Below are 55,184 nucleotides of genomic sequence, written 5' to 3'. Positions count from 1 at the left end.
CGGCCGTGCGCCGGGCGGGCGCTACCGCTTGGCTTTCGGGGTTTGCTTGGGGGGGGCGGCTGACCGTGGTCTGGGGGGGGGCGCGCCCCGCAATGCGCGCGCATGCCGAAAGACTGGTGACGGCCTGTCCGGCGCCGTGGGCCTTTATCGCCACGGCGCAAGCCTATGACGACGAGATGCGCGAACGCATCGCGCTGCACCGGTCGCGGCGCGGCGAGGGCTGGACAACCGTCGACGCGCCGCTCGATCTCGTCGGCGCGATCGAGGCGCTGCCTGACGGCCGGCCTGTCCTGATCGACTGCCTGACGCTGTGGCTGACCAACCATATGCTGGCCGAACATGACATCGAGGTCGAATGCCAGAGGCTGGCCGATGTGCTGTCGCGGCCGCGCGGGCCATGGTTCGTGGTTTCCAACGAGGTCGGCCAGGGCATCGTGCCGGATAATGCATTGGCTCGCCGGTTTCGTGATGCCGCCGGCCGGCTCAACCAGCAAGTTGCGGCCGTGGCCGACACGGTGCTGATGATGGTGGCGGGGCTGCCGCTCAAGGTGAAATGACATGGCCGATACTATCGATCCCAAGGACGAGGAACGCCACCGCGCCAAGATGGCAAAGCGCAAGGCGGTGCAGGACGCCGAGGTCGCGGCAAAGACGGTCGAGAAGGGGCTGCTGATCGTCAACACCGGTCCCGGCAAGGGCAAGACCACCGCCGCCTTCGGACTGGCGCTGAGGATGCTCGGCTACGGCAAGCGCGTCGGCGTCGTCCAGTTCATCAAGGGTAAATGGCACACCGGCGAGAAGGACGCTTTTGCCGCTTTCGGCGATCGGGTCGTTTGGCACACGATGGGCGAGGGTTTTACCTGGGAGACGCAGGATCTGAAGCGTGACATCGCTGCCGCCGAAGCCGCCTGGGCCAAGGTGCTCGAACTGATGGCCGACCCGTCGATCAGCCTTCTGGTGCTCGACGAGCTGAACATCGCGCTGCGCTACGACTATCTCGATCTGGATAAGGTGGTGGCGGCGCTGAAAGGCCGCCGCGAAGGGCTGCATGTCGTCGTCACCGGCCGCAACGCCAAGCCGACACTGGTCGAGGCCGCCGATCTGGTCACCGAGATGGGCGTGACCAAGCATCACTTTTCCACCGGCGTGAAGGCGCAGCAAGGCATAGAGTTCTAATCATTTCGCAGCAGGAGATCTGTCTGTTGGAACAAGCGGTAATCGTCTATCTCCTTCTGAATGACGGGCAGTTTGGAACGTCGAAAGAACGCGCTTCCATTCTCGCGCTGGAAGCTCGGCTAGAGCAAGTCGTCGGCAATGCTTCGGTCGGTGAGTTTGATAGCGATGAGTTTGGCGAGGGCAAATGCATCCTCTACATCTACGGGCCAGATGCCGAACGACTTTTTGTTGTGATTGAACCGGTATTGAAATCTTCCCCCGCGGCTGTCGGTGGATATGCGATCAAAAGGTTTGGCAAGGCGGCTGATTCAAGCGCAAGGGAAGTCCGCGTGACTTGGTAATTCGAGTTCCTGACCCTTCCGATGGGTCACGCAGCGATGACGATCACCGACAGCAAGCCGAACAGCGCGATCAGCAGAAGATCGGCCGTCCGGTAGAGTTTCAGCGCTCGCCTGATGTCGGCGCTCTCGAGATCGCGGCGGCCGCCTTCGCCCATGAACGCGTCGTCGACCATGACGCCGTCATACGAGCGCGGACCGGCAAGTGCCAGGCCGAGCGCGCCGGCCATCGCAGCTTCCGGCCAGCCGGCATTGGGCGAGCGGTGCTTTTTCGCGTCGCGCTGCACGGTGCGCCAGGCGTTGCCGGCATCGGCGTCTTTGACGAAGAAAGAGGCACCCACGATGAGCAGTGCAGTCAGCCGCGACGCCGGCAGGTTGATCAGATCGTCGAAGCGCGCTGCCGCCCGGCCGAAGGCCTCGTGGCGCGGGGTGCGGTGGCCGATCATCGAATCGGCGGTGTTGGCGGCCTTGTAGGCGACGCCGCCGGCCAGCCCGCCGACGCCGATCCAGAAGACGGGAGCAACGACGCCGTCGGAAAAATTCTCGGCCAGGCTTTCGATCGCCGCGCGGCAGACGCCTGATCTGTCCAGCTTTTTAGGATCGCGGCCGACGATCCGTGAGACGGCAACACGGCCGATGTCGAGTCCACCATTGTCGAGGCCGTCGGCCACCGCCTCGACATGCTCGGCCAGGCTCTTCTGCGACAGCAGCGACGTCGCCAGAATTGCCGTGAGGACCAGTCCGGCGGGAATGTCCGAAAGCATGGTTTCCACCGCGAAGGCTATGGCGGCAGGCACCAGCACGATGATCAGCAGCGCATGAAGGCCGCGCCGGCGACGCAGGGCGTCGGAATCAGTATCGCGGTTGAGCCTGAGATCGAGAAAGGATATCAGCCTGCCAAACCAGGTGACGGGATGGCCGATGGCGCCGAACAGCCAGGCTGGGTAGCCCACGGCGAATTCAATAACCAGTGACAGGAAAGCGATCAGGATCGACATGAAGTCTCTTGATGGAGCGGCGACAGTGGTGGATCACGGCGGAAGCCTTGGCCGGGCGAGGGCGCTTTTCCCGCACGCCCCACAACCCTTCGTCGACCTCTCGACCGGTATCAATCCGCACTCCTATCCGTTTTTCGAGTTGCCCGCCACCGCCCTTTCGCGATTGCCGGAAGCCGCGCGGGTTCGTGATCTGGCCGAGATCGCGGCAAGCGCCTACGGCGCGCCGTCGGCGGCGACTGTGATGGGAGCGCCGGGCACGCAGATCCTGCTGCCGCGCATCGCCTCGCTGGTGCGGCCCGGCAAGGCGCTGGTGCTCGGGCCGACCTATGCCGAACATGCCAGGGCAGCGGCGATCGCCGGTCATGCGGTGACGGAGGTCGATGATTTCGAGGCGCTGGCAGGGGCCGACCTTGCCATCGTCGTCAACCCCAACAATCCGGACGGGCGCGTCGTCGAACGCGAGAAGCTACTTGCGCTTGCCGGAAAATTGCACGCCAAAGGCGGGTTGCTGGTCGTCGATGAGGCGTTCATGGATGTCGGTCCGCTTGGCGAGAGCCTGGCCGGCGATGTCGAGCAAGGCGGCATCGTCGTGCTGCGTTCCTTCGGCAAGTTCTTTGGGCTGGCCGGCCTGCGGCTTGGCTTTGCACTGGCCGACGCGCTGACGGTCGAACGGCTGGAGGCGCAATTCGGGCCGTGGGCGGTGGCCGGACCGGCGCTCGAATATGGTATCCGCGCGCTTGCCGACACCGGCTGGCAGGTTGAGATGCGGCGCCGTTTGGCCGAGGAGGCCGCGCGGCTCGATGCGCTGTTCGGCCGCTTCGGCGTGCCTGTCGCCGGCGGCACCACGCTGTTCCGCTACATCAGGCTGTCGGACGCCGCCGGCTTGTTTTCGACGCTTGGCGAGCGTGGCATCCTGCTTCGTCATTTCTCCGGCCGGCCGCATGTGCTGCGCGCCGGGCTGCCGGGCCCGGAGGAAGAATGGCAGCGGCTCCAATCGGCTCTTGCCGACTGGGCGCAACTGATAGAGGAAAAGGTACGATGATCCATGTCTGTTCGCTGTCCAAGGTCGAGGAAACGGTTGCGAGGACCGGCGCCGAGCGGCTGCTTTCCCTGCTGACCGCCGGTACCGAGGTGACGCGCCCGGCCTCGATCGCCAGGGAAAACCATCTGCATCTGGTCATGCACGACATCGCCGTGGCGCAGGACGGCATGACCATGCCGGGCGAGGAGCATGTCCGGGATCTGCTCGATTTCGCGCGCCGATGGGATCGTGCAAGGCCGCTGGTCGTGCATTGCTATGCCGGCATCAGCCGTTCGACCGCCTCGGCCTATATCATCGCGGCGGCACTGGCGCCGAAGCGATGCGAGGTCGAATTGGCTGAGACGCTGCGCGCGCTGTCGCCCTCGGCGACGCCCAATCCGCGGCTGATCGCGGTCGCCGACGCGCTGCTCGATCGCAACGGCCGCATGACCAGCGCGATCCAGGCGATCGGGCGCGGCGCGGACGCCTTCGAGGGCACGCCTTTTGCGCTGAAGATCGACGGCTGATTCTGGTCAGAACCTGATCCATCCCGATCTGGACGGGCTGCGCTTGTTTTCATCCAAGCTACTTGATGACCCTTTCCATGTACCGCGTAGCTTCCTCCAAGCCCTTCGGTGCCGGTTCGAACGGTTCGCACTCTTGAAAGCCGAACTGGCGGTAAAGGGTGATCGCATTCGTCATGAATGAAACTGTCACCAGGTTCACCTTTTGGCACTTGGACTGCTCGATAGCATCGAGCGCCGTCGCAAGGAGGCGGGCTCCTACGCCTTTTCCCCGTCCTTCTGGACGGACGAAGAGCTTAATGATCTCGGCAACATCTCCATGGCTAACGTGGCCGATACAACCTAAGGCGACAGAGCCGACCCGAGCGAGGTACATGCCTGCGCTGGGCAATGTGCACTTTTCCAACAAACTCGCGGCATCGTCAGAATAGTAGGCGGAAATCACGCCTTCCGACGGAAGACCGTGCACGCCGCATTGGGCAACGTCCCATTGGCCCATCTCCGCGATGAGTGCGTGGGCTGCATGGAAGTCAGCGAACGTCAGTGCCTTTGTGACGACAACCATCGCGCACCCGTGGATGTGAGACTGATGAGAGACTAGAGAGACAAACCGCCGAGACTTTACTTTACGCATGATCTGGAACTAGCGCCATCGAAGTGGCAGTCTGTCTTCGACCTCAAGTGGGCGTGTGTGGCTCACCTTGACCTGAAACGGACCCTATGCCAACCAGTCGGCGAGCTTCGCCTTGCGCACATCCCTCAACAGGCTGATGAAACCGTCGGCTTGATGGTTGGCGGTCAGCCGGCCCTTTTCGGCCGTTGCAATGCTGGCGTCGCCGACCACGCCGTTCGGGTTGAGGTCAGTGGCGATCCAGGCGAAGGCGTGGGTTCCGGTGTGGCGCAGCAGCGAAAATTGCTTTTCTGCGCGGGCGACGTTGGAGACGAAATTGTCGGCCTTTGCCATGTCGACAAGATCCGGCCGGAAATGCAGCATCAGCGAGGTCTCGACATCGCCGCCATGGATGCCTTGGCGCTCCTCAAGCTCGGTGTACATGCCGGCCGGCCGGCCAAAGCGCTGCCAACTCGTCTTCACCGCCAGCATCTTTGCACGCACGCGCAATTCGCGGGTGATGATGCCCATGATCTCCTCGTTGCCGCCATGCGAGTTGACGACGATCAGCTTCCTTAACCCGGCCCGTGCGATCGACAGGCCAAGCTCGGTCCAGGCGTCTATCAAGGTCGCCGCCGGCAACGTCAGGGTTCCCGGCGCATGCAGGTGCTCGTTCGACTTGCCCACCGCCTGGACGGGCAGGATGCGGATGTCGAGATCGCCAGGCAGGCGCTCGATCACCGTTTCGAGCATGCCGTTCATGATCGAGGTATCGGTCGAAACCGGCAGATGCGGCCCGTGCTGTTCGATTGCCGCCACCGGCAGGACGGCGATCGTCGCCTCCGGGTCGACGGTGGCGTATTCGGTGGTCCGATAGTCGCCCCACCACACGCGTCTTTTCGCAACGGTCATGTCATGCCTTTTCCGATAGACTGGCCTTTTCGATAGGCCGGCCTCTTCAATGCAGACCTAGCGCGGGAAGGATCGGCTGTCGATCACCCTGCCGCGATGACCTCGATCTCGACCTTGAATTCCGGCCGGGCGAAACCGGACACGATCATCAGCGTCGAGGCGGGTGCCGGGCTGGTGAACAGTCGGTCGCGGACGTCCATGTAGGGCCTGAGGAAAGCGCGGTCGGTGACATAGGCGTTGATGCGCACGATGTCGGAGAGTCCAAGTCCGGCCTCGCCGAGAATCGCGGCAATGCTGCGAAAACAGAGTTCAGCCTGTGCGCCGGCATCCTCCGGGATCTGATCGTCCAGAGTGATGGCGACCTGGCCAGAACACAGCACCAGCCGCTTGCCGGGCGGCACCTCGATGCCATGGCTGTAGCGGGCAAAAGGCGGTTTGATCGACTTCGGCGTCAGGAATTTGAACATGGCGATCTCCGGTTCGGCGCCAGCCTAAGACCAGATTAGCCAAGCCTTCAAGATGCAGTGCATGTTGTCAGGGCGATTGTGGACAGGCGTCCAAAAAATAGGCACGATGCCTCCGGTACAGCATGATCAGTCCGGCCTCGCGCACGACTGTTGCGCAGGCAGGCGGTCCCGGCGATGGCATGTGTCTTGCTTCTTGAATCGATGGTGTCGAGCTCGGCGTGTGACGCGCCCGAGGCAACAAAGGGTGGTGTGGATGGACGGAAAACTTAAGATTTCGGCTGGCGCGATCGTGCTGCTTGCCGCTAGCACGCTGAGCGCGGCAGCGAACGAGAAAGTCACCTTCGGTACCAACTGGCTCGCCCAGGCCGAGCACGGCGGCTACTATCAGGCCGTGGCGGACGGCACCTATGCCGCTTGCGGGCTCGACGTGACGATCATGCAAGGTGGTCCGCAGGTCAGCGGGCGGCCGCTGTTGCTCGCCGGCAAGATCGACTTCTACATGGGCGGCAACATGCTGCAGGCTTTCGACGCCGTTCAGCAGGAGATTCCGCTGCGCGTGGTCGCCGCCTCCTTCCAGAAAGAGCCGCAGGTGATCATGGCCCATCCAGGTCAAGGGCTCGACAAATGGGAGGATTTGAAGAACGCGGACCAGTACATCATCGGCGACGAAGGTGCACAGAGCTTCTTCCAATGGATGATCACGGAATTCGGCTTCGATGCGGCCAAGCGCGTGCCCTACACGTTCAACCCGGCACCTTTCATCGCCAACAAGAAGTCGATCCAGCAAGGCTACGTGACCTCGGAGCCCTATGCAGTCGCCAAGGAAGGCGGCTTCCAGCCCAATTTGTTCCTGCTCGCCGACTACGGATTCGACACTTATGCGACGACGATCGAGACTATGCAGGGCACGATCGACAAGCGGCCGGAGGTGGTCCAATGCTTCGTCGATGGCTCGGCCAAGGGCTGGTACAACTATCTCTACGGCGACAACGCTGCCGCGAATGCGGCGATCAAGAAGGACAATCCAGACATCAGCGACGAGCAGATCGCGTTTTCGATCGAGCAGATGAAGAAATTCGGCATCGTCGATTCCGGCGACACGGAAAAACTCGGCATCGGCGCGATGACCGAGGAGCGCATCCAGAGCTTCTACGACAAGATGGTCAAGGCCAAGGTCGTGCCGGCCGATATCGACATCAAGAAGTCCTACACGCTGACCTTCGTCAACAAGGGCGTCGGGATCGACCTGAAGAAATAGCACCCGGGGATGATGCAGGAGAAAGTGGCGCAAGCGCCGGCAAGCGCATCGGGCAAGGGTCCGATGCTGCTGGCGCTGCGCGGCGTCGGCAAGGTTTTTTCCAACGGCGTGACAGCGCTCAGCGACGTCGACCTGACAATCCGGGAAGGCGACTTCCTCAGTCTGCTCGGACCGTCGGGTTGCGGCAAGTCGACGGCTTTGCGCCTCATCGCGGGTCTTGCGACGCCGACCTCCGGCCTGCTCGACTGGCGCGGCAGTAGCTCTGTCGACCGCTCTGACATCGGCTTCGTCTTCCAGGAGCCGACGCTGTTGCCCTGGGCCGATGTTTTCGACAATGTCTGGCTGCCGCTCCGGTTGAAGGGCGTGTCGCGGGCCAAGGCTGAGCCAGCGGTGAGGGAGATGCTGGCGCGGGTTCACCTGACCGGCTTCGAGAACGCCGTGCCGCGCGAGCTGTCCGGCGGCATGAAGATGCGCGTCTCGATCGCCCGCGCCATGGTGACCAAGCCGCGCGTTCTTTTGATGGACGAGCCGTTCGCAGCACTGGACGAGATCACCCGCTTCAAGCTCAACAACGATCTTCTGGAACTATGGCAGGACGAGCGTTTTACCGTCGTCTTCGTGACCCACAGCGTCTTCGAAAGCGTTTTCCTCTCCAACCGCGTCGTCGTCATGGCGGCGCGACCGGGCCGCGTGTTCGGGGAAATTGCCGTCGATGCGCCTTATCCGCGCAACGAAACCTTCCGCACCTCACCCGCCTATGCCGCGCTCTGCCGTCAGGCGTCCGATGTGCTGATCGGCGCCATCAACTCAACCGCCGGACCGCATCATGACGGCCATTGAAGAACACGCCCCGACGCTCGACCCCGAGGAGGCGCGTCGGGTGCGCCAGGAGCGGCTCGAGCGCATCGGCCGCTGGCTGCTGCCGCTGGCGATCATGATCCTGGCCATCTGGCTGTGGGATCGCATCTGCGTCTGGAACGATATCCCGAAATACATCCTGCCGCGCCCCGGCGTGGTGCTGCAAACGCTATTCGACGATGCCGGCCTGCTGTTCTCCTCGCTGCTGGTGACGCTGCGGATCACCTTTCTCAGCCTGCTTCTCGCCGTCATCGGCGGGGTCGGGCTTGCGGTGCTGTTTGCGCAATCGAAATGGGTGGAGATGTCGTTCTTCCCGTTTGCCATCGTGCTGCAGGTGACGCCGATCGTCGCGATCTTCCCGCTTATCAACATCTATGTCGACAACCAGACGACGAAGCTTCTGCTGTGCGCCTGGATTGTCGCCTTCTTTCCGATCCTGTCCAACACCACGCTCGGGCTCAACTCAGTCGATCGCAATCTGCGCGACATGTTCAAGCTCAACGGCGCGACCCGCTGGCAACAATTGCGTTATCTCAGGCTGCCGGCGGCGATGCCCTATTTTCTCGGCGGGCTGAAGATCGCCGGCGGCCTGTCTTTGATCGGCGCGGTGGTGGCGGAGTTCGTCGCCGGGGCCACTGGCCAGTCGTCGGGTCTCGCCTCGCGCATCATCGAGGCCGGCTACCGGCTCAACGCACCGCGGCTGTTCGCGGCGCTGATCCTGATCTCGTTCACCGGCATTCTCATCTTCCTGGTGCTGTCGCTGATCTCGCATCTCATTTTGCGGCGCTGGCATGAAAGCGCGCTGAAGCAGGAGCGATAGGATGCGTGACGCGATTGAGAACGGTGAGGGGCTGCTTGGGCCAGAGATACGGCGGACAGCCGTGCGGAGACATCGTGAACAGTTTTGCGCCGCCGCTAAACTCAAAGGGAACGGCATGGATCCTAGGGTCTGCGCGTCCGCTTCGCTCCCGCTCCGCCCTAGGATGACGAAGGGAAAGGATGCCGCCACCAATCGCAAACGTTGGAGATACCGGAGTTCCTCCCAATCCCCAGCATTGGCGATTTGCATAAGCCTTCCTGTCTTTCGTCATCCACGGGCGGAGCGGGAGCGAAGCGGACGCGCAGACCCGAGGATCCATGCCGTTACGGTCACCGAAGAATACGGCGGTGCAAAACTGTTCGCGATGTCTCTGCACGCCTGTTCGCAGTGTCTCCAGTCCAAACGACCCCTTGAGGGAACGGTGTTGCATAGGACAGAGGGGGGTGCGGCTTGATACCAGCCTCTGGTTCTTATCATCTTACCAATGCCCGTGTTCATCGGTCGCTGACGCCCGGCCTATCCTTGGCCTATGACAGCGACGGTTTCGCGCTCGCCGACATCGCTGTCGCCGACGGCAGGATCTCCAGCGTGGCCGCGCATGGCAGATCCACAGCGCCGGCAGGCGCCGTCGACCTCGGCGGCCGCATCGTCATGCCGTGCTTCGTCGACTGCCACACCCATATCGACAAGGGCCATATCTGGCCTCGGAAACCCAATCCCGACGGCACCTTCATGGGCGCGCTCAACGCAACCGGCGCCGACCGCGCTGCACGTTGGAGCGCCGAGGACGTCGCCCGTCGCATGGATTTTTCGCTGCGCTGCGCCTACGCGCACGGAACCAAGGCTTTGCGCACCCATCTCGACAGCGTTGCGCCGCAGGAAGAGATCTCCTGGCCGGTGTTCGAGATGATGCGGGAGAAATGGCGCGGCCGCATCGAACTGCAGGCGGCCTGCCTGCTCGGCATCGAAGCCGTTCGCGACAAGGCATGGTTCGAAAAATTGGCTAAACGCGTGGCTGCGGCCAAGGGCGTGCTCGGTGTCGTCACCTATATGGTGCCGGACCTGGAGGAGCTTCTCGACCAGGTGTTTGCGCAGGCGATCAAGCATGGCCTCGACCTCGATTTCCATGCCGACGAGACCGACGCGGTCTCGGCGATCTCGTTGAAGAAAATCGCCGAGGCCGGCCTGTGGAACGGTTTTGAGGGAAACATCCTCGTTGGTCACTGCTGCTCGCTGGCGCGTCAGCCCGATCTCGATGTGCTCGACACGCTGGACAAGGTGGCGAAGGCGGGGCTTGCCGTGGTGTCGCTGCCGATGTGCAATCTCTATCTGCAGGACCGGCGGGCTGATAACACCACGCCGCGCTGGCGTGGTGTTACGCTGCTGCACGAGATGAAGGCGCGCGGCATTCCCGTCACCGTCGCCTCCGACAACACCCGCGATCCGTTCTACGCCTATGGCGATCTCGACATGCTGGAGGTCTATCGCATGGCGACGCGCATCCTGCATTTCGATCACCCGGTCGGCGACTGGCCGCAGGTGGTGACGTCGACGCCGGCCAAGGTGATGCGGCTCGATGGTTTCGGCATGCTTGCCGCCGGTGGTTCCGCCGATTTCGTCGTATTCAGGGGGCGAAGCTGGACGGAATTGCTGTCGCGGCCCGAAGCGGATCGCATCGTGGTGCGCGAGGGTCGCGCCGTCGAGCGCCGATTGCCCGACTATGCCGAACTCGACGATCTGATGGTGGAATGATGGACATTGCAGCGCTCAAACACGACCTCGATGGCCTGAAGCTCGACGACCATCCAGCAATCGTCCAGCAGAAGAGCCGTGACTTCTACTGGTATAGCCCGGTGCTGAAGCAGCAGCTCGACCATGTCACCGGCGACCTGATCGTGACGCCGAAGTCGGAGGACGAGGTTATCCGCGTGCTGGCGGCCTGCCACCGGCATGGCGTGCCGGTGACGCCGCGCGGCAGCGGCACCGGCAATTATGGGCAGGCCATGCCGCTGTCCGGCGGCGTGGTGCTCAATCTCGCCGAGATGAACGCGGTCAAGTCGATCGCGCCCGGACGCGTCGTCACTGGGCCTGGCGCGGTTCTGGCCGATATCGACAGGGCGACGCGGGCGCACTCCGGCCAGGAACTCCGTATGTCGCCGTCCACCTACAACACCGCGTCGATCGGCGGCTTTGTCGCCGGTGGGTCGGGAGGCGTCGGCTCGATCCGCTGGGGTGGACTGCGCGACCTTGGCAATGTCATCCGGCTCAGGACCGTGACGATGGAGGCGGAGCCGCGCGTCATGGAGCTTACCGGTGAGGAGGTGCTGAAGGTCATGCATGCCTACGGCACCAACGGCATCATCACCGAAGTCGAGATGCCGCTGACCGCATCTTACGACTGGGTCGACGTCATTGTCGGCTTCGACGATTTCATGGATGCGGCCGGTTTCGGCGACGATCTCGCCGTCCAGGACGGCATACTGGCAAAACTGATCACGCCGATCGCAGCGCCCATCCCGTACGATTATTTCAAGCGCCATCAGAAATTCTTCCGGCGCGAGCAGAGCATCGTCGTCCTGATGATCGCGCCGCATGCGATGGACGCCTTTGTCGCCCTCACCGCGCGTAGCAAGGGCGAGATCGTCTTCCGCGCCGACAAGGAGGCCGATCTCAAGGGCCTGCCGCCGGCCTATGAGCTGACCTGGAATCACACGACGCTGCGCGCCATCAGGGTCGATCCCACGATCACCTATCTGCAGACCCGCTATCCGTCGCCGGATCATCTGGCTCACGTCAAGGCGATGATCGATCGCTTCGGCGACGAGGTGCCGACGCATCTGGAATTCATCCGTTTCGACGGTGCGATCGGCGTTGCCGGCCTGCCGCTGGTCCGCTTCACCACGACGGAGCGGCTCGACGAAATCATCCGTATCCATGAGGACAATGGCTGCTGGATCTTCAACCCGCACCGATACACGCTGGAAGAGGGCGGAATGAAGCGGACCGACGAGGTGCAGCTTGCCTTCAAGCGCGAGACCGACCCGCAAGGGCTGCTCAACCCCGGCAAGATGATCGCCTGGGAAAACCCTGACTATGATTATCGCTCGAACAAGTCGTTTCTGTTCAAGGGGTTGCAGAAGGCGGGGTGATGAGGAGCGTGTGGCGCCTGCGAGGACTTCGATGAACATCCTCGTGCTTTACGCCCATCCGGTCGAGACCAGTTTCAATGCCGGTCTGCACCAGATGATCGTCGAGCGGCTGACGGCGGCCGGCCACGCCGTCGACGACTGCGATCTCTATGCCGAGGATTTCGATCCCAGGCTGACGCGCCCCGAGCGGCTCGGTTATCACGACGAGCGCGGCGCCGATGAGCCGGCAGCCGCTTACGTCGAGCGCTTGCAAAAAGCCGAGGCGCTGGTGCTGTCGTTTCCGGTGTGGAATTACGGCTATCCGGCGATCCTGAAGGGCTTCTTCGACCGCGTTTTCCTGCCCGGCGTGTCGTTCAAGCTGGTCGACGGCAAGGTGCAGCCGTCGCTGCACAACATCCGCAAGCTGGCGGCGGTCACCACCTATGGCGGCAGCCGGTTCCGCGCCATTCTGATGGGCGATCCACCGCGCAAGCTGGTCAAGCGCGTGTTGCGCGCCACCATCAAGCCAGATGCCTCCGTGTCCTATCTCGCGCAGTATTCGATGAACCTGTCGAGCGATGAAACGCGCAAGAGATTCCTGGCGAAAGTCGCCGCCGCCATGGACGCTTTCTGATGCGGGTCCTGGTGGTTTACTGCCATCCAATGCCTGAAAGCTTTTGCGCTGCGATCCGCGACAGTGCCATCGAGGTGTTGAAGGCGAGGGGCTGGGAGGTGCGGCTGCTTGACCTCTATGCGGAGAATTTCGATCCGGTCATGGGCTGCGGCGAGCGACGCTCCTATAATGAGCACGCGCCGCAGGACCCGGCGCTCAAGCCGCACATCGACCACCTAAACTGGGCCCAGGCAATCCTCTTCATTTATCCGACATGGTGGTACGGGCTGCCGGCAATGCTGAAGGGGTGGCTAGACCGGGTCTGGGCAACCGACGTCGCTTTTAAGCTACCAGCGGGCAAGGGACGGATCCAGTCGCTGATGAGGCACGTGACGAAGATCGGAGTGATCACGACCTGCGGCGCACCGACCTGGTGGAGCGTGGTCGTCGGCCAGCCTGGACGCAAGACGATCCTGCGCGGCATGCGGGCGCTCTGCGCCACCCGCTGCCGAACGTTCTTCCTGGCGCACTACCTAATGGATGCATCGACGCCGAAGACGAGGGCGGCGTATCTGGAGAAAGTGCGGGCGAAGCTGGAGCGGTTTTGAGAGATGAGCGTCCTTCTCCCCGTAAACGGGGAGAAGGGAAGATGCCCTACATCCGCACCCGTTCCCCTTTCGGATCGTACATCGGCTTCAGTGATGTCTCGGCGGCAAAACGCTCGCCAGCGATCTCGATTTCGTAGGACGACGACAGCACATCCACCTCGTTCTCGCCCTTGCACTCGATGTAGCCGAGCCCGATGGCGCCGCCGAGATGGTGGCCGTAATTGCCTGAGGTGATCGGGCCGACAATCTTGCCGTCGCGCAAGATCGCCTCATTGTGGAAGAGCAAGGGTTGAGGATCTTTCAGGCGGAACTGCACCAGCCGCCGGCTCAGTCCTGTTTCCTTCTTCCTCAACACTGCATCGCGACCGATGAAGTCGCCCTTGGCTGTTTTGACCGCAAAGCCGAGGCCGGCCTCCAGAACATTGTCCTCGTCGGTGATGTCGTGGCCGAAATGCCGGAACGCCTTTTCGATACGGCAGGAATCCAACGTGTGCAGACCGCAGAGTTTCAGGCCGACATCGGAGCCGGCCTCCGTGATCGCCTCGAAGACATGGGCGGCCTGGTCGGTCGAGACATAAAGCTCCCAGCCGAGTTCGCCGACATAGGTGACGCGGTGGGCACGGGCTAGCCCCATGCCGATTTCTATCTCGTGAAAGGTCCCGAACGGATTGGTTTCGTTGGAGAAATCGTTGCGACTCACCTTCTGAATCAATTTTCGCGAGTCCGGGCCCATCAGGCAGAGAACGGCTTCGGCCGCCGTCACATCTGATATGACGACGAACTCGTCGGCAAGATGCTTGCGCAGCCACGCGAGATCACGCTGCAGCGTCGCGCCGGGCACGACGAGGAAGTAGGCCGTTTCAGACAGCCGCGAGACGGTGAGGTCGCTCTCGATGCCGCCGCGCCGGTTGAGCATCTGGGTGTAGACGATCTTGCCCGGCGCCACGTCCATGTCGTTGGCGCAAAGCCTCTGCAGGAAGGCACAGGCGTCACGGCCTTCGACACGGATCTTGCCGAAGGAGCTCATGTCGAACAGGCCGACGCCGTTTCGGACCGCCAGATGTTCGTCGCGCTGGTTATCGAACCAGTTCTGCCGCTTCCAGGAATAGCGGTATTCGCGCTCCTGGCCAGGCCTAGCGAACCAGTTGGCGCGCTCCCAGCCGGCAACCTCGCCGAATACCGCGCCGCGTGCCTTCAGATGTTCATGCAGAGGGGAGCGCCTGATGTTTCGCGAGGTCGCCATCTGGCGATACGGAAAATGATCGGCGTAGAGCAGGCCGAGCGTCTCGGAGACGCGCTCTCTGAGGTAACGGCGGTTCCTCTGGAACGGTTGGGCGCGGCGAATGTCGACTTCCCACAGATCGAAAGGCGCTTCGCCATCGTTGATCCATTGCGCCAGCGCCATGCCGGCGCCACCGGACGAGACGATGCCGATCGAATTGTAGCCGGTCGCCATCCAGTAGCCGGAAAGCTCGGGCGCCTCGCCGAGATAATAGCGATCGTCGGGGGTAAAACTCTCGGGACCGTTGAAGAAGGTGTGGATGCCGGCGCTGGCCAGCATCGGCATGCGGTTGACGCCCATTTCAAGGATCGGCTCGAAATGCTCGAAATCCTCCGGCAGCTGGTCGAAGCAGAAATCTTCGCTTATGCCGTCCATGCCCCAGGGCTTGGCCACCGGCTCGAAGGCGCCGAGCATCATCTTGCCGGCATCCTCCTTGTAGTAGGCGCATTCGTCCGGCACGCGCAGCACCGGCAGGCGGGAGAGACCGGGGATCGGCTCGGTGACCAGATAGAAATGCTCGCAGGCATGCAGCGGGATGGTGACGCCGTTCTGGCGCCCGAGTTCGCGCGCCCACATGCCGGCGCAGTTGACGACGATGTCGGCTTCGATCGTGCCTTGCTCGTCGCCTTGCGCCCAGGACACGCCGGTGACGCGGCCATCCCTGGTATTGACCTTGGTGACCTTCACATTCTCGACGATGGTCGCACCGCGCTGACGTGCGCCCTTGGCCAGCGCCATGGCGATGTTGGCGGGATCACACTGGCCGTCGAGCGGCAGGTGGACTGCGCCGACCACATCGGAGATGTTGAGATGTGGATACATCTCCTTGACTTCACCAGGCGAAATTTCGCGCACGTCGATATCGAAGGCGCGGGCGAGGGACGCCTGCCTATAAATCTCGTGCCTGCGCTCCTCGGTCAGCGCCACGGTGATCGAGCCGACCTGGCGCATGCCGGTGCCGACATCGGTCTCGGCTTCCAGCTTGACGTAGAGGTCGGCCGAGTATTTCGCCAGCCGCGTCATGTTCTGCGAGCCGCGCAACTGACCGATCAGGCCGGCGGCATGCCACGTCGTGCCCGATGTCAGCTGCTTGCGTTCGAGCAACACGATGTCGGTCCAGCCGAGCTTGGCCAGATGGTAGGCGACCGAACAGCCGGAGACGCCGCCGCCGATGATGACGGCCCTGGCCTTCCTAGGGATTGCTTTCGGGGGCAGGGCGCTCATGCGGCCTCACGGCGATAGGTGGAAGCGAAGCGGCGCAAGCGAAGGGCTGCTTCCAAAAGTATCGCCTCGGGCTGGCAGAGGCTGACGCGAATATGGCCGGCGGCCGCCTCGCCGAAGCTCGAGCCCGGCATCACGCCAACCTTTTCCTTATCGAGGAGAGCCCAGGCGAATTTCTCGTCGTCCGGCTCGACAGCCGATATGTCGAGCATGACATACATGCCGCCCTCGGAGCCGCGCACGGTGACGTTGTTCATGCCGCGCATGGCGTCGAGGACGACGCTGCGCCTTGCGGCATAGCGTTCGGCGATCTCCTTAACGCCGTAGCCGTTTTCCAGCGCCTCGGCGCAAGCGAGGCTGATGAAGGCCGGCAGGCCGTAGGTCGTCACCAGATTGAGATTGATCAGCAGCGAGATCATCTCTTCGGGCCCGGTCAGCCAGCCCATGCGCCAGCCGGTCATGCCGTGACTCTTCGACATGGAATTGATGACCAGCGTGCGTTCCGCCATGCCGGGCAGCGAGCGCGGCGAGATGTGCTCGCCGCCGCCCAGCGTCCAGTAGACCTCGTCCGACAGCAGCCAGAGGTCATGATCCCGGCAAATCTGCGCCAGCTCTTCAAGCCGCTGGCGCGAATAGACAGCACCCGTCGGGTTGTTCGGCGTGTTGATGAGGATGGCCCGCGTGTTCGGCCGAAGCGCTGCACGAATGTCGGCGGCTCGCGGTTGAAAACCATCCTCGGCGGGTGTCTCGACTACGGTGAAATCGGCGCCCGCGGCGCTGAATGTGTTGGGATAGGTCGCGTAATAGGGTGCGACCACGATGGCATGGTCGCCCTGGTCGAGAACGGCTTGCACTGCCGCATACAGCGCTGCCTGTCCGCCCGGCGTGGCGATCACCTGGTCGGGGTTGGTCGCAACGCCGGTGCAGAGGGCCGAGGTCGCCGCCATCGCATTGCGCAGACGCGGAAGGCCCGGCAGCGGGGTGTAGTGATGGTTGCTGGCGCGAACCGCTGTCACGCAGGCTTCGATCGTCTGCTCCGGCGTATCGAAATCATGGTCGCCGACCGACAGGATGATGATGTCCTCGCCGGCCTCCCTGCGTGTCCAGGCGGCAAAATGGACCTCCCAGCCGTCCTTGCCGGAGGGCACGATGCCGGAAATGCGCGATGATGGTCTGGGCATTATGCTACTCCCGAAATTTCATAGCCGGCCTGTTCGAGCCGGTCGCGCAGGGCGGCGATATGGGGCGGTCCGACTTCGCAGCAGCCGCCGACGATGTCGACACCGGTCTCGACCCAGCCGACCGCCTGGCCGGCGTAGGCATCAGGATCGAGGTCGTGGCGGGCGTGCAGCACTTCCACCGTGCCGCCATGCTTGAGCGCCTCGATCGAGGTGAAGCCGTTGGCATAGGCGCCGACCGGGCCGCCGAGACCGATCAGTTCGGGCAGCGCTGCGGCGATCGCTTCGGGCCGGCAGCAATTGATCAGCCGCGCCGTAACAGGCAGACCGTCGAGAGCGCTCGACGCAGCCGCAATAGTTTCGCCGCTGCGCAGCCGTGGTGCGCCGTGATCGGCAAGCGTCCACGACACCCATACCGGTTTGCCGCTTTCCGACGCCGCGGTGACTGCCGCGCGCGCCTCCTCGGCCGATGCCATGGTCTCGCACAGGAACAGATCGACGCCATCAGCCTGTTCGGCAACGATGCGGCGGTAGATGTCGAGCGTGTCCTGGAAGGATATAGTCAGCGCCGGTGCGTAGCTGCCGAACAGGGGAGACAGGCAGCCGGCGATCGCCGCGTCGCCGGCCTGATCGCGAGCCTGTCTTGCCAGCTCTATGCCGCGCTTCTGCAGCGGCTTGAACAGTTCTTCCGCGCCTTCCCGCGCCAGCCGCTCGGGCGTTGCGGAATAGGTGTTGATGGTGATGACACGGGCGCCGGCCCGGATGAACTCCGCATGCAGGTCGCGCACCAGGTCCGGTTCGTCGATCAGCACCCTGGCTGACCACAGCGGCGTCGGCTCGGAACTGCTGCGGCGTACCAACTCCTGGCCCATGCCGCCGTCTGTGAGGATGATGGACTTCATGCGCGCAATCTCTCGTTCTTTGGATCCCATAGTGGTTCGTCGTTCTGCACGACCGCCTGAAAACGCTCGCCGAAGATCTCGACCTCTACCGTGGTTCCCGGCCCGGTGAGGTCGGCGCGCAGCATGCCGAGCGCGATCGACTTGTCGATGCGATGACCCCAGCCGCCGGACGTCGTCTCGCCGACGATCTCGCCGTTATGCCATAGCGTCGACATTGTGGGCGCGTCGCAGTCGCCGGGGTTTTCGACAACCAGTGTGACGAAACGCTTCTTCACGCCCTGCTGCTTCTCGTTTTGCAGCGCCGCCTTGCCACGGAAATCCGGCTTGTCCCATTTGACGAAACGCTCCAGCCCGCCCTGCAGGATCGTATAGTCGGTCGACAGGTCACCCTTCCAGGCGCGATAGCCTTTTTCGAGCCGCAGCGAATCCAGCGCATACATGCCGAATGGCTTCAGGCCATGCCTCTGTCCGGCCGCCCAAACGGCGTCGAAGACGGCGGCGGTATCACCGACCTTGGTGTGGATTTCCCAGCCGAGTTCGCCGGCGAAGGACACGCGCACCAGCTTCGCCCAGCGGCCTGCGATTATTGTCTCCTGATGCGTGAGCCAGGGCAGAGCAAGGTCGGCGGCGCAGAGCTCGTCGAGGATTTTTCGCGAATTGGGCCCGGCGAGGATCTGCGTGGAGTATTCCTCGGTCCGATCGACCAGCTTGAATGAAGCGTCCTTCGGCATGCGCGATTTCAGCCACTCGAAATCATGCCACTGCGCCACGGCGGCGGTGATCAGCGTCATCAAATTCTCGTCGTGGCGCACCACTGACATCTCAGTGACGATGCGGCCCTTGTCGTCGGCAAAATAGGCGAGGCCGATGCGGCCAGGTTTTGGCACGATGCCGGTGACCTGCTGGCTCAGCCATTCGGCAGCACCTGGACCGTCGAGGTTGAAGCGGGAAAAACCAGGCAGGTCCAAAATGCCGGCGGCGTCGCGCACGGCGAGGCATTCTTCGCGGACGCGATGCTGCCAGGGCCCCTCGCGGCTGAAGGTCAGCGTCGCGGCTTCGGAGACGTCGTCGCCGGCTTGCGGGTACCAGGTGGCGCGCTCCCAGCCATTATAGGCGTCGAAGCAAGCGCCGAACGCCTTGGTGCGATCGTGGATCGGCGACAGTTTGCGGTCGCGCCCAGCCGGCCAGGCATGGCGCGGGAACTGGATTGCGTATTCGTTGCCGTAGATCTCCATGCCCTTGGCGACGCAGTAGTCCTGGGCCGAGGCAAAGCTGGTGAAGCGGCGCGGATCGCAGGACCACATGTCCCATTCGGTCTGGCCTTCAGTCACCCATTCGGCCAGCACCTTGCCGGCGCCGCCGCCCTGGGCGATGCCGAAGGTGAAGACGCAGGCCTCGAAGGCATTCGGCACGCCGGGCATCGGGCCGATCAGCGGGTTGCCGTCCGGTGCATAGGGGATTGGGCCGTTGATGACCTTGGACAGGCCGGCGGTGCCGAGGATAGGCACACGGGCGACGGCATCGGCCAGATAGTCCTCCAGCCGGTCGAGATCATCGGGGAACAGCTGGAACGAAAAATCATCGGGCATCGGATCATTGTGGCCGACCCAATGTGCACGGCAATTGCGCTCGTAGGGGCCGAGATTCATGCCGTTCTTTTCCTGGCGCAAATAGTAGGAGGTGTTGACGTCGCGCAGCAGCGGCAGTTTCTTGCCTTGCTCCTTCGACCATGCGGCCAGTTCGGGAATTTCCTCGAACAGGATATATTGATGGCTCATCACCATCATCGGCACGTCGCGGCCGAACATTCTGCCGACTTCGGCCGCGCGATAGCCAGCGGCGTTGACGACGATTTCGCAGCGGATCTCGCCCTGCGCCGTTTCGACCACCCACTCGTCCTTCTCGCGGCGCACGCCGGTGACCGGACAGAAGCGGATGATCTTGGCACCCATATCGCGGGCGCCCTTGGCCAGCGCCTGGGTCAGCTGCGCCGGATCGATATCGCCGTCGCTCGGATCGTAGAGCGCGCCCTTCAGCTCATGCGTCTCGATGAATGGATAGCGGCGCTTGATCTCGTCGAGCCCGACCACATCGATGTCCATGCCTTGATAGCGGCCCATACCCTTGGCGCGCTGGAACTCCTGCATGCGCTCGGCCGTATGGGCCAGCCTGAGCGAGCCGGTGACGTGGTAGTTCATGGGATAGCCGACCGCGTCGGCCAGCCCGCGATAGAGCTCGGTCGAATAGCGCTGCATGTTCATCAGCGACCATGAGGAGGAGAAGGTCGGCACGTTGCCGGCCGCATGCCAGGTCGAGCCGGAAGTAAGCTCGTTCTTTTCCAGGAGCACGCAGTCGGTCCAGCCCGCCTTGGCAAGATGGTAGAGCGAGGAGGCGCCAACGACACCGCCTCCGATGATCACCACACGTGCCGTGGTCGGCAAACCGGCCATGTTCTTCTCCAAACCTCTAGTAAACAGGTGGTGAGACCACCCAGATGACTACCGTCGGCTCCGCTCCAGGATTGCGCCAGCGGAACGGCTTGCCGTCGAAGCGAAAGGAGTCGCCCTCACCAAGCCGGTGCCAGACGCCTGATATCTCGATGTCGAAGCTGCCGGAAGCGACATATCCGGCTTCCTCCGTCGGCCGGCGCGCTTCGGTCTTCAGCTCCGCACCCGGGGCGAAGACCGAACGCAGCATCTCGAAGCTACCGCCGAGATCGGGCGACAGAAGCTCCTCCACAAGGCCGGAATCGCTTGTGCCAAGCGTGCGGCGGCTGCCGGCGCGCACGATGACGCCGCGCTCGTTCTCGACGGGCACGTCGTGGCTGAAGAACAGGCTGACCGGCACCCCGAACACTTCCGCGAAGGCCCTGAGATCGCCGAGCGACGGGATCGACAGGCCGCGCTCGACCTGACTGACCCAGCCGACGGAGCGGCCAAGCTTCAGGCCGATCTCGGCAAGCGTCAGCCTGCGCACCTTACGCAGCGCCCTGATATCGCCGGCCAGCAGCCGTTCGCGGTTTTCCTGCTCAGATCTGACGGCTGTTGCGGGCAATGTTACTTCTCTTGAAATTCCCATGGTGAAAAATTGGGGGCAAATTTCATGAGAGGTCAAGTTCGTGAAAAAATCAAGATGATTTTCATGAGGTCACAAGATTTGCTTGCGCCATTTTGGCGGTTCAGGCAAAGGCTCGGCCACGAACGGCGAGTGAGGGCGCCCGGTCGAGGCTTACGATAGAGCGCCACGCGTCAATTGGACCCGCAATGGTGCTCTCCCATTTTCTGGACGGCGCATGATCTTTTCCGGAATCGATTCCGGTTTAGGGATTACGCGTAAAGGGACGGCCCATGCTTGAAAACAACACCCGGATTGCCAAGGATGCGGCGATCGTCGACGAGGCGATCACGTCACGCCGTTCTGTGCGGGCCTTCCTGCCCGATATGGTCGATGACGAGACGATCCGCGCCATTCTCTCTGTCGCCGCGCGTGCACCTTCGGGCACCAACATGCAGCCCTGGCGGGTCTATGTCACCAAGGGTGAGGTCAAGCAGCGGATCACCGACGCCATCCTCAATTCCGGCATCCGCGCCGAAAAGGCCGACTGGGACGAATACCGCTATTACCCCGACCAGTTCTTCGAACCGTATCTCACCCGGCGGCGGGCGAATGGCTTCGGCCTCTACGGCGCGCTCGGCATCGGCCGGCGTGAGGTGGACAGGATGCGTGCGCAGCACGACCGCAACTTCGTCTTCTTCGACGCACCGGTCGGCATGATCTTCACGGTCGACCGGCGGCTGAACAAGGGCTCGTGGATCGATTACGGCATGTTCCTGCAGAACATCATGGTGGCGGCGCGGGGCAGGGGCCTGCACACCTGTCCGCAGGCGGCCTTTGCACCGTATCACAAGCAGATCAGGCCGGTGCTTAATATCCCCGACGAGGAGATCGTCGTCTGCGGCATGGCGCTCGGCCATGAGGACAGATCCAAGCCCGAAAACGAGTTCCGCACCGACCGCGCGCCGCTGGAAGAGTGGGTGACGTTTGCGGAGTAGTGCTTACTGGTAATGTGCGGCATGTAGCCAATTTGCTACGCAGTCCGCCCGCGTTTCGACGGCCCTAGGGCGACGGGGCAGCCACTTCGTCCTCCATGTCGAGGGATTCTTCAACTGCTTCCGGATTCCGGGCAATGGTCCAGAGGAGCGTATTCGCCGCCGCATCTGGTTCCGAACGACCTTGCTCCCAGTTGCGGAGTGTTGCCAGGTCGAGGCCATACCTCACGGAGAACGCCTCCTGAGAGAGTTTCGTGCGATCCCGGACTTCGCGGACGCTTATCGGCCGGGGCGCATGGACCTTTGCGATCACCCCTGCGGACGAGAGTTCATCCTTCAGTGCCCGCAGGTCGTCGACGCAAGGAACCGTCACGAATGCCTTGCCGTGATCGACCATCTCGGTGAGGACCGCGTGTGCCGTCCTCAGCGGCAGCTGTCTTCTGACGAGAATTCGAGCAGCCTCAGGAGTATTCGCGCCGTGAAGAAAGCTGAGGCTCAGCCGGACGGGAGAGCCTGACGACACGCGGACGACGTCCCGGGTTCGCACCCGTTGTCCGAACCGCTCCATGAACTTCGATGTAGTCGACATCTAACTTCTCCGCGATCACCCGACCGAGCATGCGCAATTTGGACCATCCCCACTGGACCTGCGCATCGCCGCCAATATGGAGGTTACGGACGACAAGATGGTTGCCGGCAATCTCCACGTCTCCCAGGAGCTGAAGCACGCCATCCGGCGTGACCACGTCAAAGAGGAGGCATGGGTCCTCCGAAATATCGTCGTCCAGGATGAGTTCGATGTCATCGGGCTGCACACGCGATCCCTACGCAACTTGCTTATAGAAAATATGTCGAATGCTGGCGAGGGTCAAGGCCTAACCGATCTCCGAATTGGCGGGATGTGGCAACACACGACACACAAGGGTGAATTTCGAGCCGATCACCCAGGACGACTTTCAAGCCACTTCGTAGCCGACTTCCTCGCTGGCGTGACAGAGCGCTTTCCAGAACGAGCGCGCAAACGAGCGGAATACGTAGATGTCGAACTGGTCGGCGCCGGTGCGCTGGATCTGGGCGAAGACGTCATGATGCGTGGTCGAGCGGCCGGCACCGATCGGGAAGGCCGGCAGCGCGAAGTCGATGGCGAAGAATTTCGCCAGCACCCATTCGGCCTTCGGTCCGGCAATGCGGATCGCGGTGCGGCCATGCGATAGGTCGGTTACCGTGCCGATATCAGGGGTGACTACGCTGGCAAAGGCCGATGCCAGGCCTTCGGCCTCGTCGACTACGGTGAATTTTCCAGGCGCAAAGCCGAATGCGGACCTCGCGCCGTTGGTACTGCCGGCGCCGGCGCCGTCGGGCAGGGCAATGCCGGTAACGGCGCGGATACCTGCTATCAAATTCTTCTCCTGGCCCGGCCAGGCAGCGAGCTGCAGGATCGACCCCGGCCTGGTTTCGGAGAGGATGACATCGATGCCGTGTTCGAAATCGCCATGCGAGCCGGTGCGCAGTTCCGGCTCAAGCGGGACCAGCTCAAGCGGTGCAACATCAAGCGGTGATTGGCGCTCAACCATGCATGCGGCTCCCGTCCGGATCAAAGAAGTGGTTGGAGACGATCTCGACCGGGCCGAACCGGTTGCGCAGGGGATCAGAGATATGGGCGCGCGTGCCGCGCCGTGCCTTGCCGTCCTTGACCAAAGCGAGCGCGATGTACTTGCCGAGTGCGGGCGAATAACAGCAAGCGGTGATGTGGCCGATGGAATCGCGCGGATTGGCTTCGTCGAGTTCCTCGACGATATGTGCGCCGCCGTTGAGCGGCTGGTTATCAAGCGAAATCAGCCCGACGAGTTCCAGACGGCCGGGCGCGATCAGGCCCTCGCGATCCATCATCGCCGAGCCGATGAAGGGCTTCTTCTTCGACAGCATCCAGTCGAGATGCAGATCGCGCGCCGTGGTGCGGCCGTCGATCTCGGCGCCGGTGACGTGGCCTTTCTCGATGCGCATCGTGCCCAGCGCCTCAAGCCCGTAAGTCACCAGTCCGAACCGCTTGCCGGCTTCGATCAACGCTTCCCAGACATGGGTGCCGTACCCGGCGCCACAGTACACTTCGAAGGCCATTTCGCCGGAGAAGGAAAGCCGGCAGATCATGACAGGCACGCCCGATATCTTGCCACGCACGATGCCCATGAAAGGCAGAGTGGCGTTGTCGACGGCAGTGCCAGTGACGCAAGCAGCAAGAATGTCTCGCGCCTTTGGCCCGCCGATCGCGGCACCCGCCCATTCGTCGGTCACCGAGGTGACGTGGACCTTCAGCTCCGGCCAGATGACGTCGAGGAAATACTCCAGATGCTGCATCACCCTGCCGGCATTGGCCGTGGTGGTGGTCATCAAAAAGTCATGTTCGCCGAGCCGCCATGTCGTACCGTCGTCGAAGGCCAGGCCGTCCTCGCGCAGCATCAGCCCATAGCGGGCCTTGCCGACAGCCAGCGTCGAGAACATGTTGGTGTAGACCCGGTCGAGGAATTCCGCCGCATCCGGACCCTGCACGGCGATCTTACCCAGCGTCGAGACATCGACGATGCCGGCGCTCTCGCGCGTCGCCCTGGCTTCGCGCACATAAGCCTGCTCGATCGTCTCGCCGGGGTGACCATAAATCATCGGGCGATACCAGAGGCCGGCCGAATACATGGTCGCGCCGTTGGCGACGTGCCAGTCATGCATCGGCGTCAGCCGCTCGGGCCTCAGATCGCCGAACCGCTCGGCGGCGAGTGAGCCGATCGACACCGCCGAAAAGGGTGGGCGAAAGCGGGTCGTGCCGACTTCCGGGATCGGCTTGCCCAGTGCTTCGGCCATGATGGCGAGGCCGGGTATGTTGGAGTTCTTGCCCTGGTCAGTCGCCATGCCGAGCGTGGTGTAGCGCTTCAGGTGCTCGACCGAGATGAAGCCTTCGCGATGCGCCAGCCGAACATCCTCCGCAGTCACGTCGTGCTGAAAATCGACGAAGCTTTTTCCATCGGCTTTGATTTCGAACACCGGCGCTGGATCAGGATCGCCGGGTGCTGCTTCGACGACCGGCAAGGCCGTTGGTGCGCCGGTCCCGCCGGCCGCCGAAAGCCCGGCGGCGCGACCTTCGGCGATTGCCTCGGCGGTGGAGAAGCTGCCGGTGAAAGCGCCGGCGCCAATCCATCGCTGGGTTGGCCATTGCTGGTTTGGCTTCGGTGGCAGGAAAGCCTGTCGGGCGGTATTCCACTCCGCCTTGGCGCCGGCCTGGCTGGCCAGATGGATGGTCGGCGACCAGCCTCCCGACATCAGCAGGCAGTCGGCGTGAATGCTGCGCGCGTCGCCGGCAAGCGCGCCGTTGGCCATGTCGAAGCGCTGCACCTTAACCCCGGACAGCGCCTTGCCGCCCTCGGTGGCGACCACAGCGTGACCGGCAAGGCTCTTGGCCTCCGCTTCATCGGCGAGCCCGCGCATCTCGCTCGATAGCTCCGGGCGCACGTCGACGATGGCGACGATCGCCGCGCCCGCCTTCTTCAGCGCAAGGGCGGAGCGATAGGCGCTGTCATTGTTGGTGAAGATTGCGATCCTGTTGCCTGGCAGAACGCCGTATTCGTTGGCATAACGCTCGGCGGCATGCGCCAGCATCACACCCGGCCGGTCGTTGCCCGGAAACACCAGCGGCCGCTCGTAGGAACCGGTGGCCAGCACCACCGACTTGGCGCGGATGATCCAGTAGCGGTGGCGCGGTTCGCCCTTGCCGGGGATTTCCTTATGATCGCTGACCCGTTCGAGCGCGGCGAGCGTATTGCCGTCGTAATAGCCCCAGACCGTGGTGCGCGGCAGCAGGCGGACATTGTCATAGCCTCCGAGCTGGCCGGCGGTTCGCGCAGCCCAGTCGGCCGCCGGCATGCCGTCGATCGTCTCGCCCGACCAGTTGGCCGAGCCGCCGAAATGCGGTTCGAGCTCGCTGAGGATGACACGCGCACCCTGGTCGGCGGCTGCCCTGGCGGCCATCAGCCCGGCCGGACCGGAGCCGACCACCAGCACATCGCAGAAAGCGTTCATACGCTCATAGCGCGCCGTGTCGGGGGCGGCCCCGGCGCGGCCGAGACCGGCGGCGCGGCGGATGAAATGCTCGCAGAACATCCAGAAACGCGTGCCCTTCAGTGGGCCGATCGCAGGTCCCATGAAGGTCTTGTAGTAGAAACCGGCGGACAGAAGCTTGCCGCCGAGCTGGTTGGCCGCGCTGACATCCCAGGACAGCGACGGAAAGCGGTTCTGGCTGACAGCCGTCAGCCCGTCATAGATCTCGACCATGGTCGCGGCGATGTTGGGCTCGCGGACCTCACCCCGCAGCACCGTCACTAACGCGTTCGGCTCCTCGACGCCTGATGTCAGCAAGCCGCGTGGGCGGTGATATTTGAACGAGCGCCCGAACAGGGTGACGCCATTGGCCAGCAGTGCTGAGGCAAGCGTGTCGCCGGCATGACCTGTGTAAGGCGCGCCGTCGAAGGTGAACCGGATGGTTCGCAGCCGGTCGATCCGACCACCGGCATGGGTACGGCGAGGGCTCATGACTTGCCCCCCGCCTTGTGCCGTGCCGCGATCTTGTGGTCGCCGCGCGCGAAGGCGACGCTGGAGATCTCGTGCGTCAGCGTGTTGCGCACGACCCTGAGATGGGCGCGGCAGCCGCCGGAGTGCTGCCAGATCTCATTGTGGTCACCCGCCGGGTTCAACCGATCATAGACATAGGCGTTCCAGGCATCGAGGTTCTGTGAGGCAGGCTGAGGGCGCTCGCGGTTGCCATCGCCCTGATAAGTGAACTCGATGACGTCGCGCGGGCCGCAATAGGGGCAGGTAATCAGCATGGAGTCCTACCCTAATGCAGCCTAGGCGTCGCGCCCTGGCCCTTGTCGTCGATCACCAGGCCGCGATAGAAACGGTCGAGTGTGAAGGGTGCGTTGAAGTCGTGCGGCTCGTCCTTGGCGATGGTCCAGGCAAAGCACCAGCCGGAGGCCGGCGTCGCCTTGAAGCCGCCGTAGCACCAGCCGCAATTGAGGTACATGCCCGGCAGCGGACCGGTGGTGATGATCGGCGAACCGTCCATCGACATGTCGCAGACGCCGCCCCATGAGCGCAGCATGCGCACGCGCGCAAGCCCCGGAAACAGCGCCAGCATCTCGCTCATCACCTCATCGACGACAGGCAAACTACCGCGCTGGGCATAGCTGTTGTAGCCATCGAGGTCGCCGCCATAGACCAGGCCACCCTTGTCCGACTGCGAGATATAGAAGTGGCCCATACCGAATGTCAGGATCGTGTCGATGATCGGCTTCAGCGATTCCGACACGAAGGCCTGCAGCACATGGCTTTCGATCGGCATGGTTTCGATGCCGGCCAGTTGCATGACGCGTCCGGTGCTGCCGGCAACCGCAAGCGCCACCTTCTTGGCGCGGATCTCGCCGCGCGTCGTCGATACGCCCGTAATGCGGTCGCCGTCGCGCAGGAAGCCGGTGACCTCGCAATTCTCGATGATGTCGACGCCGCGGCGATCGGCGCCGCGTGCATAACCCCAGGCGACGGCGTCGTGACGGGCGCTGCCGGCGCGCCGCTGCATCAAGCCGCCGATAACAGGGAACCGCGCCGAACCGGAAACGTCGAGCGCCGGGACAAAGCGCTTTATCTCTGCCGTCGTCATCAGTTCGGCGTCGACGCCGAGATGGCGCATGGCGTTGCCGCGCCGGGCAAGATCATCAAACTGGCCGGGCGTATGGGCAAGATTGAGGCAGCCGCGCTGCGAGAACATGACGTTGTAGTTGAGATCGTGCGAAAGGTTCTCCCACAGCTTCATCGAATGTTCGTAGAAGCGGGTGTTGGCAGGCAGCAAATAGTTGGAGCGGACGGCCGTCGTGTTGCGGCCGACATTGCCGGAGCCGAGCCAGCCCCTTTCCAGCACCGCGACATTGGTGATGCCGTGCTCCTTAGCCAGGTAATAGGCGGTCGACAGGCCATGACCGCCGCCGCCGATGACGATCACGTCATAGGATGCCTTCGGGTCCGGCTTGCGCCAGGCCGGCTTCCAGTCCTTGTTGCCGGTCAGCGCGTTTTTGAGAAGCGAAAAGGCCGAATATTCCGCCATTCTTTCTGTTATCCGTTCTGGCTTTTTGTCGTCCGTGCTGGGCGATGCGGCACACTATAGAGCAGGCCGTCGCCGCAAAGCCAATATTGCGCCATCGCTTTTCGACTGGCCGACTCCGAAATCGGCGGGCGGAGCGGGACGGCTTGCTCCCAGGTATGAGCGTCTTTATCAAGGGCAAGCTTTAGAACGCCTTGCCGCCCGTGAGTCGCCGGAAACATTATGTTCTTTCGTTTGCTCCGCCTGGTTCTGATCTTTGCGCTTTTCGTCTTGGCGCCGCCGCCTTCCGACGCGATGGCGCAGGCCATCGGCCAAGGGGCGGCCACGCTGATCGCAGAGCAGATGAAGGCGATCCAGGACCTGACCGCCAAAACCGACGACCTCGAGAAAAAGATACCGCAGGAGGCCGAGGAGGACGCGGGCCTCGTCGATATCCGGCTGCAACTGGAGGAAATTTCGCGGGCAGCGTTGACCAGTGCGCTGGCGTTTCGTTCGCGTCTTGCCGACATCAACAACCGTATCGAGGTTCTGGGCGCGCCGCCGGCCGAGGGGCAGCCACAGGAACCCGAGATCGTCACCAGCGAGCGTGGGGCACTGGCGGCCGAAAAGGCAGAGATCAATGCCGTCATCGCCAGCGCGCAGAACCTGTCGATCCGCATCAGCGGACTGATCGACAAGATTAGCACCATGCGCAGCGAGCTGTTTCGTAATGTGCTCACCAAACGTTATGTGCTGTCGGATGCACTGAGCCCGGAGGTCTTCTCCGACGCGCAGGACGAATACGCCAATTTTTACAGGGCGGTATCGTCGTGGCTGACCTTCGCCTTCAAGTTCAAGTTCCAGGCCGTGCTGGCCGCGACCTTGATGGCGCTTTCGCTGGCTGCGGTGCTTTTTGTCGGTGGGCGGCGTCTGTTCGGGCGTGTCTTCGAAGCGGACCCTTCCGTTGAGGACCCCTCCTATCTCAGCCGGCTGTCGGTGGCGTTCTGGTCGACATTGCTGCCGACGTTGGCGGTCGGCGTCTTCCTGGTCTCGACCGTGTTCTTTTTCAACTACTACAACGTTTTGCGCGGCGACATTGGTGTTTTCCTGAATGCGCTGGTCGCCGTCATAGCGGTGGTGTTCTGCGTCAACCGGCTGGCGAATGCGGCGCTGGAGCCACGGCTGCCGAACTGGCGGCTCATACCCGTTGAAACCGGCCCGGCACGCTGGCTGGTGCGGCTGACGACGGCCATGGCGGTGGTGATCGGCATCAATAATTTCCTGTCGGTCGTCAATGACAAGATGGGCTCGCCGCTGTCGCTGACCATCGCCAGAAGTTTTGTCGCCACGGTCATCGTTGGCGTCATCCTGATCCTGATGGGGCTGCTGAAACCCTTCAAGGCCGCCGACGGAAGCTGGCGGCCCTGGCCGGCGTGGCTGCGCTACACCGCCTTCGCGCTAGGTCTTTTCACCATCGCCGCGGCGCTGCTCGGCTATATCGGTCTTGCCATCTTCGTCTCGCTGCAGGTCGTGGTCACCGGCACCATACTGGTCACAGCCTATATAGGCTTCCTGTCGGCGCGGGCGATCAGCGAGGAAGGCGGCTTTGCCAACACGTCGATCGGGCGCTGGCTGTCGGTCAATTCCAGCTACGAGGAGTCCGCGCTCGACCAGCTCGGCCTGGTCGTCAGCGTCGCCATCAATATCATGATCGTGCTGGTATTCCTGCCGCTGATCCTGCTGATGTGGGGCTTCCAGCCCGGCGACATCCAGGCCTGGGGCTACAAGCTGGCGACGGGCCTCACCATCGGCTCGGTGACGATCTCGTTGACCGGAATCCTGACCGGCATCGTTGTCTTCATCATCGGTTATTTCCTGACGCGCTGGTTCCAGGGCTGGCTCGACGGCTCGGTGATGGCGCGCGGCAAGGTCGATACCGGCGTACGCAACTCGATCCGGTTGGCGGTCGGCTATGCCGGCGTCGCGCTCGCAGCACTCGTCGGCGTCTCGGCGGCGGGTATCGATCTCTCCAACCTGGCGCTCGTCGCCGGCGCCCTGTCCCTCGGTATCGGCTTTGGCCTGCAGAACGTCGTCTCTAACTTCGTCTCCGGCCTGATCCTTTTGGCCGAGCGGCCGTTCAAGGTTGGCGACTGGATCGTCGCCGGCGACATCAGCGGCACGGTCAAGAAGATCAGCGTGCGCGCCACCGAGATCGAAACGTTCCAGCGGCAGTCGGTGATCCTGCCCAATTCAAACCTGATCAACAATGCCGTCGGCAACTGGACGCACCGCAACAAGCTCGGTCGCATCGACATCAAGGTCGGCGTCGCCTACGGCAGCGACGTCAAGCAGGCCCATGCTGTCCTGTTGGAGATTGCACGCGGCCATCCGCTGGTGCTGAAGAATCCCGAACCCTTCGTGCTGTTCACCAATTTCGGGCCGGCCGCTCTCGAATTCGAAATCCGCGTGTTCCTCGCCGACGTGATGAACGGCAATATCGTGCAGAACGACATCCGGTTTGCCGTCCTCGATGCGTTCGCCGATCAGCATATTGAAATTCCATCGGCGCCGCGCGCCGTCGTCGAGACCAAGAAGCATGAGGCGTGGCCAATCGACGACGATAAGATCGAAGTCGATTTCGCCGAACAGGAGCGTGCGACGGCTGAAGCCGCGGCCGAGACGAAACGCCTGGCCAAACCGGGGCGCAGGATCCGCAAGCCGGATCCCGATTAGGATATATCGATATTCAGGTGAGGCCGGCCTGCGAGCGGCGGTTTCCTGCGCTTCCGGTACTCACGTACCCAAAAGTACGCTCCGTTCCGGTTCTCGGAACCCACCACTCTCGGCTCGGCCTGACCTGAATCTCAACATATCCTCAAGTCAGGCTCCAAAGCAGCGAAAGCAATTGCGGCATGAATGCGGCATTCAGTTGCCGTTCAGCTTCCATGTCATATAAGCTCGTATGCAAAGGGCGAGAATGCCTTGCGAAATGCAACAGAGGCGGTGGAAACACCGATATTGCAAATGTGGAAGTCTCTCGTCGCCGCCATCGCTTTTCTTGCCGTGGGCGGTTCAGCTTTCGCCGCTAGCGCGACCAACAAGGACGCCGAGACCCGCACGCTCGTCGTGACCGAAGGCGGCGGCAAGACGGAGCTGGCGCTGGCCGCCGGCGAAACCGCGGAATTCTGCCCGAGCGGGTGCTTCGTTACCATGCCGAACGGCGACCTCGAGGCGCTGACCGGTTCGGAAACGATCGAAATCTCGGGCGGCGTCGCCCGTATCAAGTAACCCGCGTCAAGTAACGTCGGCTGGTTGTTTCGAAGGCCGGGCAAATGCCCGGCCTTTTATCGTTTCGGGTCATCGATGCTTAACGATGAAGGGGGAAATACCGTGACGCGGACCAGGCCGCGCTGGGCGTTTTAACGTTCGCTGCGCTGTTCCCCGCTATACCGGCCCGAAGACGCCAAAGCACGGCGCAGGTTTTGGATTCGGCGCATGATCCTTTCCGAAAAATCAGTTTTCGGGGTCATGCGCTTTTAGGCAGGGCAACGGAAAATGGACGCGCGGTCGGACAGGAACGCAATTCCGCTTGCGGTCGATCTCGACGGCACGCTGATCGCGACTGATCTGTTGTGGGAGGGGCTGTTCATCCTTCTCAAGAAGAATCCGCTTTATGTTTTCCTGGTGCCGTTCTGGCTCGCCGGCGGGCCGGCGCGATTGAAACAGGCCATCGCTTACCGCGTCGATATCGATCCTGCGTCGCTGCCTTACCGGGAAGCGCTGCTTCAGCGCCTTCGCACCGAACATGGTGAGGGCCGCCATATCGTGCTTGCGACCGGCACGCCGCGCAAATTCGCCGAGGCAATCGCCGCACATCTCGGCATATTCGACCGCGTCCTGGCGACCGACGGCCCTTACAACATGACTTCGGGCAGAAAGCGCGGTTCGCTAGTCGCCGCTTACGGCGATGGCGGATTCGACTATGCCGGAAACAGCCGGCACGATCTTCAGGTATTCGACGCTGCGCGCACGGCAATCGTCGTTGCGCCCGACCGCCATGCCGCTCGCTGGCAGGCCGCACACAGTGCCGAAATGATGCCGGCGCCGAAGCCGACAATCAGAACCATCGTCAAGATGCTGCGTGTCCATCAATGGCTGAAAAATTCGCTGATCGCGGTGCCGATGGTGCTGTCGCACGAATACTTCAACACCGACATGATCTGGGAATGTCTGCTGGCATTCGTCTCGTTCAGCGCGGTGGCTTCCGCCATCTACATCCTCAACGATTTCTTCGATCTCGCACTCGACCGCAAACACCCGACCAAGCGCAACCGGCCATTCGCCAGCGGCGCGCTGTCGATTCCGTTCGGCCTCGGTTCGATGGCGGTGCTGCTTGCAATAGGTCTGGGTGCAGGACTTCTGCTGCCGATCGAATTTCTCGGCGTGCTCGGCGGCTATATCATTGTCACCACCGCGTATTCATTGTCGTTCAAGCGCATGCTCCTGATCGACGTGCTGACGCTGGCCGGTCTTTACACGATCCGCGTTCTGGCGGGCGCCGCGGCGACCGGTGTCGACGTCTCGTTCTGGCTGCTGGCCTTCTCGATCTTCTTTTTCCTGTCGCTGGCGCTGGTGAAGCGTTTCGTAGAGCTGCGCACGACCGCCATTCCGGCCGGCGAGCGCATTGCCGGCCGCGGCTACCGCACTGAAGACCAGGAGATCGTCGCCCAGGCGGGCATGGCTTCGGCCTTTTCCTCGGCACTGGTACTGGCGCTCTATATGGACAGCGTTGCGGTGCGCGAGCTCTATCCGCACCCCTGGCTGGTCTGGCCGTTGGCCCCTATCGTACTTTACCTGACTATGCGCGTCTGGATACTTGCCCGCCGCGACGAGATGCATGACGATCCGGTCGTCTTCATCATCCGCGACTGGCGCAGCCAGATAGTCGTGCTCATCGGCGCCTTGTTTCTGGTCGCCGGAGGCTGGTAGGCATGGCGAAGGAGCGGTTCCAGAGCTTTGGTCTTGCCACCCCACCGGCGACCGGTGCGATCATGGCGGCTGACGCCATCGCGCTGCTGAAGAGCGGCAAGGCGACAAGAGATGCCTTGCTCGCCTACGGCAACGGCCGCTCCTATGGCGATTCCTGCCAGAACGAGGCCGGCAGGATCGTCGACATGCGGCCGCTGAACCGCATCCGCGCTTTTGATGCCGAGACCGGCGTGATCGAGGCCGAGGCCGGCGTGCTTCTGCCCGACATCATCGCCCATGCGGCGCCCTATGGCTTCTTTCCGGCGGTCGTTCCGGGCACGCAGTTCGTCACACTCGGCGGCGCCATCGCCAATGACGTTCACGGCAAGAACCATCACCGGCGCGGCACCTTCGGCTGCCACGTCGAATCCTTCACGCTGCTCAGGTCGGATGGACGGACCCATTACTGCTCGGCCACCGACAATGCACGCCTGTTTGCGGCGACGATCGGCGGCATGGGGCTGACCGGATTGATCCTGTCGGCATCGATCCGGCTGATGCGGGTGCCATCGCTCGACATCGTCGAGACGGCAACGCCGTTCCACGACCTCGGCGAATTCTTCGAGCTTGCCGAAGCGGCCGACCAGGCCAACGAATACGTCGTCGCCTGGATCGACCAGCTTGCCGGCGGCCGCCGCCGTGGGCGCGGACTGCTGTTTACCGGCAATCACGCCGAGCATGGCTCTCATGTGGCCCTGCGTGCTGGCGGCAATCTTTCGGTGCCGTTCCAGCCGCCGTTCAACGTGCTCAACCGGCCGTTCCTGACCGCCTTCAATGCCGCCTACCGGTGGAAGAAGGGCCGGTCCACGGTGCCGCACAAGGTCGGCTACCAGGGGTTTTTCTTTCCGCTCGACGGCGTCGGTAACTGGAACCGGCTCTACGGACCGAACGGGCTTTTCCAGCACCAGAGCGTGGTACCGGAAGACGCCGCGCGGCGGGCGGTGCCGGCGTTGCTTGCGGCGGCAAAGCGGGCCGGGCAGGGATCGTTCTTGACCGTCCTGAAGCGCTTCGGCGGGGTCCGTTCGCCGGCACTGCTGTCGTTCCCGCGCCCGGGTTTTACGCTGACGCTGGATTTTTCCAACCGTGGCCGGGCGACCCTGGCGCTGCTGAAGGAGCTCGACTACATCACGATCGAGGCCGGCGGCGCGATCAATCCTTACAAGGACGCCCGCATGGGCGCAGACATCTTCGCCGCGTCCTTTCCGGAATGGCGGCACCTCGAAGCCATCCGCGACCCCGCGTTCATGTCGAGCTTTTGGGCGCGAACGGCGAAAAAGCTCGAAGCGCGGCACGCAACGGCCGAAGCCGCGGAATAGCTAAAATCCGAATAGTTCATGGTTAATGGATCGTTAAATTCAGGGTTTGATCGAAGTGTTTGCTACTTCACGAAATGTTTGCAGATTCTAGATAGACCGATGAATGGGCTTGTGGAAATAACATGAAATACATCATCTTCATTCTATTCACGGTCATGACCAATGCCGCTGCGCAGCTCATGCTGAAGCAGGGGATGATGTCGCTCGGTCCGATTTCCTTCGAGGGCGCCAATCCGTTGTTGAAACTGTTGCAGATCGTCTTCAGCCCGTGGGTTTTCCTTGGCCTCTGCACCTTCGTCATCTCGATGGCGTCGCACCTTTATGTGCTGTCCAAGGTCGAGCTCAGCTTCGCCTATCCGTTCCTCAGCCTTGCCTACGTCGCCGTTGCGATCTTTGCCTATTTCATCTTCCGTGAAGACCTCAATGCCTGGCGCGTCGCCGGCATCGCTTTCATCTGCGTCGGCACGGTGCTGATCGCGCAGAGTGGGCGCGGACATGACGAGGAAAGGGCCTCCCTTTCGTCCGACAAGATTCACAGCGGGATCGTTCGATGAGACATGTGATCTTCGGCGGTGACGGTTTCGTCGGCCGCCACCTAGCCCCGAAATTGGTCGCCGACGGCGAGGAGGTCGTCGTCGCCGATATCGCCAAGAGCGACCTGCCGCATTACCGCTCGGTCCGCACTATCAGGTGCGATGTCACCGATCCCGCCTCGGTCGCTTCGGTCGGGCTGAAGGCCGACGACATGGTCTACAATCTGTCGGCGAAAATGCTGTCGCCGATCCAGGTGCGCGCCAAGCGGCACGAGTTCTTCTTCCCGGTGAATTTCCACGGCACCGAGCACATCATCCAGGCGATGGACAGGGCCGGTGCGGTCAAGCTCGTCCATTACACGACCGACATGATCTACGGCCATACCGTCACGCAGCCGATGACGGAGGAACATCCGGTCGCGCCGCTCGGCGAATATGGCTGGTCGAAGCAGAAGACCGAGGAACTGGCCGCCGAATGGCGCAAGCGCGGCATGTCGATCTCGCTGTTTCGGCCACGCCTCATCATTGGCCCCGGCCGCCTCGGTATCCTCGAAAAACTGTTCAAGCTGATCGACTGGAACCTTCCGGTGCCGATGATCGGCTCGGGCAAGAACCCGTATCAGTTCATCTCGGTATTCGACTGCGCCGAGGCTGCGCGCGCCGCCTGGAAGGCCGGTGTGCCTGATGAAGCTTATAATCTCGGTTCGCTCAATCCGCCGCCGGTGAAGAAGTTGCTCGGCGACCTGATCAGGCATGCCGGTTCGAAGTCGCTCCTGATCCCGACTCCGGGCTGGGCGGTCAAGCGCACGCTCGACCTGCTCGACCTCTTGAACATGCCGATCATGGATCCGGAACAATATCTGATCGCCGACGAAGACTGCGTGCTCGACGTGTCCAAGGCCGAACGTCAGCTCGGCTGGGTGCCGCAATATCGCGACGAGGACATGCTGATCGCCGCCTACAGCGAATACCGCGCCAACAAAGACGGCCATGCCGTCGCCGCCAAACACGTGCCCGCCGAGTGAAGGGCCAGCAGGAGACTCTCGAGATGACCGTCATGACCAAGCCGGACCACACGACTGCGCGCGCCACGGTCAGCGCGCCGGCGCTTTCGCCCGCCACCACCGCCAAGCCCGATCTGATCAGCGTCGAGCAGGCCAAGGCGATGGACGTCGCACGCATGACCGACCTGTTCAAGGCGCATCTCAACCCTGGCCAGTTGCATTTCATGAAGCTGCTCGGCTTCCACAAGATCAAGATCGAGCGCGCCGAGGGCATGTTCTACATCGATCAGAACGGCCGCAGGATCCTGGATTTCTTCGGCGGCTTCGGTTCGGTGGCCTTCGGGCACAATCATCCGCGCCTTCTCGAAGCGCGCAAGAAATTCCAGGAGGAGAAGCGGCAGGAGATCGCCATCGCCTTCATGTCGCAATATGCGGCGGCCCTAGCGCACAACATCGCCAAATGCTCGCCCGGCGACCTCGACATGGTGTTCCTCGGCTCGTCCGGCTCGGAAGCCATGGAAGCGGCGGTGAAGCTCGCCGAGCGCGCCGCCGGCCCGAAGCGGCCGAAGGTCGTCTACGCCGAGAATTCCTTCCACGGCAAGACCAAGGGCGTGCTGGCGATCACCGACGGCTCGCTTTACCGCGCCGACTTCAAGGTCGCCGACAATGTCGTGCGTATCCCGTTCGCCGACATCGAGGCGGTCGAGCGCACGTTCCGCTCCGATCCCGAGGTCGGCGTCATCGTGCTGGAAACCATCCAGGGCGGTGGCGGCATCATCCAGGCGCCTGCCGAATACTGGCAGAAGCTGCGCGCGCTCTGCGACCAGTATGGCGTGCTGTGGGTCGCCGACGAAGTGCAGTGCGGCTATGGACGCTCCGGCCGCTTCTACGCCTTCGAGCATTACGGCGTCGTTCCTGACGTGACGGCGCTGGCAAAGTCGCTCGGTGGCGGCAAGGCGGCGGTCGGTGCGATGATCGCGCGGCGCGAGGTCTACATGAAGGCCTATGGCACGCCAAAGACGGCGATGATCCACGCTATGGCCACCTTCGGCGGCATGGGCGAAGCCTGCGTCACCTCGATCGAGGCACTCAACGTGCTTTACGACGAGGGGCTGATCGACAACGCCGCAGTGACCGGCGACTACCTCCTGCAACGCCTGCAGGCGCTCAAGGAGAAGTACCCGAAGATCATCAAGGACGTCCGCGGCAAAGGCTTGATGGTCGGGCTGGAATTCCACGACTTTTCGCAGACCTTGCCGATGGTGCTGCGGCCTGTGGTCAGCGTGCTTGACGAGAAGCTGAAGGGGTCCTTGTCCGGCTTCGTCGGAGCACTGCTGCTGCGCGACTACGACGTGCTCGTCGCATTCACCGAATACAACCGCAACGTCATCCGTCTCGAACCGCCGCTGATCTGCCAGCGCGAACATGTCGACCGCTTTATCGAGGCGCTCGACAGCCTGCTGTCGCGTGGCATCGTGTCGATCGTGAAGGATTTCGTCAAAAGCCAGGTCCGCTAGGCAGGTCCGCTGAGCGAAACCATGCTGACCAAATCTCCCGTTTCGACAAACCTGCTCGACCGACTCACCGAGGCCGGTCTGGCGTGGGGCGAGGGCACCTATGCGCGTCTTGCCGCACCGATCGGGGCGGCAGCCTTCGGGCTCTACATCCTTTTGACTGCCGCGATGGCATGGTTCATGCCCGACGCCAATTGGGACATGCTGCCCTATCTCGCGATCGCCGAGGAGGGCACCTATCCCGATGTGCAGGCGCTGCACGACTATGCCTATGGCACGGTCAGGGACGGTGTATCGGCGGGCGACTACAAGGCGCTGGTCGATGATGGCGGCGGTTTCCGCAGCCATATGGCTGGAAATGCCACCGACTTCCATTCGCTGCTCGGGATGTATCGGGTCAAGTTCCTCTACGCCGAGATCCTTTCGACGATGAGTTCTGTGATGTCGCCGGTCGAGGCGATGCGGCTGCTACAGGTATTGTCGGTGCTGCTGTTCGGTGCGATCGCGCTGCTCTGGCTGCGGTCCGAAGGCGCGCTGGCGCTGGCGCCGGTCGCCGGCGCGGTGCTGATCATGGCCGAATTCGGCGATGTGGCGCGGGCCGCGACGCCGGATCTGCTGTGTTCGGCGCTGTTCCTCGGCGGGCTTTTTGCCTATGCGCGCGGTCGCGAAGTGGCAACGGCGGTCCTGCTTTTCCTCGCCTTCATGGCGCGGCCCGACAACATCGTCTTTCTCGCCATCTTCGCCGTGCTGCTGGTCGCCTTTCGGCAGAGGGCGTGGGGCGCGCTGGCCGGTTTTGGCGCCTCTCTGGTCGCCTACTTCGCCATCTCGCATTGGGCGCAGCATCCCGGATGGTGGCCGCATCTGTGGTTCTCCAGCGTCGAGCAGCACTATAATATGGTCGGTTTCGATCCGCCGTTCTCCGCTGTCGCCTATGTCAGGGCCTTTGCCGCCTCCCTGGTCCGCGCCGTCAGCCTGAACAACTGGGTCGGCGTCTCGGTGCTGGCGCTGGCGGGGTGGTATGCGATCAGCCGCGCCGGCTTCAAACTCGACCGCCGCGCCGGCATCCTGTTTGCGGCGCTGGTGCTCGGCGTGCTGGCCAAGTTCACCGTCTTCCCGATCCACGACACCCGCATCTACTTTCCCAACCTGATCCCGCCGTTCCTGTTGCTCGCCGGCCCGTTCATGGCGCTGTGGGCTAGCAATCGTTCCGGGAGATAAACCATGAGCTCCGTCTTCAGCCTGGCGCGCATCATTTCCCCTTGAACAGCTGATCTCGAAGACCCGTGCCGCGCGTCCTTTTGAGCCCACGAGGACGCTGTAGAGTTTTCTTCGGCGCGTGATCCCGGCGAAACTCGATTTCCGATTTTTCGGGGTTATGCGCAGGGGTCGCGCCGCACCTGCGGCGTGTCGCAAACAGGCGGTAGCGCGATGGCCGTCGCCTGCATATTGTGCGCCGGTCACGCGGGCGCCGGCGCCCGCAACAGCACTTTTGGAGTCGCGGGCAATGGCAGGGTTTCCGGAAAAGGCGAAGGTCGTCATCGTCGGGCTGGGCGGCATTGTCGGCGCATCGGTCGCCCATCACCTTATCGAGCGCGGATGGGACGATATCGTCGGCATCGACAAATCAGGCATCCCGACCGATATCGGCTCGACAGCGCACGCCTCCGACTTCTGCTACACGACCAGCCATGATTTCCTGTCCTGCTGGACGACGCTCTACTCCATCGATTTCTACGAGAAGATGGGCCATTACGCCCGCATCGGCGGCCTCGAGGTCGCCCGCGTCGGCGACGACGATCGCATGGCGGAGATCAAGCGAAAGATCGCTTCGGCAAAGGCTTTTGGCACACGCGCGCGCTTGATCGAACCGGCTGAGATCAAGGAAAAATTCCCGCTGATCGAAGAGCAGATGGTGCAGGGCGGCCTGTGGGATCCTGATGCCGGTCTCGTCATCCCGCGCTCGCAAACCGTTGCCGGCAAGCTGGTCGACCAGGCGGAAGCCTCCGGCAAGCTCAAATCCTTTGCCAACACGCCGGCCAAGTCGCTTATCGTCGAGAACGGGCGCATCAAGGGGGTGGTGACCGACCGCGGCACCATCGAAGCCGACTACGTGATCGTTTGCGCGGGTATCTGGGGCCGGTTGATCGCGGAAATGGTGGGCGAGGACCTGCCGGTCATGCCGATCGACCATCCGCTCACCTTCTTCGGCCCGTACACCGAGTTCGCCGGCACCGGCAAGGAGATCGGCTGGCCGCTGCTGCGCGACCAGGGCAACTCGGCTTATATGCGCGACACCGGCGATCCCAAGACCGCCGAAGGCGGGCAGATCGAATGGGGCTATTACGAAGAGACCAATCCGCGCCTCTGCCACCCGCGCGACCTTCTGGAGAAGAACCAGGCCCGTCTTTCGCCCTCGCAGCGCGACCTCGACATGGAACAGATCCTGGCGCCGCTCGAGCGCGCCATGGAACTGACGCCGATCCTGGGCGAACTGGGCTACAATGAGAGCCATTCCTTCAACGGGCTTCTGCAGGTGACGGCGGATGGCGGCCCCTCGATGGGCGAGAGCCAGAAGGTGCGGGGCCTCTGGTATGCCGTCGCGATCTGGGTCAAGGACGGCCCCGGCATGGGCAAGCTTATCGCCGACTGGATGACGGACGGCCGGACGTCGATCGACCATCACGCCATCGACTATGCGCGCTTCTATCCGCACCAGACGCAAGAGCAGTTCATCTGGGACCGCTGCACCGAAACGGCGATGAAGGTCTATAATCCGGCGGTCCATCCGCGCGAGCCCTTTTCAAAAGGCCGCAATGTGCGCCGCTCGCCCTTCTGGGAGCGCGAGAAGGAACTCGGCGCCTATTTCATGGAACTGGGCGGCTGGGAACGTGCCCATGGCTATGCCGCCAACGAGCATCTGCTCGAGAAATACGGCAACCGCGTGCCGGTGCGCGAAAACGAGTGGGACAACCGCCATTTCTGGCGCGTCTCCAATGCCGAGCATCTCGCCATGAGCGAGGATTGCGGCATCGTCAATTTATCGCATTTCGCGATGTACGACGTCGAAGGCCCGGACCATGTCGCGCTGATGGAATGGCTTTGCGCGGCCAAGATCGGTGGCGATACCAATATCGGTAAGGGCATTTATACCCACTTCCTCGACGAGGAAGGCATGGTGCGCGCCGACCTGACCGTCATCCGCATGGCCGACCGCTGCCGCGTCATCGACGGCGCCGATGCCGGTCCGCGCGACTTCCAGTACATCAGGCGGACGGCGCAGGACAAAGGGTTCGACGTCACCGTCACCGACGTGACCGAGAAGTACGTCACCATCGGCATCTGGGGTCCGAATGCGCGGTCGACATTGCAGAAGGTCGTCGAGGACCCGGATGGCCTGACGCCGGAGAATTTTGCCTTCGCAGCGATCAAGCCTGTCAGGATTGCCGGAAAGGACGTCACCGCTTTCCGCATCTCCTATGTCGGCGAGCAGGGCTGGGAGCTGCATATGCGATACGAAGACGGCCTGGCCGTCTGGGATGCGTTGCGTTCGACCGGCGTGATGGCCTTTGGCGTCGAGACCTATGCCAACAGCCGCCGCATGGAGAAAAGCCTGCGCCTGCAGAACGCGGATCTTCTGACCGAGTACAATCTGCTGGAGGCCGATCTTGCCCGTCCGAAGGTCAAGGATGCCGATTTCAGCGGCAAGGCAAAGCACTTGGAATATCGCGCCCGCGCCCATCAGCCGGCCATGCTTTGCACGCTCGTCATGACGGACAATGTCGATCCCAAGGGGATTGCCCGTTATCCGGTCGGCACGATGCCGGTGATGGACCCGCAAACGGGCGAGACGCTGGTCGACGAACTTGGCCGCCGATCCTTCACGACCTCGATCGCCTATGGCCCGACCATCGGCAAGAACATCGCGCTCGCCTATCTGCCCTGGACGTATTGCCAGGAGGGCCGCAAGCTGACTGTCGAATATTTCGGCGAAACATACCCGGTCGAAGTGGCTGCTGTCGGCTATCGGCCGCTCTACGACCCGGAGAATCTCAATCCACGCAGCTGAGTGCTGATGGCATGTCGGCCGCTACGACGGGCTGGCCTCGCAAAAACGTGAACGCAAGAGCCCAGCCCAGCGCTGGGCTTTTCGCTTTGTGACGCGACGATTCTCGCTTACCTTGCGGCATGTCTGCTTTTCCCCGCGCAAGACATCTCCTCTCAGGCGCCGCCGCGCTGACGCTTTGGCTGGCGCCGGACTCCCGCGCCGCCGAACCCGTCGATATCGAATTGGTGCTGGCGGTCGACGTTTCGCTTTCGATGTCGCCGGCCGAGCTCGAAATCCAGCGTCGCGGCTATGTGGCGGCGCTGACGCACGACACGGTGCTGCAGGCCATCGCCGATGGCGCCTATGGCAAGATTGCCGTCACCTATGTCGAATGGGCCGGCACGACCTGGCAGCACGTTATCGTGCCGTGGACGGTGATCGCCAATCGTGCCGACGCCGAGCGGGTGGTCGAGCAGCTCTCCGCCCATGCGCCCAACAGCGCCCGGCGCACCTCGATTTCCGGCGCCTTGCAATTCGGCAGCGATCTCTTCGCCGAAAGCGGTTTTCGGGGCGTCAAGCGCGTCATCGACATTTCAGGCGACGGCCCCAACAATCAAGGTCCTCCCGTCGATATGGTTCGTGACGGGTTGGTCAAGCAAGGCATCACCATCAATGGCCTGCCGCTGATGACCCGGAGCGGCTTCACCAGCGTTTACGACGTCAACTATCTCGACCGCTACTACACCGACTGCGTCATCGGTGGGCCTGGCGCGTTCATGATCCCGGTCAATGAGTGGACGCAGTTTCCCGAAGCGATCCGCCGCAAGCTGGTGCTCGAGCTTGCCGGGCCTGCCTCGCCGCAATGGGCGGCGGATGAAGCGGCGCATCCACCGGTGGTGCTGACACAAAACGACCCGGCCACCGATTGCCAGGTCGGCGAGAAGATGTGGCGCGACCGAAGCTGGATGTACGACAGCCGCTAGAGCGGTTCGGTGTTTCACGGTAACGCCGAACCGCTCTATCTCTTTGTTTTTGCGCAAACACATCCTCTGCCGACCGTCGTGCGGTCAGGCTTTCTCCAAGTTTTTCCTGGAACCGTCTTGCAATTAAGTCGCATTTGCAGAATATGAGCATGTGGCACCACTGCAGCGTCATGCAAATGATTTGCAATTGCATAACGGGCGCTGCTAGGCATTGAAGCGCGAGAGGAAAGGCGAATGATTGAGAGGCTACGACGATCGGCGCTTGTAGCGCTGATGGGCGTGACAATTGCTGCGGCGGTTTTCGGTCCCGCGGTCGCGCAGGAGAAATTCAAGGTGGTCACGACCTTCACGGTCATCGCGGATATGGCGAAGAACGTGGCGGGCGATGCCGCCATCGTGGAGTCGATCACCAAGCCTGGTGCGGAGATCCATAATTATGCGCCGACGCCTGGAGATATCCAGCGTGCGCAAGGAGCACGGCTCATTCTCTGGAATGGGCTCAACCTCGAACTTTGGTTCGAACGGTTCTTCCAGAACCTGAAGAACGTGCCGGGCGCCGTTGTCTCCGAAGGCGTGGAGCCGATGGGCATTGCGGAAGGGCCGTATACCGGCAAGCCGAACCCGCATGCCTGGATGTCGCCGCAGAACGCGCTGATCTATGTCGACAACATCCGCGACGCCTTCGTGAAATATGATCCGGCGAACGCCGAAACCTACAAGGCCAACGCCGAGGCGTACAAAGCCAAGATCGAGGCGACCATCACGCCGACCCGCGAGAAGCTCGATAGGATCCCCGAGGACAAGCGCTGGCTGGTGTCGAGCGAGGGCGCCTTCTCCTATCTGGCTCGCGACTTCGGTATGAAGGAACTCTATCTCTGGCCGATAAACGCCGACCAGCAGGGCACGCCGCAACAGGTGCGCAAGGTGATCGATGCGGTCCGGGAGCACAAGATCGCCACCGTATTCAGCGAAAGCACCGTGTCCGACAAGCCCGCCAGGCAAGTCGCGCGCGAGACGGGCGCGCACTATGGCGGGGTGCTTTACGTCGACTCGCTCAGCGAGACCGACGGTCCGGTGCCAACCTATATTGATCTTCTGCGCGTGACCTCCGACACCATCGAAAGAGGCCTCGTAGAAGGGCTATCGCAATGAATGCAGCCGTTGCGAATCCTGCTCCCGCGTCGTCAGATGAGGGGGCAGGCATTTCCGTGACGAGCGCCACCGTCACCTATCGCAATGGTCACACCGCCTTGCGCGACGCCACTTTCAACACTCCTACCGGAACGATCACGGCGCTGGTGGGCGTCAACGGATCGGGCAAGTCGACGCTGTTCAAGGCGATCATGGGTTTCGTGCGGCTTGCCAAGGGCGAGATACGGGTGCTCGGCATGCCGGTCAAGCTGGCGCTGCGCAACAGCCTCGTCGCCTATGTGCCACAGGCCGAGGAGGTCGACTGGAACTTCCCTGTGCTTGTCGAGGATGTCGTCATGATGGGGCGCTATGGCCATATGGGCATGATGCGCATCCCGAAAGCGGCAGACCGCGAAATTGTCTCAGCCGCGCTCGCCCGCGTCGGCATGAGCGAGTTCCGAAAGCGCCAGATCGGCGAGTTGTCCGGCGGCCAGAAGAAGCGCGTCTTTCTTGCCCGCGCGCTGGCGCAGGACGGGCGGGTGATCCTGCTCGACGAGCCCTTCACCGGCGTCGACGTGAAAACCGAAGACGCCATCGTCGACCTGCTGCGCTCGCTGCGCGACGAGGGCCGCGTGATGCTGGTCTCCACCCACAACCTGGGCAGCGTGCCGGAGTTCTGCGATCGTACCGTGCTGTTGAAGAACACGGTACTCGCCTACGGCTCGACCGCCGAGACCTTCACTCAAGCCAATCTGGAAAAGGCATTCGGAGGCGTGCTCAGGCATTTCGTGCTCGGCGGAGCCGGGCTGCACGAGGACGACGACAAGCGCCGCCTCGCGGTCATCACCGATGACGAGCGGCCGCTGGTCTTCTACGGCGAGAACGCGGCCATGCGGCAGAAGGTGCGGGAGCCGGACGAATGACGGATCTGCTTCTTGAACCGTTCAGCTACCAATACATGCTCAATGCCATGTGGGTTTCGGCACTGGTCGGCGGGGTCTGTGCCTTCCTCTCCTGCTATCTTATGCTCAAGGGCTGGTCGTTGATCGGCGACGCACTCTCGCATTCGATCGTGCCCGGCGTGGCCGGTGCCTATATGCTCGGGCTGCCTTTCTCGATCGGTGCTTTCTTCTCCGGCGGGCTCGCCGCCGCCGCCATGCTGTTCCTCAACCAGCGCACCAAGCTGAAGGAGGACGCGATCATCGGCCTGATCTTCTCGTCCTTCTTCGGGCTCGGCCTGTTCATGGTATCGCTGTCGCCGACCTCGGTGAACATCCAGACCATCGTGCTCGGCAACATCCTCGCCATCACGCCGGAGGACACGCTGCAGCTTGCCATCATCGGTGTCGCCTCGCTCGCCATTCTGCTCGTCAAGTGGAAGGACCTGATGGTTGTCTTTTTCGATGAGAGCCATGCGCGCTCGATCGGTCTCAACCCGACGGCGCTCAAGATCATGTTCTTCACATTGCTCTCGGCCTCGACCGTGGCAGCGCTGCAGACCGTCGGGGCCTTCCTCGTCATCTGCATGGTGGTGACGCCTGGCGCGACGGCCTATCTGCTGACGGACCGCTTTCCGCGCCTTCTCGTCATTGCCGTCGTGATTGGTGCTGCGACCAGTTTCGTTGGCGCCTATGTCAGCTATTTTCTCGACGGCGCGACCGGCGGCATCATCGTCGTGCTGCAGACGGCGATCTTCCTCGTCGCCTTCTTCTTCGCACCCAAGCACGGCATGCTCGCTGCTCGCCGCCGCGCTGCGCAAGCGCTGGAGAATGCGTGATGAGCCTCATCGACACGCTTCTGTCGCCTTTCCAGTTCGGCTTCATGATCAATGCATTGGTGATCTCAGTGCTGGTCGCCTTGCCGACAGCGCTGCTGTCTTGTTTTCTCGTGCTCAAGGGTTGGTCGCTGATGGGCGACGCAATCTCCCATGCCGTGTTTCCCGGCGTGGTCATTGCCTACATCGTCGGCTTTCCTTTCGCTGTCGGCGCTTTCGCCGCCGGCATGATCTGTGCGCTCGCCACCGGCTTCCTCAAGGACAACAGCCGGATCAAGCAGGACACGGTGATGGGGATCGTCTTTTCGGGTATGTTCGGCCTTGGGCTCGTGCTCTACGTCAAGATCCAGTCCGACGTGCATCTCGATCACATCTTGTTCGGTGACATGCTGGGCATCGGCCTGGGCGATATCGTCGAGACGGCCGCCATCGCGGCGATCACGGCCGGCACCATCATTATCAAATGGCGGGATTTCCTGCTACACGCCTTCGATCCGGCGCAGGCGAGAGCCGTCGGCCTGAAGGTCAATCTGCTGCATTACGGCCTGCTCTGCCTGATCTCGCTCACCATCGTGGGGGCGCTGAAGGCGGTCGGCATCATCCTCGCCATAGCAATGCTGATCGCACCAGGAGCCATCGCCTTCCTGCTAACGAGGACGTTCAGCACGATGCTGGTCCTGTCCGTGGTCATTGCGGCCGCCGCGTCCTTTCTCGGCGTCTACCTGTCTTTCTTCATCGACAGCGCGCCGGCTCCGACCATCGTGCTGCTGCTATCGCTCGTCTTTGTCGCCGCCTTAATCGTCACGTCGCTCAAGGCAGGTCGGATGGAGACCGAGGAGGGCGCTTGACATCAGGCGGTCACTTGCCGGGTTGAGGCGCGCGCCGCGACTTCTGGATCGGCTTCACGTAGATCTCCAGTCGGTGGCTGACGATGGTGAAACCATGTTTCCTGGCGATCTCCTCCTGAAGCCGCTCGATCTCCGGCGAATGGAATTCGACGAGGTCACCAGTTTCGATGTTGATCAGATGATCGTGATGCTCCCGGGGAGCGGTCTCGTATCTGGCGCGTCCGTCGCCAAAGGTGTGCCGCTCGAGAATACCCTTTTCCCGCAAAAGATTGACAGTGCGGTAGACGGTAGCCAGTGCAATTGTCGGTTCGATGGCGATGACACGGCGGTGGAGTTCCACGACGTCCGGATGGTCGCTGGATTCGGAAATGACGCTCAGGATAACGCGCCGAGGGCGGGTGAGGCGCAGACCGAGTTTCTTACAGAGGGCGGCGATCGTCTGTTCCGAGGGCAATATGTGCAGCTCCGATTGTCTCGACAGGCGTGTCGCAACCCGGTACATGCCGCGGGCTGGTACATGCCGCAAGACACGTCAGTGTCCTATCTCAAATGCGTCGCAATTGCAAAAGGAGCGCGAGACAGGCTACACGCCAAGATGCTGGAAGTTACATCGTCGAACCGCTTCACGACCGGCGCGCTCCTCCCCGCATCGTCTTACCGTTTCTGGCGCCATTTCGACATATTGTTCGACCTCGGCCTGACGCCGAGCGGGTCAGGCCGCCAGCAACTGCTTGCGATCGACGCGCTCCTGCTGCGGCGAGCGCGCATAGAGCTCGCGGTAGCATTTGGAGAAATGCGAGGCGGAGACGAAGCCGCAAGCGACCGCCACTTCGACCACCGGCATCGACGATTGTATCAGCAAGTGCCGGGCCCGATCGAGCCGGATTTCCAGATAGTAGCGGGCAGGGGATCTGCCCATCTCGGTGCGGAACAGGCGCTCGATCTGCCGGCGCGACAGGTCGACATGGTCGGCGATCTCGATCAGCGACAGCGGCTCGGACAGGTTCGCTTCCATCAATTCGATGATGGTCAGCACCTTGGAGTTCTGCACACCAAGGCGCGCGCGCAGCGGCAGGCGCTGGCGATCGGTCGGGCTGCGCACGCGGTCGGTCAAAACCTGCTCGCACACCCGGTTGACGAGGTTATCGTCGAAATCGTCGCCGATCAGCTTCAGCATCATGTCGAGCGCAGCGGTGCCGCCGGCGCAGGTGTAGATGTTCTGGTCGATCTCGAAGAGGTCGGCGAAGACATTGGCCTTCGGGAACGCCTCGGAAAAGCCCGGCAGGTTCTCCCAATGAATGGCGCAGCGCTTGTTGGACAGCAGGCCGGCGGCGGCCAGTATATGTGCGCCGGTGCACAGGCCGCCGAGGGCGACGCCGCGGTTGTATTCCTCGCGCAGCCAGGCGAAGGCCGATTTGTTCTGGTAGCGCTCGACATTGATGCCGCTGCAGACCACCGCCATGTTCGGCCGTTCCGGTCCGGACATCTTCTTACGTTCGTCCTCCAGCGAGGTGTTGACGGCGCATTCGACGCCGTTCGAGGCGCGCACCGGCTTGCCGTCGATGCTGGCGAGCCGCCAACGGTACGCCTCGTAGCCGAGCATCCGGTTAGCCGAGCGCAACGGATCGAGCGCCGTCGCAAAGGCGATCATGGTGAAATCCGGGACCAGGAAGAATACAAACGATCGCTTGATCGGATGATTTACGACGTTCACAGGGGTAGCCCTCACGCTGCAATGGCGCGAACAGGATGTCGCGATCAGCATAGCGACATCAGGAAAAACCTTTCCTGTCAATTGGCTAGGCGCCAACGGAGAGACTTTATTTGCGACACGGGTCGCAAACGGGCAATCGCTACCGACATGCGGCCGGATTGAGCAGGTGTGCCGGGGTGTGGTGGGCGCAGAATGAAAACGCCGCTCCGGCAAGACCGAAGCGGCGTTGTGATCAACTGCACGGCAGCGGCGCGCGCTGCTAGCAAACTTGTCAGATCAGGCGACGAAACCGAGACGCGCGGCAGCCATGGCGCCGGTCTGGCCGGGCATGGTGTTGGCAAGGCGCTGGCGCTCGAGCGCGGTCGTCAGATTCATTTCACGGCGAGGGAAGAGGCGGGCAAAAAGCTTCATGATTCATCTCCATTCGGTTGCTCAGACGGGTCGCCTTCGCTTGATGGAGTGGGGCAGCTCGTTTGCTGACGCTGATATAGGCTTACGTGAGGGGAAACTAAATCGCAAAAGCGAAGCACTTGATATGAAAAGCGACACAGAATGCGGCATATTTAGGCATTTCGCCTAAGATTTATGATCACTTACAAAGAGTTAGTAGAAATGTGAGCTGCTATGCGGCCTGTTCATATGTGTCATGCAACGGCGGTATGGCTCGCAAAATCATTGACTGCAAATGAAAAGGCCTGCCGGGCAGCGTCTGCGCGGCAGGCCTTCAGCTTTGAGTACACACGATCTATTTTGCTCCACCAGCCCAGGATCCGACGCCGTAGCGCGTGCTGATCTTGCTGTCGGCGGCTTCAGGCCAGCCGATATCCTTCTGCAGTTCGATCGGCAGAGAACGGATGGCGCGTTCGGTCTGATAGCGGGTGCGGGCCGCGTTGAATTCGGTCGCAATGCGGCCGATGGATGACAGGATGGACATTTCAATCTCCTTTGCGTTGATTGGGGAGTTGCCGGTCACTGGGCTACCTCAGGTTTGTTTCAGCTTCATTTCGTGTCGATTGCAGATCGATGTCGTGATCGTTTCAAGACCATTTTCTATACGTCTGCCTTCGATGGAGTTGACTATCCTCCCAAAGTGATGTTCAATCAAACGAAATGGAATGATGTTTTGCATCAGAAAAATTGAAGGCTGGCTCCCATGAACGCCCCACTCAATCATCCGTTGCCGCTGCTCGATCTCGACGTTTTGCGTACTTTCGTGGCGATCGCCGAGACCGGCAGTTTCACCACTGCGGCCAATGCCGTCTTCCGCACGCCGTCGGCTGTTTCCATGCAGATCAAGAAGCTGGAGGACATTCTCGGCCGTTCGGTGTTCGCGCGCGACGCGCGTTCGGTGACGCTGACCACGGATGGCGAAATGCTGCTTGGCTATGCGCGCCGGCTGTTGTCGATCAACCGCGAGGTGGTGTCGAAGTTCATCATCCCCGATATTGTCGGGGTGGTGCGGCTCGGCTCGCCGGACGATTATGGCGAGCGCGTGCTGCCGCATGTGCTGAAACGTTTTGCGCAGTCGCATCCCTCGATCGCCGTCGACGTGACCATCGACCAGAGCAGCAATCTGCGCCGGCGCATGGACGACCGGGCGCTCGACATCACGCTACTCACCAATTCCTACAAAACCAGCGCGCTCGGCGCCGAAGTGCTGCTCACCGAACCGATCGTCTGGGCCGGCGCCAAGGGCGGCTGCGCGCATCTTCGCGAGCCGTTGCCGGTGTCATTGTGGGAAGAGGGCTGCGCCTGGCGTGCCGGCGCCCTCGAAGCGCTCGGCCGTGAGGGCCGAAACTATCGCGTCGCCTATATGAGCGCGCATACGGCTGGCCAGCGAGCCGCGATCATGTCCGATCTCGCAGTGGCGCCGCTGCCGAAATCGTTCCTCGGCAGCGACATGGTTGAGCTTTGCCCGAAGGACGGCATGCCTGACATCGGCACCTACAATCTGGCCATGATAGTGGCACCGGACGCCAGCGCGCCGGTTAAGGCCGTCGCCGACCATATCCGCGCCACCTTCGAAGTGTTCAGGGAAACCGGGAAATTTTGATTCAGGATCGCAACGGCGTAGCCAGGTTGTGAGCGGTGACGCTCCGATCTGTCCTTTGCAGCGCCAATTCGCCGGCCTTGGCGTGATAGCTCTCGGTGTCGCTGGTTAAAAACGCCACGATGCTGTCCCGCGCGCGCCGCGCTTCTGGCATGTCGATCAGTGGCCAGACATGGAACATGCCTTGCTCGTGCACTACCTCTATCTCGACACCGGCGGCACGGGCCTTCTGCGCGAAGATCAGATTGTCGGGGGTTAGCATATCGCGCGAACCGGTCAGAAGCAGCGTTTTCGGCAGTACCGAGAGGTCGCCGTAAAGCGGGCTGATGCGCCAGTCGCTGGGATCTATGCCGGCACTGTAGAGCCGGACCGCCTCCAGCCCACCCGGAATTCCCAGCCACGGATCGTAGCGTTCCGCCTCGAGCACTTCAGGGTTGGCGAGCGACACGTCAAGGCCGGGCGAAATCAGCACGTGGCGCGACGGCAAAGGCTGGTCGGCTTCCGCGGCCATCATGGTCAGCACCACGGCCATGTTGCCACCTGCGGAATCACCCATGAAGACGATGTCATGCGCTTCCGTTTCTTCGAGCATCTGACGGTAGACCTTGCCGACCATGCCGAACATGGCGTGAAAATCGTGTTCGGGAGCAATGGGATAGATGGGCACGGTGATGCCGAAGCCCAGCCGGTCGGCCATATCGGCAATCAGTGCCCAATGATAAGACGTGATTTGAAAGACATAGGCGCCGCCGTGCAAGTAGAGGATACGCTTTCGCTCGCCGGCCTTGGGCGCGATCTCGTAGACGGGAAAGCCGTCCACGCTGCGCGTCGTGATCTCGAAACGCGATCGCAGCGCTACGGGCGGCTGATGGTTCTCCGTCTTGCGCGCATAGGCAATCCAGCGCTGCAGGTTTTCCGGGCTGGAGAAGGCTTTCTTGCGGCTATACCTGAGCACCAAGGAAACGACGTGGCTTTTAAGACTGGGCATGCGGACACACGGACTTCGGCTGAGCCGACTAAGAGAACCCTCAAATTCCGAAGATCGTGCCTTCGCCAAAATTGTCAAGATTTGCACTGAGACAACACGGTTGTGTGATCTGGCTGGTAATCAAGGCCAGCATCGGGTTGGGGCTCGGGGAAATGCTCCGCGCGGGGCAAACTGTGGGGCGCGCCGCCTTTTGGCGCTGGCCGCGGGCGCCGCTTGCCGGCCCGGGCGCTTGGCCAGCAGCTTGCATTTGTCGGCGAAGGTCATCAGCGCGCTGAACCCAGAAGCAAGGCCGAGAAGGTGACCTGCGGGTCTTCGCGCGGCGACACGGGCCAGCCGATGTCCTTCTGAATTTCGGGCGGCAGGCTGTTCATGGCCCGGACAGACCTCTTTCTTTTGTGTGCATTCCTGATGGCCATACCATAGCGGCCAAGGCTTTCGAACATCGACATCTTCATCTCCTTTGGAGGTGCTGCGGCGGCTGAAAGTTATTTCCTGCCTGCCGTTCGATGCCGGTTAAATGCGCCGTACATGTATCTGGTGGATTTCACGAAAAACAGCGCCTTGTTTCAGTTTAGGCCGATCCGGAAACATTTGCATGCATATGAAATTGAGTGAGGAGGCGCCCCCTCTCATCCGTCGCCTTCCGGCGTTGGTGATTGGCGAAAGCCGAAGCGACTGCGATCTCCCCGCGCAAGGGGGAGATCGGAAGCGTCGCCTATTGTTTCCTTATTACCCCCGGCCGCGGCGGGCGGCGTGGCCTTCGCGCGAACGCCGCCGCGGGGCGGCATCGCCGGCAATGCCGTCCTCGCTGACCGTCTTGCGCGGTGGCAGTTTCACTGCTGCCGACAGTTTCGGGAACGGGTCGACCTTGTTCGGCAGCGCCATGGCGTAGACGAAGTGCTCCTGGAATTTCGGCTCCAGCGCGGTCTCGATCTTCTCGATCCTGCTCACCGTTTCCTCGATCTCGCGGCGATAACCGCGGTTCAACAGCGCCATGCGCGCGCCGGCGCCGGCCGCGTTGCCGACAGCCGAAACCTTGTCGAGATCGCAGTCGGGGATCAGTCCCAGCACCATGGCATATTTCGGATCGATGAACGAGCCGAAGGCGCCGGCGAAGTGGATGCGGTCGACATGATCGGTGTGCTGCTTTTCCATCAACAGTTTGGTGCCGGCATAAAGGGCGGCCTTGGCGAGCTGGATGGCGCGCACGTCGGTCTGGGTGATGGTGATCCTGGGCTCGCCTTCCTTCAGCACGTAGGAGAAGGTACGGCCACTGGCGGTGACGCGCGGCGAACGGGCGGCAAGTCCGCCGTCGACGACGCCGTCCTCGGAGATGATGCCGGCCAGATACATCTCTGCGACCACCTCGATGATGCCGGAGCCGCAGATGCCGGTGACGCCGGTCGCCTGCACGCTGTCGAGGAAGCCCGGCTCGTCGGACCACAGCTCCGAGCCGATGACGCGGTATTTCGGCTCCCGCGTATCGGGATCGATGCGGACACGCTCGATGGCGCCGGGCGCGGCGCGCTGGCCGCCGGAGATTTCCGCACCCTCAAAGGCCGGGCCGGTGGGCGAGGAGGCCGCCACGACCCGTTCCCGATTGCCGAGCACGATCTCGGCATTGGTGCCGACGTCGACGATCAGCATCATTTCGTCCTGGCGGTGCGGGCCTTCCGACAGCGTCACCGCCGCCGCATCGGCGCCGACATGGCCGGCGATGCAAGGCAGCATGTAGAGCCTGGCGCCCTGGTTGAGCTTCAGGCCGATGTCCGACGCCTTGATATGGACGGCGCCCGAGACGGCCAGCGCGAACGGCGCGCCACCGAGCTCGGTCGGGTCGATGCCGAGGAAAAGGTGATGCATGATCGGATTGCCGACGAAGACGGAATCCAGGATGTCGTTGCGCTGGACATTGCCTTCCGCGCAGACCTTGTCGACCAGACCCGAGATCGCCTCGCGCACCGCGACCGTCATGCCTTCGCGACCGTCCGGGTTCATCATCACATAGGAAACGCGGCTCATCAGATCCTCGCCGAAGCGGATCTGCGGGTTCGACGTGCCCGACGAGGCGGCGACGCGGCCCGACAGCAGCGACACAAGATGCATGGCGATGGTGGTCGAGCCGATATCACAGGCAAGCCCATAGGCCTCGTTCTTCAGGCCTGGCCACAAAGAGATGACCCGCGCGGTCTCGCTCTCGGCATCCTTGTGGATGGCCGCGGTCGCAGTCCAATTGCCCTTGCGCAAGATACCTTGCACCTGCGGCAGGAGATGGAAATCGAAATCGAGGCTCTTGAGCCCCCAGTCGTTCATCAGCGCGATCTTCAGGCGGTCGAGATCGCCCAGCGGCTTGTGCATGTCGGGTTCTTCGATCTCGACATAGCACAAGTGGATTGCCGAATCGCGGGCGATGACCCTGGTGTCGGCGTCCTTGCGGATGGTCTGGGCGTTGATGACCGTGTCTTGCGGCACATCGACGACGAGGTCGCCGAGGATTTGCGCCGAGCAGGACAGGCGGCGCCGTTCGGGAAGGCCGCGCACGCGTTCGTAGCGCTCTTCCTTGGCGCCCTTGGGCGAGATGTGGTCGTTGGAGGAGACGATCTTGTGCTTGGCGAAATTGCCTTCCTGCACCTCGATCTGGCAGCGTCCGCAAGTGGCGCGTCCACCGCATACGCTCTCGACATAGACGCCGAGCTGGCGCGCAGCGTCGAGCACCGGCGTGCCGACCGGAAACCGTCCGCGCTTGCCCGACGGCATGAACAGCACGAGGGGGTCGGTGATGTTGGCGGGTGAGTTCACGATTGTGCGCTTATCCTCGAGCCATACGGGCTTCACGGCCACCGCGCCGGCGGCCGCCATTGCCATTGCCTTCACCCGGCGCGTTGACTTGCGTGGGTGCAGCGACCGCCTGGCCGCCTTCGGCCGGCTTATAGTCCTTGTATGTCCTGATCCAGTTGGTGCAGTTCTCGTCGGTGCCGTTCAGCACGTTGGCGCCGCGCACTGCTTCCATTTCCTGCGGTCGCACCGGGTTCATGATCGCCGAGGTCATGCCGGCGCCGATCACCATCGGGATGAAGGCGGCGTTGATGCCGTGGCGGTGCGGCAGGCCGAACGAGATGTTGGACAGGCCACAGGTGGTGTTGACCTTGAGCTCCTCGCGCAGCCGACGCAGCAGTGCGAACACCTGGCGGCCGGCGTCGCCCAGCGCGCCGATCGGCATGACCAGCGGGTCGACGACGACGTCATGCGCCGGAATGCCGAAATCGGCGCAGCGCTCGACGATCTTCTTGGCGACGGCGAAGCGCACGTCCGGGTCCATCGAAATGCCGGTCTCGTCGTTCGAGATGGCGACGACCGGAACGTTGTATTTCTTGACCAGCGGCAGGATGGCTTCGAGCTTCTCTTCCTCGCCGGTGACGGAGTTGACCAGCGGCCGGCCCTTGGCGACCTTGAGCGCCGCCTCGATCGCCGCGGTCACCGAACTGTCGATCGACAGCGGCAGGTCGACCAGGCCCTGCACGATCTCCAGCGTCTGCACCAGCAGCGCCGGTTCGGTCGCGTTGGGGTCGACGGCGGTGACGCCGGCGTTGACGTCGAGCATGGTCGCGCCGCAGGCGGCCTGCTCCAGCGCATCCTTGATGACCGTCTCGAAATTGCCCGCGACCATTTCGGCGGCGAGCTTCTTGCGCCCGGTTGGATTGATGCGCTCGCCGATCACGCAGAAGGGCTGGTCGAAGCCGATGATGATTTCTCGTGTCGCCGAGGCGACGATCGTCCGGGTCATGAAATCTCTCCGTCGTGATATAAAGAGTTCTTTATATCGTTTCTGATTTCGATCAAGCGAATGGTGGCCGTCCGCGCCTTCAATGCGCGGTCTTAACCATGTCAACCTGCGTTTCGGTTATCTCGTCGTGCAATATGTGGTCGAGCCGGTCGGCGACGAGCTGATCGTCGCGGCGGATTTCGCGTTTCCAGGGCTGGCGGCCTTTCAGCACGCCCGATTCATCGACGATCTCGGCGACATATTCTTCCTGGCGATAGGCCATGACATGGACGCCGGAGACGCCGGGAATTTCTTTCACTTCGTTGATGATGTCGATGCAGAGCTGCTTGCCTTCCTTCTTCTGATCCTGAGCGCCCTCCAGTCGCTTGACGACCTGATCGGGGATATGAATGCC

52 protein-coding genes (1 of these 52 only partly in view) are annotated in these 55,184 nt (G+C 62.5%); 28 read left to right on the top strand and 24 right to left on the bottom strand.

The genetic code is table 11. From position 1 onward, the window contains the following. Window positions 1-92 precede the first annotated feature (92 nt). The 3 genes from cobU to AC0L26_RS16190 are packed head-to-tail and all read left to right on the top strand — an operon-like array spanning window position 93 to window position 1,517. On the top strand, window positions 93-557 hold the full coding sequence (gene cobU / locus AC0L26_RS16200; RefSeq protein ID WP_473633553.1) for a bifunctional adenosylcobinamide kinase/adenosylcobinamide-phosphate guanylyltransferase: 465 nt from the start codon (window positions 93-95) through the stop codon (window positions 555-557). A gap of 1 nt (window position 558) precedes the next feature. Beyond that, a complete protein-coding gene (cobO, locus tag AC0L26_RS16195) occupies window positions 559-1,176 on the top strand; it encodes a cob(I)yrinic acid a,c-diamide adenosyltransferase (RefSeq protein WP_473633439.1) in 618 nt (205 codons plus the stop codon). A gap of 26 nt (window positions 1,177-1,202) precedes the next feature. Continuing rightward, a complete protein-coding gene (locus AC0L26_RS16190; RefSeq protein ID WP_473633438.1) occupies window positions 1,203-1,517 on the top strand; it encodes a hypothetical protein in 315 nt (104 codons plus the stop codon). Window positions 1,518-1,543: 26 nt separating this feature from the next. Here AC0L26_RS16190 and cbiB read toward each other — a convergent pair whose 3' ends face one another. Further along, window positions 1,544-2,512, bottom strand: a complete 969-nt coding sequence (gene cbiB / locus AC0L26_RS16185; RefSeq protein ID WP_473633437.1) for an adenosylcobinamide-phosphate synthase CbiB — start codon at window positions 2,510-2,512, stop codon at window positions 1,544-1,546. On the opposite strand from cbiB, the gene cobD reads away from it, so the two are divergent. Next, window positions 2,511-3,554, top strand: a complete 1,044-nt coding sequence (gene cobD, locus AC0L26_RS16180) for a threonine-phosphate decarboxylase CobD (protein ID WP_473633436.1) — start codon at window positions 2,511-2,513, stop codon at window positions 3,552-3,554. The genes cbiB and cobD overlap by 2 nt on opposite strands. Next, window positions 3,551-4,060, top strand: a complete 510-nt coding sequence (locus AC0L26_RS16175) for a tyrosine phosphatase family protein (protein ID WP_473633435.1) — start codon at window positions 3,551-3,553, stop codon at window positions 4,058-4,060. Before cobD ends, AC0L26_RS16175 begins: the two co-directional genes overlap by 4 nt. A gap of 58 nt (window positions 4,061-4,118) precedes the next feature. Here AC0L26_RS16175 and AC0L26_RS16170 read toward each other — a convergent pair whose 3' ends face one another. The 3 genes from AC0L26_RS16170 to AC0L26_RS16160 all read right to left on the bottom strand — a co-directional run bounded on the left by AC0L26_RS16170 (window position 4,119) and on the right by AC0L26_RS16160 (window position 6,046). Next, complete coding sequence (locus AC0L26_RS16170) at window positions 4,119-4,622, bottom strand: GNAT family N-acetyltransferase (protein WP_473633434.1); 504 nt, start codon at window positions 4,620-4,622, stop codon at window positions 4,119-4,121. 153 nt (window positions 4,623-4,775) lie between these two features. After that, complete coding sequence (locus AC0L26_RS16165; RefSeq protein WP_473633433.1) at window positions 4,776-5,579, bottom strand: creatininase family protein; 804 nt, start codon at window positions 5,577-5,579, stop codon at window positions 4,776-4,778. An 83-nt stretch (window positions 5,580-5,662) separates the two neighbouring features. Beyond that, the gene (locus tag AC0L26_RS16160; RefSeq protein WP_473633432.1) at window positions 5,663-6,046 is read right to left on the bottom strand and encodes a RidA family protein; all 384 of its coding nucleotides are present in this window, start codon (window positions 6,044-6,046) and stop codon (window positions 5,663-5,665) included. A 253-nt stretch (window positions 6,047-6,299) separates the two neighbouring features. Between AC0L26_RS16160 and AC0L26_RS16155 the strand changes: the two genes are divergently transcribed. The 7 genes from AC0L26_RS16155 (at window position 6,300) to AC0L26_RS16125 (ending at window position 13,331) form a co-directional block, all read left to right on the top strand. After that, window positions 6,300-7,304: an ABC transporter substrate-binding protein gene (locus tag AC0L26_RS16155; RefSeq protein ID WP_473633431.1), complete on the top strand. Its 1,005-nt coding sequence runs from the start codon at window positions 6,300-6,302 to the stop codon at window positions 7,302-7,304. 9 nt (window positions 7,305-7,313) lie between these two features. Next, on the top strand, window positions 7,314-8,144 hold the full coding sequence (locus AC0L26_RS16150; RefSeq protein ID WP_473633430.1) for an ABC transporter ATP-binding protein: 831 nt from the start codon (window positions 7,314-7,316) through the stop codon (window positions 8,142-8,144). Next, window positions 8,131-8,982, top strand: coding sequence for an ABC transporter permease (locus AC0L26_RS16145; protein WP_473633429.1), 852 nt, complete (start codon window positions 8,131-8,133; stop codon window positions 8,980-8,982). Before AC0L26_RS16150 ends, AC0L26_RS16145 begins: the two co-directional genes overlap by 14 nt. A gap of 450 nt (window positions 8,983-9,432) precedes the next feature. Continuing rightward, the gene (locus AC0L26_RS16140; RefSeq protein ID WP_473633428.1) at window positions 9,433-10,734 is read left to right on the top strand and encodes a cytosine deaminase; all 1,302 of its coding nucleotides are present in this window, start codon (window positions 9,433-9,435) and stop codon (window positions 10,732-10,734) included. Then, window positions 10,731-12,131, top strand: a complete 1,401-nt coding sequence (locus AC0L26_RS16135; protein WP_473633427.1) for an FAD-binding oxidoreductase — start codon at window positions 10,731-10,733, stop codon at window positions 12,129-12,131. The genes AC0L26_RS16140 and AC0L26_RS16135 overlap by 4 nt, the downstream gene beginning before the upstream one ends. Before the next feature lie 31 nt (window positions 12,132-12,162). Beyond that, the gene (locus AC0L26_RS16130; RefSeq protein ID WP_473633426.1) at window positions 12,163-12,744 is read left to right on the top strand and encodes an NAD(P)H-dependent oxidoreductase; all 582 of its coding nucleotides are present in this window, start codon (window positions 12,163-12,165) and stop codon (window positions 12,742-12,744) included. After that, complete coding sequence (locus AC0L26_RS16125; protein ID WP_473633425.1) at window positions 12,744-13,331, top strand: NAD(P)H-dependent oxidoreductase; 588 nt, start codon at window positions 12,744-12,746, stop codon at window positions 13,329-13,331. The genes AC0L26_RS16130 and AC0L26_RS16125 overlap by 1 nt, the downstream gene beginning before the upstream one ends. Before the next feature lie 46 nt (window positions 13,332-13,377). Here the strand turns inward: AC0L26_RS16125 and AC0L26_RS16120 are convergent, their stop codons facing one another. From AC0L26_RS16120 to AC0L26_RS16100, 5 genes are read right to left on the bottom strand one after another with little or no spacing between them, the layout of a single operon-like run. Continuing rightward, a complete protein-coding gene (locus AC0L26_RS16120; protein ID WP_473633424.1) occupies window positions 13,378-15,837 on the bottom strand; it encodes a GcvT family protein in 2,460 nt (819 codons plus the stop codon). Further along, complete coding sequence (locus AC0L26_RS16115; RefSeq protein WP_473633423.1) at window positions 15,834-17,015, bottom strand: pyridoxal phosphate-dependent aminotransferase; 1,182 nt, start codon at window positions 17,013-17,015, stop codon at window positions 15,834-15,836. Before AC0L26_RS16115 ends, AC0L26_RS16120 begins: the two co-directional genes overlap by 4 nt. Beyond that, window positions 17,015-17,914 (bottom strand): homocysteine S-methyltransferase family protein, encoded by a 900-nt coding sequence (locus tag AC0L26_RS16110; protein ID WP_473633422.1) that lies wholly within the window; start codon window positions 17,912-17,914, stop codon window positions 17,015-17,017. Before AC0L26_RS16110 ends, AC0L26_RS16115 begins: the two co-directional genes overlap by 1 nt. Then, window positions 17,911-20,364 (bottom strand): GcvT family protein, encoded by a 2,454-nt coding sequence (locus AC0L26_RS16105; RefSeq protein ID WP_473633421.1) that lies wholly within the window; start codon window positions 20,362-20,364, stop codon window positions 17,911-17,913. The genes AC0L26_RS16110 and AC0L26_RS16105 overlap by 4 nt, the downstream gene beginning before the upstream one ends. Before the next feature lie 16 nt (window positions 20,365-20,380). Next, window positions 20,381-20,968, bottom strand: a complete 588-nt coding sequence (locus tag AC0L26_RS16100; protein ID WP_473633420.1) for a helix-turn-helix domain-containing protein — start codon at window positions 20,966-20,968, stop codon at window positions 20,381-20,383. Between the two features lie 293 nt (window positions 20,969-21,261). Here AC0L26_RS16100 and AC0L26_RS16095 point away from each other — a divergent pair, with 293 nt between their 5' ends. Then, the gene (locus AC0L26_RS16095) at window positions 21,262-21,966 is read left to right on the top strand and encodes a nitroreductase (protein ID WP_473633419.1); all 705 of its coding nucleotides are present in this window, start codon (window positions 21,262-21,264) and stop codon (window positions 21,964-21,966) included. A 64-nt stretch (window positions 21,967-22,030) separates the two neighbouring features. Here AC0L26_RS16095 and AC0L26_RS16090 read toward each other — a convergent pair whose 3' ends face one another. The 6 genes from AC0L26_RS16090 to AC0L26_RS16065 form a co-directional block, all read right to left on the bottom strand. After that, window positions 22,031-22,360, bottom strand: a complete 330-nt coding sequence (locus AC0L26_RS16090) for a helix-turn-helix domain-containing protein (RefSeq protein WP_473633418.1) — start codon at window positions 22,358-22,360, stop codon at window positions 22,031-22,033. A gap of 64 nt (window positions 22,361-22,424) precedes the next feature. After that, a complete protein-coding gene (locus AC0L26_RS16085) occupies window positions 22,425-22,778 on the bottom strand; it encodes a hypothetical protein (RefSeq protein ID WP_473633417.1) in 354 nt (117 codons plus the stop codon). Between the two features lie 141 nt (window positions 22,779-22,919). Beyond that, window positions 22,920-23,537: a sarcosine oxidase subunit gamma gene (locus tag AC0L26_RS16080; protein ID WP_473633416.1), complete on the bottom strand. Its 618-nt coding sequence runs from the start codon at window positions 23,535-23,537 to the stop codon at window positions 22,920-22,922. Further along, window positions 23,530-26,538 (bottom strand): sarcosine oxidase subunit alpha, encoded by a 3,009-nt coding sequence (locus tag AC0L26_RS16075; RefSeq protein ID WP_473633415.1) that lies wholly within the window; start codon window positions 26,536-26,538, stop codon window positions 23,530-23,532. The genes AC0L26_RS16080 and AC0L26_RS16075 overlap by 8 nt, the downstream gene beginning before the upstream one ends. Further along, on the bottom strand, window positions 26,535-26,831 hold the full coding sequence (locus AC0L26_RS16070; protein WP_354490901.1) for a sarcosine oxidase subunit delta: 297 nt from the start codon (window positions 26,829-26,831) through the stop codon (window positions 26,535-26,537). The genes AC0L26_RS16075 and AC0L26_RS16070 overlap by 4 nt, the downstream gene beginning before the upstream one ends. 11 nt (window positions 26,832-26,842) lie before the next feature. Next, on the bottom strand, window positions 26,843-28,102 hold the full coding sequence (locus AC0L26_RS16065; protein WP_473633414.1) for a sarcosine oxidase subunit beta: 1,260 nt from the start codon (window positions 28,100-28,102) through the stop codon (window positions 26,843-26,845). A 219-nt stretch (window positions 28,103-28,321) separates the two neighbouring features. On the opposite strand from AC0L26_RS16065, the gene AC0L26_RS16060 reads away from it, so the two are divergent. From AC0L26_RS16060 to AC0L26_RS15995, 14 genes are all read left to right on the top strand, one after another. Continuing rightward, a complete protein-coding gene (locus AC0L26_RS16060) occupies window positions 28,322-30,811 on the top strand; it encodes a mechanosensitive ion channel family protein (RefSeq protein ID WP_473633413.1) in 2,490 nt (829 codons plus the stop codon). 291 nt (window positions 30,812-31,102) lie between these two features. Continuing rightward, window positions 31,103-31,366, top strand: coding sequence for a hypothetical protein (locus AC0L26_RS16055; protein ID WP_095486721.1), 264 nt, complete (start codon window positions 31,103-31,105; stop codon window positions 31,364-31,366). Between the two features lie 267 nt (window positions 31,367-31,633). After that, on the top strand, window positions 31,634-33,067 hold the full coding sequence (locus AC0L26_RS16050; protein ID WP_473633412.1) for a UbiA family prenyltransferase: 1,434 nt from the start codon (window positions 31,634-31,636) through the stop codon (window positions 33,065-33,067). 2 nt (window positions 33,068-33,069) lie between these two features. Next, window positions 33,070-34,422 carry an FAD-binding oxidoreductase gene (locus tag AC0L26_RS16045; protein ID WP_473633411.1) on the top strand — a complete coding sequence of 451 codons (1,353 nt, stop codon included), beginning with the start codon at window positions 33,070-33,072 and terminating at the stop codon, window positions 34,420-34,422. A gap of 122 nt (window positions 34,423-34,544) precedes the next feature. After that, on the top strand, window positions 34,545-34,976 hold the full coding sequence (locus AC0L26_RS16040; RefSeq protein ID WP_473633410.1) for an EamA family transporter: 432 nt from the start codon (window positions 34,545-34,547) through the stop codon (window positions 34,974-34,976). Then, a complete protein-coding gene (locus tag AC0L26_RS16035; RefSeq protein WP_473633409.1) occupies window positions 34,973-35,980 on the top strand; it encodes an NAD-dependent epimerase/dehydratase family protein in 1,008 nt (335 codons plus the stop codon). The genes AC0L26_RS16040 and AC0L26_RS16035 overlap by 4 nt, the downstream gene beginning before the upstream one ends. Before the next feature lie 23 nt (window positions 35,981-36,003). Continuing rightward, complete coding sequence (locus AC0L26_RS16030) at window positions 36,004-37,476, top strand: aspartate aminotransferase family protein (RefSeq protein WP_473633408.1); 1,473 nt, start codon at window positions 36,004-36,006, stop codon at window positions 37,474-37,476. Window positions 37,477-37,497: 21 nt separating this feature from the next. After that, a complete protein-coding gene (locus tag AC0L26_RS16025; protein ID WP_473633407.1) occupies window positions 37,498-38,691 on the top strand; it encodes a hypothetical protein in 1,194 nt (397 codons plus the stop codon). Between the two features lie 286 nt (window positions 38,692-38,977). Next, window positions 38,978-41,539, top strand: coding sequence for a GcvT family protein (locus AC0L26_RS16020; protein ID WP_473633406.1), 2,562 nt, complete (start codon window positions 38,978-38,980; stop codon window positions 41,537-41,539). Window positions 41,540-41,658: 119 nt separating this feature from the next. Further along, window positions 41,659-42,501 carry a DUF1194 domain-containing protein gene (locus tag AC0L26_RS16015; protein ID WP_473633405.1) on the top strand — a complete coding sequence of 281 codons (843 nt, stop codon included), beginning with the start codon at window positions 41,659-41,661 and terminating at the stop codon, window positions 42,499-42,501. A 234-nt stretch (window positions 42,502-42,735) separates the two neighbouring features. Then, the gene (locus AC0L26_RS16010; protein ID WP_473633404.1) at window positions 42,736-43,653 is read left to right on the top strand and encodes a metal ABC transporter substrate-binding protein; all 918 of its coding nucleotides are present in this window, start codon (window positions 42,736-42,738) and stop codon (window positions 43,651-43,653) included. Continuing rightward, complete coding sequence (locus AC0L26_RS16005) at window positions 43,650-44,555, top strand: manganese/iron ABC transporter ATP-binding protein (RefSeq protein WP_473633403.1); 906 nt, start codon at window positions 43,650-43,652, stop codon at window positions 44,553-44,555. The genes AC0L26_RS16010 and AC0L26_RS16005 overlap by 4 nt, the downstream gene beginning before the upstream one ends. Then, window positions 44,552-45,409 carry an iron/manganese ABC transporter permease subunit SitC gene (sitC, locus tag AC0L26_RS16000; protein WP_473633402.1) on the top strand — a complete coding sequence of 286 codons (858 nt, stop codon included), beginning with the start codon at window positions 44,552-44,554 and terminating at the stop codon, window positions 45,407-45,409. The genes AC0L26_RS16005 and sitC overlap by 4 nt, the downstream gene beginning before the upstream one ends. Further along, on the top strand, window positions 45,409-46,254 hold the full coding sequence (locus AC0L26_RS15995; RefSeq protein WP_473633401.1) for a metal ABC transporter permease: 846 nt from the start codon (window positions 45,409-45,411) through the stop codon (window positions 46,252-46,254). Before sitC ends, AC0L26_RS15995 begins: the two co-directional genes overlap by 1 nt. Window positions 46,255-46,264: 10 nt before the next feature. Here the strand turns inward: AC0L26_RS15995 and AC0L26_RS15990 are convergent, their stop codons facing one another. From AC0L26_RS15990 to AC0L26_RS15975, 4 genes are all read right to left on the bottom strand, one after another. Continuing rightward, a complete protein-coding gene (locus AC0L26_RS15990) occupies window positions 46,265-46,708 on the bottom strand; it encodes a Fur family transcriptional regulator (RefSeq protein ID WP_352932255.1) in 444 nt (147 codons plus the stop codon). Between the two features lie 258 nt (window positions 46,709-46,966). Next, complete coding sequence (locus AC0L26_RS15985) at window positions 46,967-47,905, bottom strand: GlxA family transcriptional regulator (RefSeq protein ID WP_348627380.1); 939 nt, start codon at window positions 47,903-47,905, stop codon at window positions 46,967-46,969. A 339-nt stretch (window positions 47,906-48,244) separates the two neighbouring features. After that, a complete protein-coding gene (locus AC0L26_RS15980; RefSeq protein ID WP_127853696.1) occupies window positions 48,245-48,379 on the bottom strand; it encodes a hypothetical protein in 135 nt (44 codons plus the stop codon). Between the two features lie 334 nt (window positions 48,380-48,713). Further along, complete coding sequence (locus AC0L26_RS15975) at window positions 48,714-48,902, bottom strand: hypothetical protein (RefSeq protein ID WP_473633552.1); 189 nt, start codon at window positions 48,900-48,902, stop codon at window positions 48,714-48,716. A 219-nt stretch (window positions 48,903-49,121) separates the two neighbouring features. Here AC0L26_RS15975 and AC0L26_RS15970 point away from each other — a divergent pair, with 219 nt between their 5' ends. Continuing rightward, on the top strand, window positions 49,122-50,021 hold the full coding sequence (locus AC0L26_RS15970; protein WP_354490927.1) for a LysR substrate-binding domain-containing protein: 900 nt from the start codon (window positions 49,122-49,124) through the stop codon (window positions 50,019-50,021). 1 nt (window position 50,022) lies between these two features. Here the strand turns inward: AC0L26_RS15970 and AC0L26_RS15965 are convergent, their stop codons facing one another. The 5 genes from AC0L26_RS15965 to AC0L26_RS15945 all read right to left on the bottom strand — a co-directional run. After that, on the bottom strand, window positions 50,023-51,006 hold the full coding sequence (locus AC0L26_RS15965) for an alpha/beta hydrolase (protein ID WP_473633400.1): 984 nt from the start codon (window positions 51,004-51,006) through the stop codon (window positions 50,023-50,025). A 263-nt stretch (window positions 51,007-51,269) separates the two neighbouring features. Beyond that, window positions 51,270-51,455: a hypothetical protein gene (locus tag AC0L26_RS15960; RefSeq protein ID WP_473633399.1), complete on the bottom strand. Its 186-nt coding sequence runs from the start codon at window positions 51,453-51,455 to the stop codon at window positions 51,270-51,272. A gap of 280 nt (window positions 51,456-51,735) precedes the next feature. Next, complete coding sequence (locus tag AC0L26_RS15955) at window positions 51,736-53,865, bottom strand: ASKHA domain-containing protein (RefSeq protein WP_473633551.1); 2,130 nt, start codon at window positions 53,863-53,865, stop codon at window positions 51,736-51,738. Beyond that, entirely contained in the window at window positions 53,816-54,790 is a 975-nt protein-coding gene (locus tag AC0L26_RS15950; protein WP_473633398.1) for a methyltetrahydrofolate cobalamin methyltransferase, read from the bottom strand. Before AC0L26_RS15950 ends, AC0L26_RS15955 begins: the two co-directional genes overlap by 50 nt. Before the next feature lie 79 nt (window positions 54,791-54,869). Continuing rightward, window positions 54,870-55,184, bottom strand: the end of a protein-coding gene (locus tag AC0L26_RS15945; RefSeq protein ID WP_354490933.1) for a methylenetetrahydrofolate reductase. The gene runs 777 nt beyond the window's last position; only the last 315 of its 1,092 coding nucleotides appear in the window; its start codon lies beyond the right edge, outside the window; its stop codon occupies window positions 54,870-54,872.

Source organism: Mesorhizobium sp. WSM4823, from assembly GCF_055811195.1.
This window is presented reverse-complemented; position numbering and strand designations above follow the sequence as displayed.

What these genes read in the sequence shown, in the direction of transcription:
- AC0L26_RS16165 (WP_473633433.1), bottom strand. Translation starts at nt 5,579, where the DNA reads ATGACCGTTGCGAAAAGACGCGTGTGGTGGGGCGACTATCGGACCACC.
- AC0L26_RS16160 (WP_473633432.1), bottom strand. Translation starts at nt 6,046, where the DNA reads ATGTTCAAATTCCTGACGCCGAAGTCGATCAAACCGCCTTTTGCCCGC.
- AC0L26_RS16020 (WP_473633406.1), top strand. Translation starts at nt 38,978, where the DNA reads ATGGCAGGGTTTCCGGAAAAGGCGAAGGTCGTCATCGTCGGGCTGGGC.
- AC0L26_RS16040 (WP_473633410.1), top strand. Translation starts at nt 34,545, where the DNA reads ATGAAATACATCATCTTCATTCTATTCACGGTCATGACCAATGCCGCT.
- AC0L26_RS16150 (WP_473633430.1), top strand. Translation starts at nt 7,314, where the DNA reads ATGATGCAGGAGAAAGTGGCGCAAGCGCCGGCAAGCGCATCGGGCAAG.
- AC0L26_RS16015 (WP_473633405.1), top strand. Translation starts at nt 41,659, where the DNA reads ATGTCTGCTTTTCCCCGCGCAAGACATCTCCTCTCAGGCGCCGCCGCG.
- AC0L26_RS16035 (WP_473633409.1), top strand. Translation starts at nt 34,973, where the DNA reads ATGAGACATGTGATCTTCGGCGGTGACGGTTTCGTCGGCCGCCACCTA.
- AC0L26_RS15985 (WP_348627380.1), bottom strand. Translation starts at nt 47,905, where the DNA reads ATGATCGCCTTTGCGACGGCGCTCGATCCGTTGCGCTCGGCTAACCGG.
- cobU (WP_473633553.1), top strand. Translation starts at nt 93, where the DNA reads ATGCGCGCGCATGCCGAAAGACTGGTGACGGCCTGTCCGGCGCCGTGG.
- AC0L26_RS16125 (WP_473633425.1), top strand. Translation starts at nt 12,744, where the DNA reads ATGCGGGTCCTGGTGGTTTACTGCCATCCAATGCCTGAAAGCTTTTGC.
- cobO (WP_473633439.1), top strand. Translation starts at nt 559, where the DNA reads ATGGCCGATACTATCGATCCCAAGGACGAGGAACGCCACCGCGCCAAG.
- AC0L26_RS16170 (WP_473633434.1), bottom strand. Translation starts at nt 4,622, where the DNA reads ATGGTTGTCGTCACAAAGGCACTGACGTTCGCTGACTTCCATGCAGCC.
- AC0L26_RS15965 (WP_473633400.1), bottom strand. Translation starts at nt 51,006, where the DNA reads ATGCCCAGTCTTAAAAGCCACGTCGTTTCCTTGGTGCTCAGGTATAGC.
- AC0L26_RS16155 (WP_473633431.1), top strand. Translation starts at nt 6,300, where the DNA reads ATGGACGGAAAACTTAAGATTTCGGCTGGCGCGATCGTGCTGCTTGCC.
- AC0L26_RS15980 (WP_127853696.1), bottom strand. Translation starts at nt 48,379, where the DNA reads ATGAAGCTTTTTGCCCGCCTCTTCCCTCGCCGTGAAATGAATCTGACG.
- AC0L26_RS16110 (WP_473633422.1), bottom strand. Translation starts at nt 17,914, where the DNA reads ATGAAGTCCATCATCCTCACAGACGGCGGCATGGGCCAGGAGTTGGTA.
- cobD (WP_473633436.1), top strand. Translation starts at nt 2,511, where the DNA reads ATGAAGTCTCTTGATGGAGCGGCGACAGTGGTGGATCACGGCGGAAGC.
- AC0L26_RS16105 (WP_473633421.1), bottom strand. Translation starts at nt 20,364, where the DNA reads ATGGCCGGTTTGCCGACCACGGCACGTGTGGTGATCATCGGAGGCGGT.
- AC0L26_RS16050 (WP_473633412.1), top strand. Translation starts at nt 31,634, where the DNA reads ATGGACGCGCGGTCGGACAGGAACGCAATTCCGCTTGCGGTCGATCTC.
- AC0L26_RS16030 (WP_473633408.1), top strand. Translation starts at nt 36,004, where the DNA reads ATGACCGTCATGACCAAGCCGGACCACACGACTGCGCGCGCCACGGTC.
- AC0L26_RS16135 (WP_473633427.1), top strand. Translation starts at nt 10,731, where the DNA reads ATGATGGACATTGCAGCGCTCAAACACGACCTCGATGGCCTGAAGCTC.
- AC0L26_RS16005 (WP_473633403.1), top strand. Translation starts at nt 43,650, where the DNA reads ATGAATGCAGCCGTTGCGAATCCTGCTCCCGCGTCGTCAGATGAGGGG.
- cbiB (WP_473633437.1), bottom strand. Translation starts at nt 2,512, where the DNA reads ATGTCGATCCTGATCGCTTTCCTGTCACTGGTTATTGAATTCGCCGTG.
- sitC (WP_473633402.1), top strand. Translation starts at nt 44,552, where the DNA reads ATGACGGATCTGCTTCTTGAACCGTTCAGCTACCAATACATGCTCAAT.
- AC0L26_RS16115 (WP_473633423.1), bottom strand. Translation starts at nt 17,015, where the DNA reads ATGCCCAGACCATCATCGCGCATTTCCGGCATCGTGCCCTCCGGCAAG.
- AC0L26_RS16045 (WP_473633411.1), top strand. Translation starts at nt 33,070, where the DNA reads ATGGCGAAGGAGCGGTTCCAGAGCTTTGGTCTTGCCACCCCACCGGCG.
- AC0L26_RS15995 (WP_473633401.1), top strand. Translation starts at nt 45,409, where the DNA reads ATGAGCCTCATCGACACGCTTCTGTCGCCTTTCCAGTTCGGCTTCATG.
- AC0L26_RS16130 (WP_473633426.1), top strand. Translation starts at nt 12,163, where the DNA reads ATGAACATCCTCGTGCTTTACGCCCATCCGGTCGAGACCAGTTTCAAT.
- AC0L26_RS16175 (WP_473633435.1), top strand. Translation starts at nt 3,551, where the DNA reads ATGATCCATGTCTGTTCGCTGTCCAAGGTCGAGGAAACGGTTGCGAGG.
- AC0L26_RS15970 (WP_354490927.1), top strand. Translation starts at nt 49,122, where the DNA reads ATGAACGCCCCACTCAATCATCCGTTGCCGCTGCTCGATCTCGACGTT.
- AC0L26_RS16065 (WP_473633414.1), bottom strand. Translation starts at nt 28,102, where the DNA reads ATGGCGGAATATTCGGCCTTTTCGCTTCTCAAAAACGCGCTGACCGGC.
- AC0L26_RS15975 (WP_473633552.1), bottom strand. Translation starts at nt 48,902, where the DNA reads ATGTCCATCCTGTCATCCATCGGCCGCATTGCGACCGAATTCAACGCG.
- AC0L26_RS15960 (WP_473633399.1), bottom strand. Translation starts at nt 51,455, where the DNA reads ATGTCGATGTTCGAAAGCCTTGGCCGCTATGGTATGGCCATCAGGAAT.
- AC0L26_RS16145 (WP_473633429.1), top strand. Translation starts at nt 8,131, where the DNA reads ATGACGGCCATTGAAGAACACGCCCCGACGCTCGACCCCGAGGAGGCG.
- AC0L26_RS16025 (WP_473633407.1), top strand. Translation starts at nt 37,498, where the DNA reads ATGCTGACCAAATCTCCCGTTTCGACAAACCTGCTCGACCGACTCACC.
- AC0L26_RS15955 (WP_473633551.1), bottom strand. Translation starts at nt 53,865, where the DNA reads ATGGCGGCCGCCGGCGCGGTGGCCGTGAAGCCCGTATGGCTCGAGGAT.
- AC0L26_RS16075 (WP_473633415.1), bottom strand. Translation starts at nt 26,538, where the DNA reads ATGAGCCCTCGCCGTACCCATGCCGGTGGTCGGATCGACCGGCTGCGA.
- AC0L26_RS16060 (WP_473633413.1), top strand. Translation starts at nt 28,322, where the DNA reads ATGTTCTTTCGTTTGCTCCGCCTGGTTCTGATCTTTGCGCTTTTCGTC.
- AC0L26_RS16010 (WP_473633404.1), top strand. Translation starts at nt 42,736, where the DNA reads ATGATTGAGAGGCTACGACGATCGGCGCTTGTAGCGCTGATGGGCGTG.
- AC0L26_RS16080 (WP_473633416.1), bottom strand. Translation starts at nt 23,537, where the DNA reads ATGGTTGAGCGCCAATCACCGCTTGATGTTGCACCGCTTGAGCTGGTC.
- AC0L26_RS16120 (WP_473633424.1), bottom strand. Translation starts at nt 15,837, where the DNA reads ATGAGCGCCCTGCCCCCGAAAGCAATCCCTAGGAAGGCCAGGGCCGTC.
- AC0L26_RS16070 (WP_354490901.1), bottom strand. Translation starts at nt 26,831, where the DNA reads ATGCTGATTACCTGCCCCTATTGCGGCCCGCGCGACGTCATCGAGTTC.
- AC0L26_RS16055 (WP_095486721.1), top strand. Translation starts at nt 31,103, where the DNA reads ATGTGGAAGTCTCTCGTCGCCGCCATCGCTTTTCTTGCCGTGGGCGGT.
- AC0L26_RS15950 (WP_473633398.1), bottom strand. Translation starts at nt 54,790, where the DNA reads ATGACCCGGACGATCGTCGCCTCGGCGACACGAGAAATCATCATCGGC.
- AC0L26_RS16090 (WP_473633418.1), bottom strand. Translation starts at nt 22,360, where the DNA reads ATGGTCGATCACGGCAAGGCATTCGTGACGGTTCCTTGCGTCGACGAC.
- AC0L26_RS16095 (WP_473633419.1), top strand. Translation starts at nt 21,262, where the DNA reads ATGCTTGAAAACAACACCCGGATTGCCAAGGATGCGGCGATCGTCGAC.